General features: G+C 62.7%; 50 protein-coding genes and 1 tRNA gene (1 of these 51 cut by a window edge). 24 read left to right on the forward strand and 27 right to left on the reverse strand.

Annotation, left to right across the window (positions count from 1 at the left end; genetic code table 11):
• On the forward strand, window positions 1-966 hold the 3' portion of the coding sequence (locus NKH05_RS12565) for an outer membrane beta-barrel protein (RefSeq protein ID WP_353025478.1). 786 nt of this gene lie to the left of the window's left edge; the window shows 966 of its 1,752 coding nt (coding positions 787-1,752); its start codon lies off the left edge, out of view; it ends in the stop codon at window positions 964-966.
• Between the two features lie 129 nt (window positions 967-1,095).
• Here the strand turns inward: NKH05_RS12565 and galU are convergent, their stop codons facing one another.
• Complete coding sequence (galU, locus tag NKH05_RS12570) at window positions 1,096-2,001, reverse strand: UTP--glucose-1-phosphate uridylyltransferase GalU (RefSeq protein ID WP_023719094.1); 906 nt, start codon at window positions 1,999-2,001, stop codon at window positions 1,096-1,098.
• 207 nt (window positions 2,002-2,208) lie between these two features.
• Between galU and NKH05_RS12575 the strand changes: the two genes are divergently transcribed.
• Together NKH05_RS12575 and NKH05_RS12580 are read left to right on the forward strand one after the other, a co-directional pair.
• Window positions 2,209-3,435, forward strand: coding sequence for a lytic murein transglycosylase (locus NKH05_RS12575; RefSeq protein ID WP_353025479.1), 1,227 nt, complete (start codon window positions 2,209-2,211; stop codon window positions 3,433-3,435).
• Between the two features lie 26 nt (window positions 3,436-3,461).
• A complete protein-coding gene (locus NKH05_RS12580) occupies window positions 3,462-4,712 on the forward strand; it encodes an SGNH/GDSL hydrolase family protein (protein ID WP_353025480.1) in 1,251 nt (416 codons plus the stop codon).
• A gap of 36 nt (window positions 4,713-4,748) precedes the next feature.
• Here the strand turns inward: NKH05_RS12580 and NKH05_RS12585 are convergent, their stop codons facing one another.
• The gene (locus NKH05_RS12585; protein WP_023719091.1) at window positions 4,749-6,203 is read right to left on the reverse strand and encodes a glutamate synthase subunit beta; all 1,455 of its coding nucleotides are present in this window, start codon (window positions 6,201-6,203) and stop codon (window positions 4,749-4,751) included.
• A gap of 143 nt (window positions 6,204-6,346) precedes the next feature.
• The gene (gene gltB / locus NKH05_RS12590; RefSeq protein ID WP_023719090.1) at window positions 6,347-11,077 is read right to left on the reverse strand and encodes a glutamate synthase large subunit; all 4,731 of its coding nucleotides are present in this window, start codon (window positions 11,075-11,077) and stop codon (window positions 6,347-6,349) included.
• 475 nt (window positions 11,078-11,552) lie between these two features.
• Here gltB and NKH05_RS12595 point away from each other — a divergent pair, with 475 nt between their 5' ends.
• Window positions 11,553-12,605, forward strand: a complete 1,053-nt coding sequence (locus NKH05_RS12595) for a threonine aldolase family protein (protein WP_352590566.1) — start codon at window positions 11,553-11,555, stop codon at window positions 12,603-12,605.
• 93 nt (window positions 12,606-12,698) lie between these two features.
• Here the strand turns inward: NKH05_RS12595 and NKH05_RS12600 are convergent, their stop codons facing one another.
• Window positions 12,699-13,163, reverse strand: coding sequence for an Hsp20 family protein (locus NKH05_RS12600; protein WP_023675381.1), 465 nt, complete (start codon window positions 13,161-13,163; stop codon window positions 12,699-12,701).
• 476 nt (window positions 13,164-13,639) lie between these two features.
• Here NKH05_RS12600 and NKH05_RS12605 point away from each other — a divergent pair, with 476 nt between their 5' ends.
• On the forward strand, window positions 13,640-14,614 hold the full coding sequence (locus NKH05_RS12605; RefSeq protein ID WP_023719088.1) for an alpha/beta fold hydrolase: 975 nt from the start codon (window positions 13,640-13,642) through the stop codon (window positions 14,612-14,614).
• A 144-nt stretch (window positions 14,615-14,758) separates the two neighbouring features.
• On the forward strand, window positions 14,759-15,217 hold the full coding sequence (locus NKH05_RS12610; RefSeq protein WP_023719087.1) for a styrene oxide isomerase: 459 nt from the start codon (window positions 14,759-14,761) through the stop codon (window positions 15,215-15,217).
• A 150-nt stretch (window positions 15,218-15,367) separates the two neighbouring features.
• Here NKH05_RS12610 and hisN read toward each other — a convergent pair whose 3' ends face one another.
• Together hisN and NKH05_RS12620 are read right to left on the reverse strand one after the other, a co-directional pair.
• Entirely contained in the window at window positions 15,368-16,141 is a 774-nt protein-coding gene (hisN, locus tag NKH05_RS12615; RefSeq protein WP_023719086.1) for a histidinol-phosphatase, read from the reverse strand.
• Window positions 16,142-16,499: 358 nt separating this feature from the next.
• Window positions 16,500-17,441, reverse strand: coding sequence for an N-formylglutamate amidohydrolase (locus NKH05_RS12620; RefSeq protein WP_352481931.1), 942 nt, complete (start codon window positions 17,439-17,441; stop codon window positions 16,500-16,502).
• A gap of 153 nt (window positions 17,442-17,594) precedes the next feature.
• On the opposite strand from NKH05_RS12620, the gene cpdR reads away from it, so the two are divergent.
• Together cpdR and NKH05_RS12630 are read left to right on the forward strand one after the other, a co-directional pair.
• The gene (gene cpdR / locus NKH05_RS12625; protein ID WP_006199474.1) at window positions 17,595-17,957 is read left to right on the forward strand and encodes a cell cycle two-component system response regulator CpdR; all 363 of its coding nucleotides are present in this window, start codon (window positions 17,595-17,597) and stop codon (window positions 17,955-17,957) included.
• Between the two features lie 104 nt (window positions 17,958-18,061).
• Window positions 18,062-18,136 (forward strand) — tRNA-Val (locus NKH05_RS12630).
• A 92-nt stretch (window positions 18,137-18,228) separates the two neighbouring features.
• Here the strand turns inward: NKH05_RS12630 and fcl are convergent.
• Both fcl and NKH05_RS12640 read right to left on the reverse strand, forming a co-directional pair.
• Complete coding sequence (fcl, locus tag NKH05_RS12635; protein ID WP_352481930.1) at window positions 18,229-19,191, reverse strand: GDP-L-fucose synthase; 963 nt, start codon at window positions 19,189-19,191, stop codon at window positions 18,229-18,231.
• Between the two features lie 163 nt (window positions 19,192-19,354).
• Entirely contained in the window at window positions 19,355-20,509 is a 1,155-nt protein-coding gene (locus NKH05_RS12640) for a dihydrodipicolinate synthase family protein (RefSeq protein WP_023719064.1), read from the reverse strand.
• Window positions 20,510-20,752: 243 nt separating this feature from the next.
• Here NKH05_RS12640 and NKH05_RS12645 point away from each other — a divergent pair, with 243 nt between their 5' ends.
• The 13 genes from NKH05_RS12645 to NKH05_RS12705 all read left to right on the forward strand — a co-directional run bounded on the left by NKH05_RS12645 (window position 20,753) and on the right by NKH05_RS12705 (window position 35,452).
• Window positions 20,753-21,808 carry a LacI family DNA-binding transcriptional regulator gene (locus NKH05_RS12645; RefSeq protein WP_352481928.1) on the forward strand — a complete coding sequence of 352 codons (1,056 nt, stop codon included), beginning with the start codon at window positions 20,753-20,755 and terminating at the stop codon, window positions 21,806-21,808.
• The gene (locus NKH05_RS12650) at window positions 21,805-22,821 is read left to right on the forward strand and encodes a Gfo/Idh/MocA family protein (protein ID WP_353025482.1); all 1,017 of its coding nucleotides are present in this window, start codon (window positions 21,805-21,807) and stop codon (window positions 22,819-22,821) included. Before NKH05_RS12645 ends, NKH05_RS12650 begins: the two co-directional genes overlap by 4 nt.
• Window positions 22,818-24,419: an acyl CoA:acetate/3-ketoacid CoA transferase gene (locus NKH05_RS12655; protein WP_353025483.1), complete on the forward strand. Its 1,602-nt coding sequence runs from the start codon at window positions 22,818-22,820 to the stop codon at window positions 24,417-24,419. Before NKH05_RS12650 ends, NKH05_RS12655 begins: the two co-directional genes overlap by 4 nt.
• Entirely contained in the window at window positions 24,412-25,188 is a 777-nt protein-coding gene (locus NKH05_RS12660; RefSeq protein WP_352494698.1) for an enoyl-CoA hydratase/isomerase family protein, read from the forward strand. The genes NKH05_RS12655 and NKH05_RS12660 overlap by 8 nt, the downstream gene beginning before the upstream one ends.
• A gap of 15 nt (window positions 25,189-25,203) precedes the next feature.
• A complete protein-coding gene (locus NKH05_RS12665; RefSeq protein WP_023719059.1) occupies window positions 25,204-26,715 on the forward strand; it encodes an aldehyde dehydrogenase family protein in 1,512 nt (503 codons plus the stop codon).
• A gap of 60 nt (window positions 26,716-26,775) precedes the next feature.
• A complete protein-coding gene (locus NKH05_RS12670; RefSeq protein ID WP_031194023.1) occupies window positions 26,776-28,029 on the forward strand; it encodes an ABC transporter substrate-binding protein in 1,254 nt (417 codons plus the stop codon).
• A gap of 144 nt (window positions 28,030-28,173) precedes the next feature.
• Window positions 28,174-29,133 carry a carbohydrate ABC transporter permease gene (locus tag NKH05_RS12675; RefSeq protein ID WP_023719058.1) on the forward strand — a complete coding sequence of 320 codons (960 nt, stop codon included), beginning with the start codon at window positions 28,174-28,176 and terminating at the stop codon, window positions 29,131-29,133.
• Window positions 29,130-30,074 (forward strand): carbohydrate ABC transporter permease, encoded by a 945-nt coding sequence (locus NKH05_RS12680; protein ID WP_023719057.1) that lies wholly within the window; start codon window positions 29,130-29,132, stop codon window positions 30,072-30,074. The genes NKH05_RS12675 and NKH05_RS12680 overlap by 4 nt, the downstream gene beginning before the upstream one ends.
• Before the next feature lie 4 nt (window positions 30,075-30,078).
• Entirely contained in the window at window positions 30,079-31,194 is a 1,116-nt protein-coding gene (locus tag NKH05_RS12685) for an ABC transporter ATP-binding protein (protein WP_023719056.1), read from the forward strand.
• Between the two features lie 5 nt (window positions 31,195-31,199).
• Entirely contained in the window at window positions 31,200-32,714 is a 1,515-nt protein-coding gene (locus NKH05_RS12690; RefSeq protein WP_023719055.1) for a GMC oxidoreductase, read from the forward strand.
• Window positions 32,711-33,472: a 3-ketoacyl-ACP reductase gene (locus NKH05_RS12695; protein ID WP_023719054.1), complete on the forward strand. Its 762-nt coding sequence runs from the start codon at window positions 32,711-32,713 to the stop codon at window positions 33,470-33,472. The genes NKH05_RS12690 and NKH05_RS12695 overlap by 4 nt, the downstream gene beginning before the upstream one ends.
• A 29-nt stretch (window positions 33,473-33,501) precedes the next feature.
• Window positions 33,502-35,130, forward strand: coding sequence for a GMC family oxidoreductase (locus tag NKH05_RS12700; RefSeq protein ID WP_023719053.1), 1,629 nt, complete (start codon window positions 33,502-33,504; stop codon window positions 35,128-35,130).
• Window positions 35,131-35,140: 10 nt separating this feature from the next.
• Entirely contained in the window at window positions 35,141-35,452 is a 312-nt protein-coding gene (locus NKH05_RS12705) for a Dabb family protein (protein WP_023719052.1), read from the forward strand.
• Here the strand turns inward: NKH05_RS12705 and NKH05_RS12710 are convergent, their stop codons facing one another.
• From NKH05_RS12710 to NKH05_RS12790, 17 genes are all read right to left on the reverse strand, one after another.
• Window positions 35,453-36,298, reverse strand: coding sequence for an EamA family transporter (locus NKH05_RS12710; RefSeq protein WP_023719051.1), 846 nt, complete (start codon window positions 36,296-36,298; stop codon window positions 35,453-35,455).
• Between the two features lie 7 nt (window positions 36,299-36,305).
• Entirely contained in the window at window positions 36,306-37,220 is a 915-nt protein-coding gene (locus tag NKH05_RS12715) for an endonuclease/exonuclease/phosphatase family protein (RefSeq protein ID WP_352494695.1), read from the reverse strand.
• Between the two features lie 193 nt (window positions 37,221-37,413).
• Window positions 37,414-38,964: a cation:proton antiporter gene (locus NKH05_RS12720; protein ID WP_352494694.1), complete on the reverse strand. Its 1,551-nt coding sequence runs from the start codon at window positions 38,962-38,964 to the stop codon at window positions 37,414-37,416.
• Between the two features lie 68 nt (window positions 38,965-39,032).
• A complete protein-coding gene (locus tag NKH05_RS12725; protein WP_023719048.1) occupies window positions 39,033-40,205 on the reverse strand; it encodes a glycosyltransferase family 4 protein in 1,173 nt (390 codons plus the stop codon).
• Between the two features lie 17 nt (window positions 40,206-40,222).
• Window positions 40,223-41,173: an NAD-dependent epimerase/dehydratase family protein gene (locus NKH05_RS12730; protein ID WP_352494692.1), complete on the reverse strand. Its 951-nt coding sequence runs from the start codon at window positions 41,171-41,173 to the stop codon at window positions 40,223-40,225.
• 27 nt (window positions 41,174-41,200) lie between these two features.
• Window positions 41,201-42,037, reverse strand: a complete 837-nt coding sequence (locus NKH05_RS12735) for a class I SAM-dependent methyltransferase (RefSeq protein WP_198030481.1) — start codon at window positions 42,035-42,037, stop codon at window positions 41,201-41,203.
• Window positions 41,973-42,359: a class I SAM-dependent methyltransferase gene (locus tag NKH05_RS12740; RefSeq protein WP_023719046.1), complete on the reverse strand. Its 387-nt coding sequence runs from the start codon at window positions 42,357-42,359 to the stop codon at window positions 41,973-41,975. The genes NKH05_RS12735 and NKH05_RS12740 overlap by 65 nt, the downstream gene beginning before the upstream one ends.
• Before the next feature lie 342 nt (window positions 42,360-42,701).
• On the reverse strand, window positions 42,702-43,766 hold the full coding sequence (locus NKH05_RS12745; RefSeq protein WP_353025484.1) for an ABC transporter ATP-binding protein: 1,065 nt from the start codon (window positions 43,764-43,766) through the stop codon (window positions 42,702-42,704).
• A 15-nt stretch (window positions 43,767-43,781) separates the two neighbouring features.
• Window positions 43,782-44,576, reverse strand: a complete 795-nt coding sequence (locus NKH05_RS12750; protein WP_352484656.1) for an ABC transporter permease — start codon at window positions 44,574-44,576, stop codon at window positions 43,782-43,784.
• A complete protein-coding gene (locus NKH05_RS12755; protein WP_031194018.1) occupies window positions 44,573-45,466 on the reverse strand; it encodes an ABC transporter permease in 894 nt (297 codons plus the stop codon). The genes NKH05_RS12750 and NKH05_RS12755 overlap by 4 nt, the downstream gene beginning before the upstream one ends.
• Window positions 45,467-45,538: 72 nt before the next feature.
• On the reverse strand, window positions 45,539-46,645 hold the full coding sequence (locus tag NKH05_RS12760) for an ABC transporter substrate-binding protein (protein ID WP_023719042.1): 1,107 nt from the start codon (window positions 46,643-46,645) through the stop codon (window positions 45,539-45,541).
• A 244-nt stretch (window positions 46,646-46,889) separates the two neighbouring features.
• A complete protein-coding gene (locus tag NKH05_RS12765; RefSeq protein ID WP_353025485.1) occupies window positions 46,890-48,062 on the reverse strand; it encodes an iron-containing alcohol dehydrogenase in 1,173 nt (390 codons plus the stop codon).
• A 38-nt stretch (window positions 48,063-48,100) separates the two neighbouring features.
• The gene (locus NKH05_RS12770) at window positions 48,101-48,592 is read right to left on the reverse strand and encodes a DUF2569 domain-containing protein (protein WP_023719040.1); all 492 of its coding nucleotides are present in this window, start codon (window positions 48,590-48,592) and stop codon (window positions 48,101-48,103) included.
• 42 nt (window positions 48,593-48,634) lie between these two features.
• Entirely contained in the window at window positions 48,635-50,023 is a 1,389-nt protein-coding gene (locus tag NKH05_RS12775) for an aldehyde dehydrogenase family protein (RefSeq protein WP_353025486.1), read from the reverse strand.
• A gap of 137 nt (window positions 50,024-50,160) precedes the next feature.
• Entirely contained in the window at window positions 50,161-51,531 is a 1,371-nt protein-coding gene (locus NKH05_RS12780) for a glutamine synthetase family protein (protein ID WP_352815552.1), read from the reverse strand.
• Window positions 51,532-51,615: 84 nt separating this feature from the next.
• Entirely contained in the window at window positions 51,616-53,184 is a 1,569-nt protein-coding gene (locus tag NKH05_RS12785; RefSeq protein WP_352484627.1) for an amino acid permease, read from the reverse strand.
• A gap of 22 nt (window positions 53,185-53,206) precedes the next feature.
• Window positions 53,207-54,031, reverse strand: a complete 825-nt coding sequence (locus NKH05_RS12790) for an N-formylglutamate amidohydrolase (protein WP_352484629.1) — start codon at window positions 54,029-54,031, stop codon at window positions 53,207-53,209.
• Window positions 54,032-54,176: 145 nt separating this feature from the next.
• On the opposite strand from NKH05_RS12790, the gene NKH05_RS12795 reads away from it, so the two are divergent.
• On the forward strand, window positions 54,177-55,004 hold the full coding sequence (locus NKH05_RS12795) for a MurR/RpiR family transcriptional regulator (protein WP_023719035.1): 828 nt from the start codon (window positions 54,177-54,179) through the stop codon (window positions 55,002-55,004).
• A 34-nt stretch (window positions 55,005-55,038) separates the two neighbouring features.
• On the opposite strand, the gene NKH05_RS12800 is transcribed toward NKH05_RS12795, so the two are convergent.
• Window positions 55,039-55,182, reverse strand: a complete 144-nt coding sequence (locus tag NKH05_RS12800) for a hypothetical protein (protein ID WP_352484631.1) — start codon at window positions 55,180-55,182, stop codon at window positions 55,039-55,041.
• Between the two features lie 338 nt (window positions 55,183-55,520).
• Between NKH05_RS12800 and NKH05_RS12805 the strand changes: the two genes are divergently transcribed.
• The gene (locus NKH05_RS12805) at window positions 55,521-56,336 is read left to right on the forward strand and encodes an SDR family oxidoreductase (protein ID WP_353025487.1); all 816 of its coding nucleotides are present in this window, start codon (window positions 55,521-55,523) and stop codon (window positions 56,334-56,336) included.
• A gap of 38 nt (window positions 56,337-56,374) precedes the next feature.
• Window positions 56,375-56,869 (forward strand): MaoC family dehydratase, encoded by a 495-nt coding sequence (locus tag NKH05_RS12810; RefSeq protein ID WP_031194015.1) that lies wholly within the window; start codon window positions 56,375-56,377, stop codon window positions 56,867-56,869.
• Between the two features lie 27 nt (window positions 56,870-56,896).
• On the opposite strand, the gene NKH05_RS12815 is transcribed toward NKH05_RS12810, so the two are convergent.
• On the reverse strand, window positions 56,897-57,598 hold the full coding sequence (locus tag NKH05_RS12815) for a hypothetical protein (protein ID WP_352791359.1): 702 nt from the start codon (window positions 57,596-57,598) through the stop codon (window positions 56,897-56,899).
• Window positions 57,599-57,671: the final 73 nt, after the last annotated feature.

The raw sequence follows: 57,671 nt of genomic DNA on the forward strand, positions 1-57,671 counted from the left end.
TCGGCGACGATTGAGGGCTATGGCATCTTCCGCGAGACGTTGTCCGGCTATGACGTTCACGAGGCGCAAGGCCGCGTCGACGGCACGCTCAACATCGATCTCGACAATGATCTGCGCGCCATCGCCAAACTTGGCTACGAGGCCGTGCCCGAATCGGCCTCGGCGCCGGACGCCATCGTCGGCGCCGTTGGGCAGCCGGTGCGCCAGACCGTGAGCGGCAGCCTCGCCGTCGAGAAGGATGCGGGAAAGATGCGCTTCGCGCTGACCGGCGCGGTCGAGCACGACATCTTTGGTGACGCCAAGCTTTCGTCGGGGGGATCGCTGTCGCAGAAGGGCCGCGACTCGACGCTCTATACGGCCATTTTGCGCACCGGCTACGAGATCTCGCCTGCCATCACTCCGTTCACCGAAATCGAGGTCGGCCGGCGCGCTTATGATTTGCGCGTCGATCCAAACGGCTTCCAGCGCTCCTCGACGCGGCTTGGCGCACGGGCCGGCGTCGAGCTCGATCTCCGCGAGAAGCTTACCGGCGAGTTCTCGGTCGGCTGGCTGCGCGAAGCTATCGACGACAACGCCCTGCCGGCGATTTCGGGCGCGACGGTTAATGCCGATCTCAAATGGTCGCCGGAACGCGGCACCACGATCGGCCTCACCGCACAGACGACCGCCGAGAACACGACGAACGCGGGCGAAAGCGGCGACATGCTCTATTCCAGCAGCCTCACCGGCGAGCGGCAAATCCGCGCCAACCTGACCGGAAATGCCGCTCTCGGCGTTGAATGGCGCGACTATACCGGCTCCGACGATCATGATTTGACGCTGAGCGCCGAGGCTGGGCTGACATGGTGGCTGAACCGCTATGCCGGGCTCACCACCCGCGTCAGGACTGAAAAACTGACCAGCAACCTGGTTGGACGCGACTACACGGCCAACAGTATCTTCGTCGGCTTGAAGTTGCAGCGCTAATGCATGTCGCGCAAAAGTGTGCAGCGGTTTTGCGATAACGACATGCATAAAACAAGAACCTAAAGCGCATCGCATAAGGCTGGTCGAATGCGGCGCACTTTAGCCAGTCAGCGCGAACCGGTGTTGAAGCTAGAAGGCTACGCCGCGGCGTTCTGACGGCGCGAGTTCGTCGAGAAGCGTGCGAATGACACCGGCCATGCTTGCATTCATGTCGCTGCGCCACAGTGCGAAGGCAACGTTGGCCTCGACGAAGCCTTCGGGCGAGCCGCAGTCGAACGTCCGCCCGCGGTAGTGGTAGCCGTAGAAGGGCTGTTGCTTCTGCAGCTTCAGCATTGCATCGGTGAGCTGGATCTCGTTGCCGGCGCCTTTTTCCTGGCCTTCGAGTATCTTGAATATCTCCGGCTGCAGGATATAGCGCCCGTTGATGAAGAGGTTCGACGGCGCGGTGCCGGTCTTCGGCTTTTCCACCATGCCGGTGATGCTGAAACCGTGATGGGCGTCCTCGCCGCGGCCGACAATGCCGTATTTGTGCGCCTCGGCGGGATCGCATTCCTGCACGGCGACGATGTTGTTGCCGGTCTCGGCGTAAAGCTCGACCATATCCTTCATGCAGCTTTTTTCCGACTGCATGATCATGTCGGGCAACAGCAGCGCAAAGGGCTCGTCGCCGACAAGCTCGCGCGCGCACCAGACGGCGTGGCCAAGGCCGAGCGGCACCTGCTGGCGGGTGAAGCTGGTCTGCCCCGGCGCCGGCTGCAGCCGCTGCAGGCGGGCGAGCTGATCATCCTTGCCACGCTGCGCAAGCGTGTCGTAGAGCTCGAACTGGACATCGAAGTGATCCTCGATGACCGCCTTGTTGCGGCCGGTCACGAAGATGAAATGCTCGATCCCGGCTTCGCGCGCCTCATCGACCACATACTGGATGACCGGCCTGTCGACGACCGTCAGCATTTCCTTGGGAATGGCCTTGGTGGCGGGGAGAAAGCGCGTGCCGAGACCGGCAACCGGGAATACTGCCTTGCGAACTCTCTTCATGTGCCAATTATCCATTTGCATGCCGGTTCGGCAATCCCGATTCGAGACATTTTCATGCCGAAATCGAGCATTACTGAACGACGGGACAGAAATCTCAGCTGGTAAAGCGTCGACGCATCTTTTCATCCCGGACGGCACCTATGGTAAACCAAATGCTAACCGGGTTCGGCGATGAATAGTCTTCCTGAGATACAGAAGGAGGAAAAGATGTCCGTTCGCAACGTCGCAAGGCGCTTCACCAGCGTCCTGACGGCCGCCAGCCTCTCGCTTGCCTTGCTCATGCCCAGCGGGCCGGCTTTTGCCGATGCCGGCTTCCGCCAATGGGTCGCCAGCTTCCGTGCTACCGCCGTGGCGAGCGGCGTTTCCGGCTCCGTCTACGACCAGGCATTCAAGGGCATCAGCGATGCTGATCCGATGGTGCTGGAAAAGGCCCGTACTCAACCCGAATTCACCGCACCCGCCTGGGATTATTTCGACAACCGCGTCCATGACCAGTCGGTCGCCGTCGGCCAGCAGATGGCAAGGAAATGGAAGCCGTGGCTGGACAGGATCGAGGCAAGATACGGCGTCGACCGCTACATCCTGCTGGCCATCTGGTCGATGGAGTCGAACTACGGCGAAACCCTCAAGCGCGATGACATCATGCGCAATGTCGTGCGCTCGCTGGCGACGCTTGGTTATGCCGACCCGAAGCGCGCGAAATTTGCCCGCACCCAGCTGATCGCGGCGCTGAAGATCCTGCAGACCGGCGACATCGACGAAAGCCATCTCAGCGGCTCTTGGGCCGGCGCGATGGGTCATACCCAGTTCATCCCCACCAGCTACCTGTCCTATGCGGTCGATATGGACGGCAACGGCAAGCGCGACATCTGGAATTCGATTCCCGACGCACTGGCGACAGCCGCCAATTTGCTGAGGAAGAACGGCTGGCAGGCAGGCAAGACCTGGGGTTATGAGGTCAGCCTTCCGGACGGCAAGAAGCTGCCCGGGGGCTCGAAGTCGCTGTCGCAATGGCAGGCGCTTGGCGTCACCCGTGCCAACGGCAAGCCGTTCAAGAACGGTGGGGACAAGGCGACGTTGAAGCTGCCCGGTGGCCGGGGCGGGCCGGCTTTCCTGATGATCAAGAATTTCTCGGTCATCAAGCGCTACAACAATGCCGACAAATATGCGCTCGCCGTGGGCCTTCTTGCCGACGAAATCGCCGGCTATGGCGGGCTTGTGCAGGACTGGAAGCGACCGTTTACCAAGCTCTCCTTCGAGGAAAGGCAGGAGCTTCAGAAGCGACTTTCCGAGCACGGCTATTACGACGGCAAGTTCGATGGCAAGATCGGTGACGGATCGAAAACCGCCATCATGGCCTTCCAGGCAAAGGCCGGCTTGACCCAGGACGGGTATCCGAGCAAGGAAGTGCTCAGATGGCTCAGGCAAAACTAGAGCCGGTTACGGGATGGAGAGGGTGATTGGTTTCGGCTGCGCGCATCCGGTTGATCGTTCGTCGCGTGCCGATCCTCGTTCTGGCGATCGTCGTTCTGGCAGTCGGCGCGGCCAGCGCCTTTCATACCTCGGCCATGGCGCAGGAGCCGGAAAGTCGTGGCTGGTCGCTGCGCGACCTGTTGTTTCCGCGCAAAAGCGAGCGGTTTGAGCAGCCGCCGCCCGAATTCCCGAGAGAATTCCAGAGAACAAAGCCCAGACCCAAGCTGAGGAAGCCCCGGTCCGTTCGCCGGCCGGCGCCGGCCGAGCCGACAACCCCGGTGGCCGAGAAGGCGCCCGATGCGCGCGTCGTTCTGGTGGTCGGCGATTTCATGGCGTCTGGACTGGCTGAGGGGCTCGACGCCGCCTTTGCCGAAAACACCGGCGTCAGGATTGTCGTCCGCGCCAACGGCTCGTCCGGCTTCGTGCGCGACGATGTCTACAACTGGCCCGAACAGGTCAAGTCGCTGATCGCTGCCGAAAAACCGGCAGCCGTCGTCGTCATGCTCGGATCGAACGACCGTCAGCAGATGCGCGTCGGCGATGTGCGTGAGCAGCCGCGATCCGAAAACTGGACCAAGGAGTACGAGCGCCGGACCGAAGCGCTCGGCAAAGCCATCGCTTCAGCCAAGGTGCCGTATCTGTGGGTTGGCATGCCGGCCTTCCGGGTCTCGAAAATGACCTCCGACATGCTGGCCTTCAACGACATCTACCGCTCGTCCGCCGAAAGCCACGGCGGCGAATTCGTCGATGTCTGGGACGGGTTCGTCGACGAGAACGGCGCCTTTATCACCAGCGGACCGGACATAAACGGCCAATCGGTGCGCCTGCGCTCCGACGACGGCATCAACATGTCGAAGGCCGGCAAGCGCAAGCTCGCCTTCTACACCGAAAAGCCGCTGATGAAGATCCTTGGGCTGGCCGCTCCGGGAAGCGTGGTCACAGCTTCTGCCCCGGCCGGCGCTCCCGTCGAGGCGCCGGCACCTGCTGCCGCACCGATAGCCGCCGATCGCACTGTGCCGATGCTGCTCAGCGATCCGGCGCTGGACGGCGGCTCGGAACTTCTCGGCGCCGCCCCGCCGGCAAAGGCGGACAAGAATTTGCCCGGCGAAAAGCTGATCGTCGAGGGCAAGGCGACCGACGCCTCGCCCGGCCGCGCCGACGATTTCTCGTGGCCGCCCAAGATACAACCTGCGACTGCGGCTGCTGCATCCGACACGACGACGGCGATCCGGCAGTAAAACTGGCGACTCTTTCTGTAGAGTTTCGGAACGGACTCAGCGCGGCAGCACGCTCGATCCCATCAGAGACTCATCGATGGCGCGCGCCGCCTGGCGGCCCTCGCGGATTGCCCAGACGACCAGCGACTGGCCGCGCCGCACGTCGCCAGCCGCATAGAGCCTTTCGACGCTGGTTCTGTAATCGCGGTCATTGGCCTCGACGTTCTTCGAACGGCGGCTGTCGGTGACGATCGTCATCTGCCCGTCGAGTTCCGACACCGGCCCTCGAGCGGCTGGCCCGGCAAAGCCGATGGCGATGAACGCGAGATCGGCGCGGATGACGAATTCGGTGCCGGCGATCGGCTTGCGCTTTTCGTCGACCTCGCAGCATTTGACCCCGGTCAGCTGGCCGTCTTCGCCGATGAATTCAAGCGTCGCCACCTGGAATTCGCGCTCGGCGCCTTCGGCCTGCGAGGACGAGGTGCGCATCTTGGTCGCCCAGTAGGGCCAGACCGATAGCTTGTCTTCCTTTTCCGGCGGCTGCGGCCGGATGTCGAGCTGGGTGACGCGCACCGCGCCCTGGCGGAAGGCGGTACCGACGCAGTCGGAGGCAGTGTCGCCGCCGCCGACGACGACGACATGCTGGCCGCCGGCGACGATCGGGCGCGACGGCCATGCCACCGACTGGATCGGCTCGCCGCCGATGCGCTTGTTCTGCTGCACCAGATACGGCATCGCGTCGTGCACGCCGTCGAGATCGTCGCCCGGGATGTTGGCCGGGCGCGGCGTTTCGGAACCGCCGCAATAGAGCACCGCGTCGTATTCGGCGAGCAGTTCGGCGACCGGCTTGTCGACGCCGACATTGACGCCACAATGGAAGCTGACGCCCTCGCCCTGCATCTGCTCGATGCGCCGGTCGATATAATGCTTCTCGATCTTGAAATCGGGGATGCCGTAACGCATCAGCCCGCCCGGCCGGCTCTCGCGCTCATAGACGTGAACGTCATGGCCGGCGCGGCCAAGTTGCTGGGCGGCCGCCATGCCGGCCGGCCCCGAGCCGATGATCGCGACGCGCTTGCCGGTCTTCCGTTCCGGCGGATAGGGCCGGATATGGCCGGTTTCGTAGGCTTTGTCGGCAATCGCCTGCTCGATCGTCTTGATGGCGACCGGAATGTCCTCGAGGTTCAGCGTGCAGGCTTCCTCGCAAGGTGCCGGACAGATGCGGCCGGTGAATTCCGGAAAATTGTTGGTCGAATGCAGGTTGCGGATCGCGTTGTCCCAGTCGCCATTGTAGACGAGGTCGTTCCAGTCCGGGATCTGGTTGTGGATCGGGCAGCCGGTCGGTCCATGGCAATACGGAATGCCGCAATCCATGCAGCGCGCCGCCTGTTTCTCGACCTCCTTATCCGACATCGGCAGCGTGAACTCGCGGAAATGCCGGATGCGGTCGGAAGCCGGCTGGTACTTGTGCACCTGCCGATCGATCTCGAGAAACCCTGTTACCTTGCCCATAGTCCAGTCCCTGCTGTCCGGAAGGCACGCCTGGCGACGCACCCGTTAACCTCATAAGGCAGCCGTGGCAACCTTCAGTCCGAGGTCAGGATTGTTGATGAAGATGGTTGCCGGGACGCATGGCTTCCCGGCAATTTCCAAATCTATTCCGCCGCCACGTTCATGCGCATACGTTCCATCTCGATCAGCGCGCGGCGGTATTCGACCGGCATGATCTTCCGGAATTTCGGCCGGAAAATCGCCCAATCGTCGAGGATTTCGCGACCTCGTACCGAGCCCGTGTAGTGGACGTGGTTGGAGATCAACTGGTAGAGCCGCTCCTCGTCATGGCTGGTCATATCGCCGGATACGTCGACACGGCCCTTGTGGTCGAGATCGCCGCCATGGTGGAGCAGCTTTTCCATCAGGTCGTCCTCTTCCGGAACCGGCTCCAGCTCGACCATCGCCATGTTGCAGCGTTCGGCGAAATCGCCCGCCTCGTCGAGCACATAGGCGACGCCGCCCGACATGCCGGCGGCGAAGTTGCGACCGGTCTGGCCGATGACGACGACGATACCGCCGGTCATGTATTCGCAGCCATGGTCGCCGACGCCTTCGACGACGGCGGCGACGCCCGAATTGCGCACGGCAAAACGCTCGCCGGCGACGCCGCAGAAATAGGCCTCGCCCTCGGTCGCGCCGTAGAGCACGGTATTGCCGACAATAATGGACTCGGCAGCAACGATTTTCGTGTTCTCCGGCGGACGGATGACGATGCGGCCGCCCGACAGGCCCTTGCCGACATAGTCGTTGGCCGCGCCTACCAGTTCGAACGAGACGCCGCGCGCCAGGAAGGCGGCGAAGGACTGGCCGGCCGTGCCGGTGAGCTTGACCGAGATCGTGTCCTCGCGCAGGCCCTTGTGCTTGAAGCGCTTTGCCACTTCACCCGACAGCATGGCGCCGGTCGAACGGTCGACGTTGCGGATCGGCAGTTCGATGCTGACTGGCTGCCTGGCTTCGAGCGCCGGCTTTGCCAGTTCGATCAGCTTGCGGTCGAGCACGTCGTCGATCGGATGCTTCTGCCGCTCGGTCCAGTGCACCGCCTCGTGCGGCGCATCCGGCTTGTAGAACATCTTGCTGAAGTCGAGCCCGCGCGCCTTCCAGTGCTGGATCAGCTCGCGCTTTTCCAGAAGGTCGGTGTCGCCGATGATCTGGTCGAGATGGGTGTAGCCCATCTCGGCGAGCAGCGCCCGGACCTCTTCCGCCACATAGAAGAAGAAGTTGATGACGTGCTCGGGCGTGCCCTTGAAGCGCTTGCGCAGTACCGGGTCCTGCGTCGCGACGCCGACCGGGCAGGTGTTGAGATGGCACTTGCGCATCATGATGCAGCCGGCCGCGATCAACGGCGCGGTCGAGAAACCGAACTCGTCGGCGCCGAGCAGCGCGCCGATGACAACGTCCCGCCCGGTGCGCAGGCCGCCATCGACCTGCAGCGCGACGCGCGACCTGAGGCCGTTGAGCACCAGCGTCTGGTGCGTCTCGGCAAGGCCCATTTCCCACGGACTGCCGGCATGCTTGAGCGAGGTCAGCGGTGAAGCGCCAGTGCCGCCGTCATAGCCTGATATGGTGATGTGATCGGCACGCGCCTTGGCGACGCCGGCCGCAACCGTGCCGACACCGACTTCCGAGACCAGCTTGACCGATACGTCCGCCGCCGGATTGACGTTCTTTAGGTCGTAGATGAGCTGCGCCAGATCCTCGATCGAATAGATATCGTGATGCGGCGGCGGCGAGATCAGGCCGACGCCCGGCGTCGAATGCCTGACTTTGGCGATGGTCGCGTCGACCTTGTGGCCCGGCAACTGGCCGCCCTCGCCGGGCTTTGCCCCTTGCGCGACCTTGATCTGCATCATGTCGGAATTGACAAGATACTCCGCCGTGACGCCAAAGCGTCCCGAGGCGACCTGCTTGATCGCCGAGCGTTCGGGGTTCTTGCCGCCGCCCGGCAGTGGCAGATAGCGGTCGGCCTCTTCGCCGCCCTCGCCGGTGTTCGACTTGCCGCCGATGGCGTTCATGGCGCGCGCCAGCGTCGTGTGCGCTTCCCTGGAGATCGAGCCGAAGGACATCGCCCCGGTCGAGAACCGCTTGACGATGTCGGCCGCCGGCATGACCTCGTCGAGCGAAACCTTCTTGCGCCCAGTTTCTTCCGCGAGCCTGATCTTGAACAGGCCGCGAATGGTCTGGGCACGGGCCGTCTCGCTGTCGATCTGGGCGGAATAGTCCTTGAACGTTTCCCACGAGCCCTGGCGCACGGCGTGCTGCAAGGTGGCCACCGCATCCGGCGACCAGATGTGTGCTTCACCGCGCATGCGGAACACGTATTCGCCGCCCACCTCGAGGCTGTTGCGCAGCACCGGGTCGTTGCCGAAACCATCGGTATGGCGGCTGAGCGTCTCGGCCGCGATCTCGTCCAGTCCGACGCCCTCGATCAGTGTCGCGGTGCCGGTGAAGTATTGCTGCACGAAATCGGTCTTCAGCCCGATGGCGTCGAAGATCTGCGCGCCGCAATAGGACTGGTAGGTCGAGATGCCCATCTTGGACATCACCTTGAGGATGCCCTTGCCGATCGACTTGATGTAGCGGGAGACCACTTCGTAGGCGTCCACCTCTTTCGGCAGTTCGCCACGCTTGTGCATATCGAGCAGCGTGTCGAAGGCAAGATAAGGGTTGATCGCCTCGGCGCCATAGCCGGCAAGGCAGCAGAAATGATGCACTTCGCGCGGCTCGCCGGATTCCACGACCAGCCCGACCGAAGTGCGCAATCCCTTGCGGATCAGGTGGTGGTGCACCGCGGCTGTCGCCAGAAGCGCCGGGATGGCGATCCGGTCCGGCCCGACCTGGCGGTCGGACAGGATGATGATGTTGTAGCCGCCGGCGACCGCCGCCTCCGCCCGCTCACACAAGCGGTCGATGGCACCCTGCATGCCCGCTGCGCCCTCGTTCGAGCCATAGGTAATGTCGATCGTCTTGGTGTCGAACCGGTCCTCGGTGTGGCCGATGGAGCGGATCTTTTCGAGATCGCCATTGGTCAGGATCGGCTGGCGCACCTCGAGCCGCTTGCGGCGCGAATTGCCAACCAGGTCGAAGATGTTGGGCCGCGGCCCGATGAAGGACACCAGGCTCATCACCAACTCCTCGCGGATTGGGTCGATCGGCGGGTTAGTGACCTGAGCAAAGTTCTGCTTGAAATAGGTGTAGAGCAGCTTCGACTTGTCCGACATCGCCGAGATCGGCGTGTCGGTGCCCATCGATCCCACGGCTTCCTGGCCGGTGGTCGCCATCGGCGACATCAACAGCTTGGTGTCTTCCTGGCTGTAGCCGAACGCCTGCTGGCGATCGAGCAGGCTGACATCCCTGCGCAATTCGCGCGGCTCGACCGGCTTCAGGTCTTCGAGGATGAGCTGCGTGTTGGCGAGCCAGCTCTTGTACGGATGCCTGGTCGCAATCTCCGACTTGAGCTCCTCGTCAGAGACGATGCGGCCCTTCTCGAGGTCGATCAGAAGCATACGGCCGGGCTGCAGCCGCCACTTCTTGACAATCCTCTCCTCCGGCACCGGCAGCACGCCGGCTTCCGAGGCCATGATGACGCGGTCATCGTCGGTGACGATGTAGCGTGCCGGGCGCAGACCGTTGCGGTCGAGCGTGGCGCCGATCTGGCGGCCATCGGTAAAGACCACCGCCGCCGGTCCGTCCCACGGCTCCATCAGCGCGGCATGGTATTCATAGAAAGCCTTGCGGTCGGCATCCATGAGCTTGTTGCCGGCCCAGGCTTCCGGGATCAGCATCATCATGGCGTGGCTGAGGCTGTACCCGCCCTGGAACAGGAACTCGAGCGCATTGTCGAAGCAGGCGGTGTCTGACTGGCCGTCGTAGGAGATTGGCCAAAGCTTCGAGATGTTGTTGCCGAACAGTTCGGAATCGACGGACGCCTGTCGCGCCGCCATCCAGTTGTTGTTGCCGCGCACGGTGTTGATCTCGCCATTGTGTGCGACCATGCGGTAGGGATGCGCCAGCTTCCACGACGGGAACGTGTTGGTCGAGAAGCGCTGGTGGACCAGGATCAGCGCGGTTTCGAAGCGCGGATCGGTGAGGTCCTTGTAATAGGCGCCGACCTGGTAGGCCAGGAACATGCCCTTGTAGACGATGGTGCGCGCCGACAGCGACACGCAGTAGGAACCGATGTCCTTGTTGTCGTTCTCGGCGTAGATGCGGCCCGATATCACCTTGCGCAACAGATAGAGCCTGGCCTCGTACTCCTCGTCGTCAAGAATGTCGGCTGTACGGCCGATGAATATCTGACGATGGAACGGCTCGGACGCCACGATATCAGGCGCCGTCGACAAGGACGAATTGTCGACGGGCACATCACGGAAACCGATGAGCGGAAGCCCCTCGGACTGCGCCGATTCGGCAATGATGTCCTCGATGTGAGCACGAAGTGCTGCATCCTGCGGCATGAACCAGTGTCCGACACCGTACTGACCGGCCGGCGGCAGTTCGATGCCCTGGGCTGCCATCTCTTCGCGGAAGAAACGGTCTGGAAGCTGCACCAGCACGCCGGCGCCATCGCCGGCCAGCGGATCGGCGCCGACGGCCCCGCGATGCGTCAGGTTTTCGAGCACGGCAAGGCCGTCCTCGACGATCTGATGCGACTTCACGCCCTTCATGTTGACGATGAAGCCGACGCCGCAGGCATCATGCTCGTTGCGCGGATCGTAGAGGCCGTGCGCGGCATAGCCGGTGCTGGTTCGCCCAATATTGGTCAGGGACGGATTTTTGACGGCTGCCGCTTTCGTCTGCGCGGCCTTCGTCGCAGATGGCGTCATGTCCGTCATCGTCCTGTCCTCCGTTCCGTCCCCTTCGGGCGCTGGTTTCCGTCGGGAAGCGCGTGGCTCCCCTTTCAATCTTGCGGCACGTCTGGCGAAATTCTTGCCGACCGTGCGGCTTTCCGCATGGCTCGCATATGGTATTCGTACAGGCCAGAGCCAGGCTGTCTAGCTGTCGCTCGCGGCAATGGCCGTAGAGGCGCAATCATATGCCAATGCGGCCAGTTTTGTGCGACAAAATAAGACAGCACTACTGTCCTAAATTTTTATGACAGAAATCTTGAGCGCATACAAGACCGATTCACAAAATTATTGGAGCGTTGGCGACAGAAAATTGCGCGGAACGCGGCGACAGCGTAACCTTCAGTCGCTGCATTTACGGTCCGGCTTTCACTGGCTTTAGCGGATTTTCGGCATCTGCCACTTGCGGCCGGCATGCGAAAGCGGCCAAGCTCGCACCAATTTCCCCAGCATAGGCAGACGCATGATTTTCGCTTCCGACAATTGGGCAGGCGCCCATCCCCGTATCGCTGCCGGCCTGTCGGCCCATACCGACGGCTTCTCCACCGCCTATGGCGACGGTATACTCGATAAGGCCGTTTACCAGCGCTTCAATGAAATCTTCGAATGCGAGGTCGCGGTGTTTTTCGTGGCCACCGGCACCGCAGCCAATTCGCTGTCGCTGACTACCTACAACAAGCCAGGCGGCATTTCCTTCTGCCATCGCGAATCGCATGTCATCGAGGACGAATGCGGTGCACCGGAATATTTCACCGGCGGTTCGCGGCTTTATACAATCGACGGCGCACTCGGCAAGATCGATGCCGGCGATCTGGAACGGGCAGTGGACCGTTTCGCACCCGAAAACGTCCATTCCGGGCGGCCGATGGCGGTTTCGATCACCCAATCGACCGAGGTCGGCACCGTGTACACGCTGAACGAAATCGCCAGGATTTCGGCGATTGCAAAGCAGCACGGATTGCCGCTGCACATGGACGGGGCCCGCTTTGCCAATGCGCTCGTCGCGCTGGGAACGACGCCGGCGGAAATGACCTGGAAGCACGGCGTCGACATCCTTTCCTTCGGCGGCACCAAGAATGGCTGCTGGTGCGCCGAGGCGATCGTGCTGTTCGACCTCGAGCGAGCCAAGGAATTGGCGTTTTTGCGCAAGCGCGCCGCCCAACTGTTCTCGAAATCGCGCTTCATCGCCGCGCAATTCGATGCTTATTTCAGGGGTGGGCTATGGCTCGACACGGCACGGCACGCCAATGCGATGGCGGCACGCCTAGCCGCGGCGATCGAAGATTCCCCTTCAGCCCGGCTGGCCTGGCTACCGCAGGCGAACGAGGTCTTCGCGGTCATGAAAAAGGCCGAGGCCGAAAGAGTGCAAGCAGCAGGCGCCGTGTTCCACGACTGGCATAGGCCGCTCGGCTACGACAACCATGTCGGCGAGGACGAAGCTCTCTATCGCTTCGTCACCAGCTTCGCGACCACGGCCGACGAGGTCGACCGTTTCGGCTACCTGCTCGCCGGATAGCAAGTCTTACCACCAGCAAAAAGGGGCGGCGCATTTGCTGCACCGCCCCTTTTTCCCGGGGAGTTGGCGTCCCGGGGAGTTTAGCTGCCCGATTTAGGCGGCGGTCTTGGCCTCGATCTGCTTGGCCTTGGCCGGAGCCGAGGTGATCGCGATCTTGCGCGGCTTCAGCTCTTCGGGGATGTTGCGCTTGAGGTCGACAAAAAGCAGGCCGTTCTTCAGCGCGGCGCCGACAACCTCGACGTGATCGGCAAGCTGGAAGCGGCGCTCGAAGGCTCGGCTGGCGATACCGCGATAGAGCAGTTCGGAGCCTTCGCCATTGCCTTCCTCCTTGCGCTCACCCTTGACGGTCAGCACATTGCGGTGAGCTTCGATCGAAATCTCATCTTCCGAGAAGCCGGCCACAGCCATCGAGATGCGATAGGCGTCCTCGCCGGTGCGCTCGATGTTGTAAGGCGGATAGGTCTGGCCTTCCGGCTGCGCAAGCGAATCGAGCATGGTGAACAGCCGGTCAAAACCGACGGTCGAACGGTAGAGCGGGGAAAAATCAACGTGACGCATGGTGTGTTCTCCTGTTGAGCAACAAGGTTTGCGTATGGCCGGTGCGAAACCCGTGACGGCGTTCCGGATGGGCCAGCGGCCCCGACATTGGCGGCCGCATAACAAATTTGGGAAGCGGGCGACGGCATTTCAAGATTTGCCCGCGTCCGAACCGCATCGGCCCCTGATCACGTCCCGATGCCGATGAACGGCAGATGAACCGTGGCTTCGGCGAGCGTTCAGCCAGACGGCATTAAAACTGTTCTCGAGATCAGAAACAGGTCGCCTGAGAAGGCGACACGACGAGGCCGAACCGGGTGTAACGTCCCTTCCTCCCGGGTCGACAGAGGCCGGAAGCACGCCCTAGGCTGCTTCCGGCCTTACTTGTTCGCTGCCTGGGTCGACGTCCCCGGCGTCCCGAATTCCTTTGCTTTTGGCGCATGGGCGTTTATGCCTGACTTGCGCCCACGCCGTCACCGACGCCAAGCAAACACCGTATGACCGATCTGTTCCCCCAGCCCTCCCTGTTCTACGAAACTCCAGGCAATCCGCTGCCGGAAAACGCGGCCGGCGGCTTCTTCACCACGCGCGACGGCAAGAAGATCCGCTATGGGCTGTTTGCCGCGGTTGCCCGCCCGATGAAGGGCACCGTCGTCGTCCTGACCGGCCGCAACGAGTGCATCGAGAAGTATTTCGAGACCATTCGCAACCTTGCCGACCGGGGTTTTGGCGTGGCGACCCTCGACTGGCGCGGCCAAGGCGCTTCCGACCGGATGATCGGCGATCGCCAGCGCGGCTACGTCCGAAGCTTTTTCGACTATACCGGCGATCTCGAGCAGTTCTTCGAAGAGATCGTGCTGCCCGATTGCCGGGGACCCTACTACATACTGGCCCATTCGGCCGGGGCGGTAATTGCGCTGCTCGCCGCACCCTCAATGGCGAACCGCGTACGTCGCATGGTGCTGATCGCACCGTTCTTCACCGTGCCTGACCTCCCGGTTTCGGTAAAAACCGTTCGCCGCATCTGTTCGCTGTTCTGCCTTCTCGGCCTTGGCCGGCTCTATGCCGCATGGGGGCCGCGGCCGAAGGAATCGGTGCCCTTCGCCATAAACAAGCTGACCAGCGACCCGGAACGCTATCGACGCAACACGCTGATCTACGAAACCTATCCGCAGCTGGCGCTCGGCGGACCGACGATCTGCTGGCTGAAGGCGGCCACGGAGGCGTCCTTGATCGTCAGCGACCGGGATTTCATGGCCAAGGTCCAGGTGCCATTGCTGATGATCGCCGCCGGCGCCGACCAGGTCGTCTCGACCAGGGCAGTCGAAGCCTATGCAAGACGTCTGCGCGTCGGCTCGCTAGTGATGATCGACGGCGCTCGCCACGAGATCCTGCAGGAAGCCGACCTCTATCGCGAGCAACTGCTTGCGGCATTCGATGCTTTCATCCCAGGAACCGGCGACGCTGTTTGACCGCTTCGCCCGCGCCCGGCAACAAAGCCTGCGCGGGTTGCTTGCCCGGCGCAGCTTGCCCCTTATTCCCGTTCAGGCATCGAGCGCTAGGTAGCGGCCAAAGAGATTGGCGGCAATTCGGCAGAGACCGGGAGAAAAACGACCATGAACGCATCGAACACGCTGTCACGTCAGGGGCATCGGCTACTGCAGATTGGCGTCGCGCTGCTGCTGTTTTCGTCATTCGAAGGGTTTGCAATACCCTACCTCGCCGCACCGCGGCTCGGACTGTCCGCGCACACGCTCAGCGCCCTGGAGGGCGTTCTTTTGCTGGCGCTAGGCCTCACATGGTCTAGGCTCAATCTCGGCGCGGCGATGTCGCGGATTGCGTTCTGGCTGCTGATCTATTCGGCTTTGGCGATCCTGGCCGCCTACGTGATCGCCAGCGCCTGGGGGGCCGGCAACGAGACAATGCCGTTGGCGGCCGGAGCCTTCCACGGAAGTGCCTTTCAGGAAACCGTCATCAAAGGCGTGGCGTATTCGTCTGCGCCGACCGGCCTCATCTCTTTCGTGCTCATTTTGTGGGGCCTGCGTCTCTCGGACGCTTGGCCTGCCGATAGCTAATGCATGCCCCGCAAAAGTGCGCAGCGGTTTTGCGATACGACATCCAAACGAGCGCGTCTCCCATGAGTCGATTCAAACCCGACGCGCTTTAGAACCGTACCACGGTTTCCGTCGGATTTGCGCAAAACAGACGCTTGGGTATACGGATCCTCAGCCGCGCAGCGCCGCCATCGCTGCTGCGTGCAGCTCCGGCGTCGCCGCCGCCAGGATGTCGCCGCCCTTTTCCGCCGGTCCGCCCTCGAAAGTGGTGACGACGCCGCCTGCCTTCTCGATGATCGGGATAAGCGCAACGATGTCGTAGGGCTTCAATCCCGGATCGGCAACGATATCGACGCTGCCTGCCGCCACCATGGCGAAGGCATAGCAGTCGGTGCCGTAGCGGGCGAGCTGGACCTGTTGCTCGAACAAGTCGTAGCGCAGGCGCGCGTCTCCCTTGAACAGCGCCGGCGTGGTGGTGAACAGCGTCGCGTCGGCGAGATTTGTGGTCTTGCGCGTCGTGAGTTTTCGCGGGCCACCAGGACCTTCATAATGCGAGCCGGAAGCGTTGGCGTAGAACAGCTCGCCGGTGAAGGGCTGCGACATCATGCCGGCGACGGCATCGCCGTCGACCGTCAGCCCGACCAGCGTGCCCCATACCGGCAGGCCGGAAATAAAGGCGCGTGTGCCATCGATCGGATCGATCACCCAGACATGCCGGCTGGAGATGTTTTCGCTGCCATGTTCCTCGCCGAGAATTCCGTGATCGGGGTACTGCTCGCTGATCAGCACCCGGATGGCGCGCTCGGCCTCGCGGTCGGCCTCGGTGACCGGGTCGAAGCTGCCGCGCTCCTTGTTGGTGACCGCGCCCTGATTGCGGAAGCGCGGCAAGGTCTCGGCTGCGGCGGCACGCGCAATGCGCCGCATGAACTCGATGCTGATGTCCAACTGATTCTCCCGCTCCAGCATGTTTGAGATGCCGGTTTGCCTACGGATTTGTGCCGAAACAAGGGCGTTTTGTACCGAAACAAGGGCATTCGGAGCCTTTCGCACGACGCCAACTGTTGCTCGAATGCAACGCAGTCATCATGGAAATGCAATTTCCACTTCACAGTGAATTAAAAAAGCCGGAACGTGCCTTGACATTTGTGCAGCGCACAATACGTTTGTTCTCGGACAGGGGTTCCTGTCCATGCCCTCCTTGGGCGTTTCCTCCCTAGACTTCGACCGTGTCGTGCAAACGATGCGGTCTTTTTTTACGCTTTTTACGCTGCCACATGAGCGGCGAATGCCGCGATTCCGGCCGCTATTCGGCGGCCAGCGGCAGATCGACGAAATGATGATCCGGCATTGCCATCAACTCGGCCGAAAACCGCGCCAGGTCGTCGGCCAACGCGTCGAAACCAGCTGATCTCTGGAACGTCCGCTCATTCATGTAGAGCCCGCGATTGACCTCGATCTGCAGAGCATGCAGATGGCGCACGGGCCGGCCATAGTGCTCGGTAATGAAGCCTCCGGCATAGGGCTTGTTGTGGGCAACGCTGTAGCCCATGCCGGTGAGCAGGCCGATCGCCGTCTCGGTCAACGCCGCCGCGGCCGAGATGCCGAAACGGTCGCCGACGATGAAATCCGGCCGCAATCCGCTGTCGCCAACTCTTATGCTTGCCGGCATCGAGTGGCAGTCTATCAGCACGGCGTAGCCGAAGCGCGCATGCGTTCTGGTCAAGAGCCGCTTCAGCGTCTCGTGATAGGGCTTGTAGACCGCTTCGATGCGCGCGACGGCTTCTGCCAGCGGCAAGCGGCCGGAATAGATGTCGAGCCCCTCGCCGACCAGCTTGGGCACGGTGCCGAGCCCGCCGGCCACCCGCGCCGAGCGGATGTTGCAGAAGGACGGCACCGGTTCGGCGAACATGCGCGGGTCGAGTTCCCACGGCTCCCGGTTGACGTCGAGATAGGCGCGCGGGAAGTTTGCCGCCAGCATCGGCGCCCCGAGCGCGACGGCACCGCCGAACAATTCCTCGACATAGCAGTCCTCGGAGCGGCGGATGGCGTTGCGGTCCAGCTTGGCCATCGCCATGAACCGGTCCGGATAGTAGCGGCCGCTATGCGGCGAGTTGAAGAGGAAGGGAACGCGCTGTTCGGCGCCCGATCGGATTTCGAAGGGTGGAACGACCGAAAAATCCTCGGCTGCCGTTTTCAATTTGAACGAACCCGGAAATACCAATGCATCATGATAGGAAAGTGCCACCTCGCCGCCCGCATGTCCAGCCGCCGAAGCGCTAGCCAAATCAGGATTGTGCGCCCAACGTTCACTTGATGTTTACCGTCACCTCCTCATATACAGCATGGTTAACGGGCTTGCCGCACGGCATTGTCGGTTGGGTGATTCGGACGGGACAAGATGGCACGCATTCTGCTGGCGGAAGACGACGACGACATGCGCCGGTTCCTCGTCAAGGCGCTGGAGCGCGCCGGCTATCAGGTCAGCGATTTCGACAATGGTGCCAGCGCCTATGAGCGGTTGCGCGAGGAACCTTTTTCGCTGCTTTTGACCGACATAGTCATGCCGGAGATGGATGGCATCGAACTCGCCCGCCGCGCCACCGAGATCGACCCCGACCTCAAGGTGATGTTCATAACCGGCTTTGCCGCCGTCGCGCTGAACCCCGATTCGAAGGCGCCGAAAGACGCCAAGGTGCTGTCGAAGCCGTTCCACCTGCGCGACCTCGTCAACGAAGTCGAAAAGATGCTGCAGGCCGCCTGACGCGCTTTTTGTCCCGTCCTGACCGGCCCGGCAAGCCAGCCATTCTTTCCCTTTTCCCGCTATTGACGTGCAGAACCAAAAATGGTGTATGCGCGGCTTCGGATGGGCGTGTAGCTCAGCGGGAGAGCACTGCATTGACATTGCAGGGGTCACAGGTTCAATCCCTGTCACGCCCACCATCCAGACAATCCCTCAATCGGCCGTCGGTGTTTTCATCGGCTGACGTTCTCGGCCTGATCCGATCCTGACGCCGAGCTCGCCAATACCGACCTCAGGCCGCGCCGAGGCGAAGATCGCCAGTCTCGACGTGCTCCAGAAACCACGCATAGGTCTGTTCCAATCCGCTGCGCAGCGAGTAGCGCGGGCGCCAGCCGGTGGCGAACAGGCGCGATACGTCCATCAGCTTGCGCGGCGTGCCGTCCGGCTTTGTCGGATCGAATGTGATCGTGGCATCGGCGCCGGCGACCGACACGATGGTGCGGGCAAGGTCGGCAATGGTGATGTCTTCCCCAGAGCCGACATTGATGTGGCTGTCGCCGGCATAATTCTTCAACAGCCAGACCAGGGCGTCGGCGGCGTCGTCGACATGCAGGAATTCGCGCATCGGCGTGCCCGATCCCCACACCTCCAGGCTCTTGCGGCCGGCGCGCCTGGCCTCGTGCGCCTTGCGCATCAGAGCGGGCACGACATGGCTGGAATTGAGGTCGAAATTGTCGCCCGGGCCGTAGAGATTGGTCGGCATCGCCGAGATGTAGTCGACACCGTATTGGCGCCGGTAGGCCTGGCACAGTTTCAGTCCGGCGATCTTGGCGATCGCATACCATTCGTTGGTGGGTTCGAGCGGGCCGCTCAGCAAGGCGTCCTCGGAGATCGGCTGCGCCGCGAATTTGGGATAGATGCAGGATGAACCGAGAAACAGCAGCTTCTGCACCTCGTTACGGAAGGCGCTGTCGATGACATTGTTCTGCATGACGAGGTTGTCCTGCAGAAAATCGACCGGAAGCCTGTCGTTGGCCAGGATACCGCCGACCTTGGCCGCTGCCATCACCACTGCATCCGGCTTGCGGTCGGCCATCCAGCGCCGCACCCCGGCCTGGTCGAGAAGATCGAGCTCGGCGCGCGAGGCGGTCAGGACCTCGCAATCCTCGTCGGCCAATCTGCGCAGGATGGCCGAGCCGACCATGCCGCGATGCCCGGCGACAAAAACGCGCTTGCCCTGAAGGTCGAAGGTCATCAACTCACCCCAATGCAGAACGGCAGCTTTGCCAGTGGCCGGCGGAGCGCCGGATCGGCTTCTCTGTTGCCGGACGCATACCGCATACAGATTTATCCAGACAAGCCAAATCGCAAAACCGCCCAAACCAGGCGTTTGGATCAGACGCTGTAACGTCTAGCGATCAGACACCCGCTACTGCGCAGAGGCTTGTCATTCTGGCGATGGCGAGTTCCGGCTCGGCCAGCAACCCCGCCTGATCGGCAAGGCGAAAGACATCGGCATAGTGACGGATGCCGCGCGCCGATTGCATGCCGCCGATCATCGAAAAGTGCTCCTGATGGCCGTTAAGCCATGCCATGAAAACGATGCCGGCCTTGTAATATTCGGTCGGCGCCTCGAAGATCTTGCGCGACAGCGGCACTGTCGGGACCATCAGCGCGTCATAGCCGGCGCGGTCGCCGTCGGCCAGCTTTGCCAGCGCCGCATTGGCGACGGGCGCGATGGCATCGAAAATGCCGAGCAGCGCGTGCGAATGCCTGTCGCCGTCGCCGGCGATCAGCTCGGGGTAGTTGAAGTCGTCGCCAGTGAACATCACCACGCCCTCGGGCAGCCGGTCCCTGAGCGCGATCTCCTTGCCGGCATCGAGCAGCGATATCTTTATGCCTTCGACCTTGCCGGCATGGCGTTCGATGATCGCGATCACCGTCTCGAGCGCAGTTTCGAAATCGCTGCTGCCCCAGTAGCCTTTCAGCGCCGGGTCGAACATATCGCCCAGCCAGTGCAGGATGACCTTGCCGGAGGACTGGGACAGGATGCGGTCGTAGACACTGACATAATCGTCGGGCCCTTTGGCGACCGCCGCCAGTGCACGGCTGGCCATCATGATCGCCTTGCCGCCAAGTCCTTCGATGAAGCCGAGCTGCTCTTCATAGGCCGCGATGACATCGGCGAGCGTGCTCGCGGCGCCCGGCGCCAGATGGTCGGTGCCGGCGCCCGACGCGAGATCGGCGCCGTCGACGCTGCGCGCCTCGGCGATCGAGCGGCGGATTAATTCCCTGGCATTTGCCCAGTCGAAACCCATGCCGCGCTGCGAGGTGTCCATCGCTTCGGCGACGCGGAAGCCGAGCCGCCAAAGGTGACGGCGAAACGCCATCGTCTTGTCCCAGTCGACTGCCGGCCGGGACCACGGATCGGTCATCGCCACAGGATCGGCGACCACATGGGCGGCGGCATAGGCGATGCGCGAGAACCGCGCGCCGGCCGCAGGCTGCACCGGCTGGCCGACAAGCCGGTAGCGGATGCGGCCGCCGCCTTCCCCTGGCAAGGTGATGTCCATGGCTCTCTCCCTTCCCAGCGCCTATTAAATGGAACGTTCCAGTAAATCAAGATGCTTTGCCGCTCCGCCGTGCGCCGGTCGAATTGCGGCAGCGCAACAGCAGAAAGCCATACACTCCTTCGCAATTGGGCGCCATGAGCCGCATTTTCACGGATTCGCAAAAACGCGATTGACTCAAATCCATAGGAGGGATTAGATCGTTCCAATAAATCGCATAAGAAACCATCGGGAGGATAGATCTGGATGGCCAGCCGGGCCAAGGCAACGATACTCGACATAGCCCGTGAGGCGGGCGTGTCCAAATCGACGGTTTCGCTGGTGCTGCAAGGCAGCGGGCTGATCCGGCCTGAAACTGCGCTCAAGGTGCGCAAGGCGATCGAGGATGTCGGCTATGTCTACAACCGCGGCGCCGCCAATCTGCGCAAGGCCCATTCCAACGTCATCGGCATGGTCATCAACGATCTTACCAATCCGTTTTTCGCCGAGATGGCGGTCGGCATGGAGCGCGTCTTCCAGTCGGCTGGCATCGTGCCTTTCATCGCCAACACGGCGGAGAGCCCGGTGCGCCAGGAAGAGGTGCTGAAATCGCTGATGGAGCAAGGGGTCGCCGGGCTCGTCGTGTCGCCGGCGCGCGGCACCGCGCCTGGCGCCTTCCGCCGGCTTGAGACCGCGGGCGTTCCGGTCGTCTTCGTCATGCGCCGGCTTCCTGAAAGCCGCATTCCGGTGATCGCGCCCGACAACCATCGCGGCGCCTATCTTGCCACCGCCCATCTGATCGGCAAGGGGCATCGCCGGCTGGCCTTCTTCGGCGGCTCGCCCGATCTTGTCGTCTATCACGAGCGGCTGGGCGGCTTTCGCGAGGCCTGTGAAGCGCTCGGCATCGCACCGGCCGACAGGCTGGTCTTCGAGGGCGAAACCAGCCGCAAGGGCGGCATTGCCTGCCTGGAAACCGCGCTCGCCATGGCCGCGCCGCCGACCGCGGCGCTTTGCTTCAACGATGCGGTCGCCTTCGGCGTCTTGCTGGCCCTGCGCAAGCGCGGCCTGGAACCCGGCGCGGATTTTGCCGTCGTCGGTTTCGACGACGTGGCCGAGGCCGAACACTACATGCCGGCGCTGACCAGCGTCGCGGTGAACACCGCCGGTCTCGGCGAGCGCGCCGCCCATGTCGTGCTGAAGATGATCCAATCGCGCACCACGCGCGCCGAGGATCATATCGGCGCCGTCAACCTCGTGGTCAGGGAAAGCTGCGGCCCCGATCGCAAGGGACATAGCTGCGCAGGAATGGGAGACGCGGCATGACCGTCAGTTGGGGGCTGATCGGCGCCAGCACGATCGCAAGACAGTTCATGATCGGCGCCATCCGCGCGCAGCCGGACGGCGAGATCGCCGCAGTGATGAGCTCCAGCCCGGGGCGCGCCGCCACCTATGCCAGCGAAAACCGCATTCCGGCGGCGGTCTCGGCGCTTGATGAATTGCTCAGCTCCGACATCGACGCCGTTTACATCTCGACCACCAACGAATTGCATCTCGAACAGGCACTCGCCGCTATCGAGGCGGGAAAGCATGTGCTTTGCGAAAAACCACTGGCGCTGACCAGCGCCGACGCCCGCAAGATGGTCGCCGCCGCCAGGGCTGCCGGCGTCGTGCTCGGCACCAATCACCATTTGCGCAATGCCGGCTCGCATCGGGCGATGCGCGCAGCGATCGCTGCCGGCCGCATCGGCAGGCCGATCGCCGCGCGCGTCTTCCACTCTGTCTATCTGCCGGAAAACCTGCAGGGCTGGCGCATCACCAGGCCGGACGCCGGCGGCGGCGTGGTGCTCGACATCACCGTCCATGATGCCGACACGCTGCGCTTCGTGCTCGGCGACGATCCAGTCGGGATCTCGGCCTTCACACAATCGGCCGGCATGGCCGCCGGCGGGCTGGAAGACGGCGCCATGTGCATCTGGCGCTTCGCATCGGGCGTCATCGCCCAGTCGCATGAGGGCTTCACCACCAAGTTCGCCGGGACCGGCTTCGAGGTGCATGGCACCGAAGGCTCGCTGATCGGCAGGGACGTGATGACGCAGAAGCCAGTCGGCTCTGTGTTGCTGCGAACGGCACAGGGCGAGGAGGAATTGAGCTTCGATCGCGAAGACCTCTATGCCCGTTCGCTGCGCCAATTCCACGCGGCGATCCGCGGCGAGGGCCAGCCTTCCGCCACCGGCGAGGACGGCGTCTGGTCGCTGACCGCGGCCGAAGCGGCATTGCAGTCGGCCAGGTCCGGCAAGGCCGTTGCCATCGACCCGAAGCTCGGGAGTGCTGGGTGAGCAAGCTCGTCTCCGCGACTGAGGCTGCCGGCCTGATCAAGGATGGTATGGTCGTTTCCGTGTCATCGTCGAGCGGCCTCGGCTGTCCGGACGCGGTGCTGGCCGCCATCGGCGAGCGCTTCGACGCGGATGGGCATCCCAAGGATATCACGACGCTGCACCCGATCGCCGCCGGCGACATGTACGGCATCAAGGGCATTGATCATCTCGCCAAGCCCGGCTTGTTGAAGCGCACTTTGTGCGGCTCCTATCCATCCGGGCCGTCCTCGTCCGAACCGCCGCAGATCTGGAAGATGATCGGCGACAATTCGGTCGCCGCCTATAACGTGCCGTCCGGCATCCTGTTCGACATGCATCGCGAGGCCGCCGCCAAGCGCCCCGGGGTGCTGACCAAGGTCGGGCTCGACACCTTCGCCGACCCGCGCCACCAAGGCTGCGCCATGAATGCCGCCGCCAGCGAGCCGATCGTTTTCGTGCAGCAGTTCGATGGCGAGGAGTGGCTCTATTTCCGCTCGATCGTGCCGCAGGTCGCGATCATCCGCGCCACCACCGCCGACGAGCGCGGCAACCTCACCTATGAGCATGAAGGCGCCTATCTCGGCGGCCTCGAACAGGCGCTGGCCGCTCGCAACAATGGCGGCATCGTCATCGCGCAGGTCAAGCGCGTCGTCGAGAACGGCACGCTGAAGCCGCACGATGTGCGTGTGCCCGGCGTGCTGGTCGATCATATCGTGGTGGCGCCCGACCAGTTGCAGACGACGCTGACGCCCTACGATCCGGCCATCTCCGGCGAGATCTTCCGGCCACTGTCGAGCTTTCGCAACGCTGAAATGAACGTCCAGAAGGTCATTGCCCGCCGCGTCGCCATGGAGCTTGCCGACGGCATGGTCGTCAATATCGGCTTCGGCATCTCGGCCAATGTGCCGCGCATCCTGCTCGAGGAAGGCCAGCACGGCAAGGTCACCTGGGTCATCGAACAGGGCGCGGTTGGCGGCGTGCCGCTGCTCGACTTCAAGTTCGGCTGCTCGTCGAACGCCGACGCTTTCATGCCCTCGCCGCACCAGTTCATCTATTTTCAGGCTGGCGGCTTCGACGCCTCGCTGCTGTCCTTCCTGCAGATCGACCGCCACGGCTCTGTCAATGTCTCGAAGCTTTCGGCGCGGCCGCATGTCACCGCCGGCGCCGGCGGCTTCGTCGACATCACCGCGCGGGCGAAGAAGATCGTCTTTTCCGGTTTCTTCAATGCCGGTGCCAAACTCTCATTGGCCGATGGCGGCATCCGCATCGACCAGGAGGGCAAGGTCAAGAAAGTCGTCGGCGAGGTCGAGCACATCTCCTTCTCGGGCAAGCGTGCCGTCGCCCAAGGGCAGGACATCACCTACATCACCGAGCGCTGCGTGATGAAGCTGACGCCGGCAGGGCTGATGGTCACCGAGCTGGCGCCGGGCATCGACCTTGAACGCGATGTGCTGGCGCAGGCCGAGATCCCGCTTGCTGTCGCCAACGACCTCAAAGTGACGCCGGACGCGCTCTACCACGACCGACCGATCGGCCTGTTGCTTAATAGCGGCGCCTCGCTTGGGGGCGCACATGGCTGAGCGTCTAGTAACCTTTGAAACTGACGGCGCCATCGGCATTGTCACGCTGCGCCGGCCGGAGAAATTCAACGCGCTCGACATTCCGATGCTGCGGGCGCTGGAAGCAGCACTCGACGAGGCCGAGGCGGCGGATGGCGTCCGCGTCGTGCTGGTCTGCGGCGAAGGCAAGGGCTTTTGCGCCGGCGGCGATGTCGAAGCATGGGCAGAAATGAGCGCTGTCGACTTCCAGGTGCAATGGGTGCGCCACGGCCACCGCGTCTTCGACCGGCTGGCGCGGCTGCGGCAGCCGACGATCGCCGTGCTTGCCGGCCATGCGCTGGGCGGTGGGCTGGAACTGGCAGCTGCATGCGACTTTCGCGTGGCAGAAACACAGGTGAAGCTGGGCTTCCCCGAGACCTCGATCGGCGTCGTTCCCGGCTGGTCCGGCACACAGCGCGCCGTGCGCCGGTTCGGTGCACAGGCGGTGCGGCGGATGGCGCTTGGCGGCGAGGTGTTTCTGGCAACCGATGCGATGGCGTTGGGGATTGTCGACCGGGCGGTCGAGACCGGCAAGGCGTTCGCGGACGCCAAGGCCTGGGCCGGCAAGATCGCCGAGCGCGGGCCGCTGGCAACCGAAGCCGCCAAGCTGATGATTGCCATCGCCGAAGGCGAAGAGAGTGCCGCCGCGACCGAAGCGCTGGCCAGCGGCTTCATTGCGCTGACAAGCGATCTCAGGGCCGGCGTCGAGGCTTTCAAAGCCAAGCAGAAGCCGGCGTTCTCAAGATCTTAGGAACCTGAAACTCACATGAACGCGCCTCTTAACATCACTATGCCCGCCGAGGCAGCCGCAGCGCCGAAAAGCTACCGGCTGCTGATCGACGGCAAGTTCGTCGATGCCCAGGACGGCCGCACGCTGGAGCGCAGCAGCCCCGGCCACGGCTTCACCGTTTCGCGCTATGCGCAAGCCGGCGCGGCGGACGTCGAGGCGGCGGTACAGGCCGCGCACAAGGCCTTCGAGACCGGCCCGTGGCCGCGCATGAAAGCCGCCGAGCGCGCCGCGATCCTGCTCAAGACGGCTGGCCTGATCGAGGCGCGACTGGACGAGATTGCCCGGCTCGACGCGCTGGAATCCGGCAAGCCGATTGCCCAGGCGCGCGGCGAGATCGGCGGCGCCATCGACATCTGGCGCTATGCTGCGGCACTCGCCCGCACGCTTCACGGCGAAAGCTACGCCAATCTCGGCGATGCCATGCTCGGTGTCGTGCTGCGCGAACCGATCGGCGTCGTCTCGATCATCACGCCGTGGAATTTCCCGTTCCTTATCGTCAGCCAGAAACTGCCCTTCGCGCTCGCCGCCGGCTGCACGGCGGTGGTCAAGCCGAGCGAGATGACCTCGGCCTCGACCTTCGTGCTCGGCGAGATCCTGATGCAGGCCGGCTTGCCCGATGGCGTCGTCAACATCCTTGCCGGGCTGGGCGCCGATGTCGGCGCACCGATGGTCAGCCATCCGCTGGTCGAAATGGTGTCGTTCACCGGCTCCACCCGCGTCGGCAAGATGACCATGGCGTCTGCCGCCAACTCGCTGAAGAAAGTCTCGATGGAGCTCGGCGGCAAGAACGGCCAGATCGTCTTTCCCGACGCCGACCTCGAGGCCGCCGCCGACGCGGCGGTATTCGGCGGCTTCTTCAATGCCGGCGAATGTTGCAATGCCGGCAGCCGGCTGATCGTCCATGAGGCGATCGCCGACGAGTTCCTCGGCGCCGTCAAAGCCCTCACCGCCAAGGTGGTTGTCGGCGACCCGCTCGACGACCGCACCAAGGTTGGCGCGATGATCTCCGCCGACCATGTGGCCAAGGTCACCGGCTACGTGACGGCAGCGGAAAACGACGGCAGCCGGATTTATACTGGCGGCAAGCAACTTGCTTCCAGCGCCGGCCAGTATCTCGACCCGACCATCATTCGCGACGTCACCGAAGACATGGCCATTGCGCGCGAGGAAGTGTTCGGTCCGGTGCTCTCGGTGCTGACTTTTGAATCGATTGAAAGGGCGTTGCACATCGCCAACAACACGCCCTATGGTCTGTCGGCGGGCGTGTGGAGCGCCAGCATCGATACGTGCATGTCGGTGGCGCGGAATGTGCGTTCGGGAACCGTTTGGATGAACACGTTCATGGAGGGTTACCCCGAACTGCCTTTCGGCGGCTACAAGCAGTCCGGTTTGGGACGCGAACTCGGCAAGCGCGCCGTCGAGGATTATACCGAGGAAAAGACAATCCAGTTTCATCGCGGCCAGCGCACCGGATGGTGGGTCGGCTGAGTTGGGAAGAACCCGGTGGCCATCCGCCGGTCGTTGTAAGTTCAACAAGGGAGGAAGTACATGTTGCGCAAACTGCTTATCGGGACGGCACTCGCGTCGGGCGTTGCGTTCGCGGCCCATGCCGAGGACGTCAAGGAAGTCCAGATGCTGCATTGGTGGACGTCGGGCGGCGAAGCTGCCGCTCTGAACGTGCTCAAGCAGGATCTGGCCAAGGAAGGCTTTGCCTGGAAGGACGTGCCGGTGGCCGGCGGCGGCGGCGACGCCGCCATGACCGCGCTGAAGGCGATGGTGGCGGCCGGCAACTACCCGACCGCCTCGCAGATGCTTGGCTATACCGTGCTCGACTACGCCGCAGCCGGCGTCATGGGCGACCTGACCGAGACGGCGATAAAGGAAGGCTGGGACAAGTCCGTTCCCGCGGCCCTGCAGAAATTCTCGGTCTATGACGGCAAGTGGGTCGCGGCCCCGGTCAACGTCCACTCGGTCAACTGGCTGTGGATCAACAAGGCGGTGATGGACAAGATCGGCGGCACCGAGCCCAAGACCTTCGACGACTTCATCGCGCTGCTCGACAAAGCCAAGGCGGCGGGCGTCATCCCGCTCGCGCTGGGCGGCCAGAATTGGCAGGAAGCCACCATGTTCGACTCGGTCGTGCTGTCGACCGGCGGGCCCGAGTTCTACAAGAAGGCCTTCAACGACCTCGACGAGGAGTCGCTGAAGTCCGACACGATGAAGAAGTCGTTCGACAATCTCGCCAAGCTCGTCACCTATGTCGACCCGAACTTCTCGGGCCGGGACTGGAACCTCGCCACCGCCATGGTCATCAAGGGCGATGCGTTGGTGCAGGTGATGGGTGACTGGGCCAAGGGCGAATTCAACGCCGCCAAGAAGGTCCCCGGCACCGACTTCCTGTGCTACCGCTTCCCCGGCACCGATGGCAGCGTCGTCTACAACTCCGACATGTTCGGCATGTTCAACGTTCCGGAGGACCGCAAGGCCGCCCAGATCGCCTTGGCCACCGCCACTCTGTCGAAGAGCTTCCAGTCGGCCTTCAACGTCGTCAAGGGCTCTGTTCCGGCCCGCACCGACGTGCCGGACACCGATTTCGACGCTTGCGGCAAGAAGGGCATGGCCGATTTGAAGGCCGCCAATGAAGGCGGCACGCTGTTCGGTTCGCTGGCGCAAGGCTATGGCGCGCCTCCGGCGGTTGCCAACGCCTACAAGGATGTCGTCTCGAAGTTCGTGCACGGCCAGATCAAGACCTCGGACGAGGCCGTGACCCAACTGGTCAGCGCGATCGAAGACGCCAAGTAAGGCACCGCCGATGTGAATGATCTCCCCGGCGCAAGCCGGGGAGATTTCCCTGCGGCGAGGTTTTGCGGTTGCGCCGACCGGCACGCTTTCGTGCCGCAGAGCCCGCGACAGCCGAATTCCGGACCCGCCATACGGAATGGACAGATGAGTACAGTTGCTGAAACCAGTATCACGCTGACGCCGGAGCACGATGCCCGTCCGGGCGCCTCTGTGCGCTCGCGCCTTCAGGACGCGCTGCCGAAGCTCGTGCTAGCGCCAAGCTTTGCCGCCTCCGTCGTCTTCGTCTACGGCTTCATCCTGTGGACGATCTATCTGTCCTTCACCAACTCCAAGACCTTTCCCTCCTACGCCATCACCGGGCCACGCGCCTATCAGCGGCTATGGCGCTGGACCTTCGAAAGCGATCCGCCGTCCAGCTGGTACACGTCGATCACCAATATGGGGATTTTCGGCTTCCTCTATATTTCCATCTGCTTGGCACTCGGCCTGTTCCTGGCGATCCTGCTTGATCAGAAGATCCGCGGCGAAGGCATGTTGCGGCCGATCTATCTCTACCCCATGGCACTGTCCTTCATCGTCACCGGCGTTGCCTGGAAATGGTTTCTCGACCCCGGCCTCGGCCTCGAGCAGACGTTGCACCAGTGGGGCTGGACGAGCTTCCATTTCGACTGGATCAAGAACAAGGATTTCGTCATCTACACGGTGGTCATCGCCGGCGTCTGGCAGGCTTCGGGCTTTATCATGGCGATGTTCCTGGCCGGCCTGCGCGGGATCGACGGCGAGATCATGAAGGCGGCGCAGATCGACGGCGCCACCACCTTCCAGCTCTACCGCCGCATCGTCATTCCGCTGCTGCGGCCGATCTTCCTTTCGGCGTTGATCGTGCTCGCGCATCTCGCCATCAAGTCCTACGATCTGGTCGTCGCGCTGACCAGCGGCGGGCCGGGCGGCTCGGCTTGGCTGCCGTCGAACTTCATGTATGAGTACACCTTCAAGCGCAACGAAATGGCCGTCGGCTCGGCCAGCGCCGTGATCATGCTGATGACCATCACCGCGATCATCGTTCCCTATCTCTATTCCGAGCTCCGGGAGAAGCCGCGATGAGCGCCGTGGCCACTCCTGCTCGCCAGAACACTGGCGGTATCCGCGCCAGGACGGTCAACCGCATCGTCATATACGGGCTGCTGGCGCTGTTCGCGCTGTTCTACCTGATGCCGCTATTCGTCATGCTGGTGACCTCGTTCAAGACCATGGACGAAATCCAGAACGGCAACATGCTGGCGCTGCCGCAAGCGCCGACTTTCGCACCCTGGATAAGGGCGTGGAGCGAGGTCTGCTCGGGTCTCACCTGCGTCGGCATGAAGGGTTATTTCTGGAACTCGATCAAGATGGTGGTTCCAGCGGTCGTCATCTCGACCCTGCTCGGCGCGCTCAACGGCTATGTGCTGACGAAGTGGCGCTTTCGCGGGGCGACGCTGGTGTTCGGGCTGATGCTGTTTGCCTGCTTCATCCCGTTCCAATCGGTTCTCTTGCCGATGGCAACGATCCTCGGCAGCTTCGGCCGGTTCGGCGTCAAACTGCAGAACGCGACCGGCCTCACCTTCGGCTTCGGCAATCCGACGGTGAACCTGGTGTTCGTCCACGTCGTCTACGGCATCGGCTTCACCACCCTGTTCTTCCGCAATTACTACGAAGCGTTTCCGAATGAATTGGTGAAGGCGGCGCAGATCGACGGCGCCAGCTTCTTCCAGATCTTCCGGCGCATCATGCTGCCCAACTCGCTGCCGATCATCGTGGTGACGGTGATCTACCAGTTCACCAATATCTGGAACGACTTCCTCTTTGCCTCCGCCTATGCCGGCTCCGGCGACGTGATGCCGATGACCGTGGCGCTGAACAACGTCGTCAACACCTCGACCGGCGTCGTCGAATACAACGTCAACATGGCGGCGGCGATGATCGCCGCGCTGCCGACGCTCCTCGTCTATGTGCTCGCCGGCCGCTATTTCGTGCGCGGCCTGATGGCCGGCGCCGTCAAAGGATAATCGCATGGCTTTTCTGGAAATTGACGGGTTGAAGAAGCGTTTCGGAGCGGTCGAGATCCTGAAAGGCATCGATCTCGACCTCGAAAAGGGCGGCTTTCTCGTGCTGGTCGGGCCCTCCGGTTGCGGCAAGTCCACGCTGCTCAACACCATTGCCGGCCTGGAGACCATCACCGAAGGCGAAATCCGCGTCGACGGACGCACGATCAACGATCTCCACCCCTCCAAGCGCGACATCGCGATGGTCTTCCAGAGCTACGCGCTCTATCCGAACATGACGGTCGCCGGCAATATCGCCTTCGGCATGGAGATGCGCGGCGTGCCGGCCGACGAGCGCCAGAAGGCCATCGACAAGGTGGCGAAGGTCCTGCAGATCGGCCATTTGCTGAAGCGCAAGCCAAGCCAGCTTTCCGGCGGCCAGCGCCAGCGCGTCGCCATGGGCCGGGCACTGGTGCGCGATCCAAAGCTGTTCCTGTTCGACGAGCCTTTGTCCAACCTCGACGCCAAGCTGCGCGTCGACATGCGCATCGAGATCAAGCGCCTGCACGCCACCACCGGCACCACCATCGTCTACGTCACGCACGACCAGATCGAGGCGATGACGCTGGCCACCAAGATCGCGGTGATGCGCGACGGCGAGGTGCAGCAGTTCGGTACGCCGGCCGAAATCTATAACAATCCGGTCAACCTGTTTGTTGCTGACTTCATGGGCTCGCCGGCGATGAACCTGATCCCGGCGACGATCGGCAGCAACGGCAGCGGCTTCTCCGTCGTCATGGAGCGCGAGGCGCGCCAGCCGATCTCGCTGCCGCTGGCCAATGCGCCGGCCGGCCTGTCGGCGTTCCAGGGAAAACCGATCATCTTCGGCGTCCGCCCGGAAGCACTGACCGATCCCGAAGGGGCCGAACGCAACGCCTCGAACATCGCCCGCGCCGACTGTCACATCGAGGTCATCGAGCCGGCCGGCTCGGATACGTTCGCGGTCACCAATCTCGGCGGCAAGGCGGTGGTGGCGCGGCTGCGCGCCGACGCCAACATCCAGCCCGGCACGGTCACGCCGCTCGCCTTCAACCTGACCAAGGCGGTGTTCTTCGATCCGGCGACCGAGAGACGCATCGTCTGACGGCCATGACAAATCCAGATATCGTCATCATCGGCTCCGGCATAGGCGGCGCCACGATCGCTTCCGGCCTTGCCGGCGGTGGCGCCTCGATCCTGATGCTGGAGCGCGGCGAACCGCTGCCGGCGACGCCGCATACACGCGACACCCGCGCCATCTTCGTCGATGGCCACTACCGGCCGAAGGAGATGTGGCTCGAGGCCGGGGGTGCCGCGTTCAACCCTGGCAATTACTACTATGTCGGCGGCAATTCGAAATTCTACGGCGCGGTGCTGATCCGCTACCGCAGGCAAGACTTTTCGGAGATGGAGCACTATGGCGGCATCTCGCCGGCCTGGCCGTTTTCCTATGAGGAATTCGAACCCTGGTATTCCAGGGCCGAGCAGCTTTTTCGCGTGCGTGGTGCGCTCGGCGAAGACCCGACCGAGCCGTTCCACTCGACGCCCTACCCTTTCGGCCCGGTACCCGACGAGCCGCCTATCGCGCGTGCGCGCGCCGAGTTGAAGAGCCTGGGCCTGCATCCGGCATCGCTGCCGCTCGGCGTCGACATCGAAGCCTGGCTGAAAGACGGCAGCACGCCGTGGGATGCGTTTCCCAACACCGGCGCCGGCAAGGTCGACGCGCAAACGGGGCCGCTGGCGTCGGCCCTTGCCGACCAGAACATCAAGCTCGAGACCGGCGCGCATGTCGAACATCTCGAAGCATCGCCGGACGCCAGGACGATCGCCGCCGTCCATTATCGACAGAACGGTACGCTGAAGAGCGTCGCGCCGAAGCTGGTCATCCTGTCGGCCGGCGCGGTCAATTCCGCCGCCATCCTGCTGCGTTCGCCTTCCCCCAACGGCAAAGGCGGCGGCAAAGGCCTGGCCAACCGCTCCGACCAGGTCGGCCGCAACTTCATGAACCACAATTCGAGCGCCATGCTGGCGATCGATCCGCGCCGCCGGAACAAATCCGTCTACCAGAAGACGCTGATGCTGAACGACTATTATCTGTCCGACGGCAAGGGCGGCAAGCCGCTCGGCAATGTCCAACTCCTCGGCAAGATCGACGGCAACATCCTCAAGGCCAATGTCAGGCGCGCGCCCAAATTCGCGCTCGATTTCATGGCCGGCCGCGCCGTCGACTGGTATCTGATGTGCGAGGACCTGCCCGATCCCGAGAGCCGCATCATGGTCGACGGCAAGGACATCGTCATGCAGTGGCGGCGCTCCAACATGGAGTCGCTCGACGGGCTGACCAAGGTGATGCGCGAGAATTTCCGCGCCTGCGGCTATCCGATCGTCCTGTCGCGGCCGTTCGACAAGCGCACGCCCTCGCACCAGTGCGGCACGGTGAAGATGGGCAATGACCCGGCGACCTCGCCGCTCGACCCATTCTGCCGCTCCTTCGACCACAGCAATTTGTTCGTCGTCGATGCCGGCTTCCTGCCGAATTCGGCCGCCGTCAATCCGGCGCTGTCGATCGCCGCACAGGCGCTGCGCGTCGCCGACCACATCCGCAAGACGGAGCTCGCAACATGAGCCGCCCGGCAGCGATCGTCACCGGCGGCGCGCGCGGCATCGGCCTTGCCTGCGCCGAGGCGCTGGCCAGCGCCGGCTTCGACATCCTCGTCGCCGACCTTGCCAACGAAGCCGCCGACGGGCTCGCCGCCGACATCACCGGGCGCGGCGCGAAGTTCGCCTATGTCAGCGGCGACATCGCCGACCTCGACGACCATGCAGCGCTGATCGATGCCGCGACAAGCGCCTTCGGCCGCATCGACTGCCTGGTCAACAATGCTGGCATCGGAACCGTCCTGCGCGGCGACTTGCTTGAACTCAAGCCGGAAAATTTCGACCGGGTGCTCAGCATCAATCTGCGCGGCACCGTATTCCTCAGCCAGGCCGTTGCCAAAGCGATGCTCGACCTGCCGAGCGATGGTGCGAGGTCGATCATCACCATCACTTCGGTCAGTGCCGCCATGGCCTCGCCGGAACGCTCCGATTACTGCATTTCCAAGGCCGGGCTTTCGATGTGGGTGAAGAACCTGGCGCTGCGGCTTGCCGCCGAAAACATCGCCGTGTTCGAAGTGCGGCCGGGCATCATCCGCACCGACATGACCGCGGGTGTCACCGCCAAATATGACGGATTGATCGACGGCGGCCTGGTGCCGGCAATGCGCTGGGGCGAGAGCAAGGATATCGGTGCCGCCGTGGCGGCGCTCGCCGGGGGCAAGCTCGGCTTTTCGACCGGCTCGGTCATCAATGTCGACGGCGCGCTGTCCGTGCCGAGGCTATGAACAGGTGACGCCATGATCGACTACATCCCATGACTGACTACATAATTGTCGGCGCCGGCCCGGCCGGCTGCGTACTCGCCAATCGGCTGAGCGAAGATCCGTCGCATCAGGTGCTGCTGCTCGAAGCCGGCGGCAAGGACTGGCATCCCTTGATCCACATGCCGGCCGGTTTTGCCAAGATGACCAAGGGCATCGCCGCCTGGGGCTGGTCGACGGTGCCGCAAAAGTACATGAACGATCGCGTCTTCCGGTACACGCAGGCCAAGGTGATCGGCGGCGGCTCTTCGATCAACGCCCAGATCTACACGCGCGGCAACGCACGCGACTACGATGCCTGGGAGAAGGAAGAAGGCCTTGCCGGTTGGGGCTATCGCGACGTGCTGCCCTATTTCAAGCGCGCCGAGAACAACCAGCGCTATGCCAACGATTTTCACGGCGACCAGGGCCCGCTCGGCGTATCGAACCCGATCGCGCCGCTGCCGATCTGCGAGGCCTATTTCCGTGCCGGACAAGAGATGGGCATTCCCTTTAATCCCGACTTCAACGGCGCCAGCCAGGAGGGCGTCGGCTACTACCAATTGACGCAGAAGGACGCAAAACGCTCCTCCGCCTCGGTCGCCTATCTCAGGCCGATCCGCGAGCGCAAGAATCTCACCATCAGGACCGGCGTTCTGGTGACACGCATCGTCGTCGACAAAGGCCGCGCTGTCGGCGTCGAGATCGTCGACAAGCCGGGCGGCCAGCCAACGATCCTGCACGCCGAACGCGAGGTGATCGTCTCGTCCGGCGCCATCGGCTCGCCGAAGCTTCTGATGCAGTCGGGCATCGGCCCGGCCGACCATCTGAAGGCGGTCGGCGTGACGCCGGTGCACGATTTGCCCGGCGTCGGCTCCAATCTGCAGGATCATCTCGACCTGTTCGTCATCGCCGAATGCACCGGCAACCACACCTATGACAACTACGCCAAGCTGCACTGGACGGCGTGGGCCGGCCTGCAGTATCTTCTCCTGAAGAAGGGCCCCGTGGCCTCCAGCCTGTTCGAGACCGGCGGCTTCTGGTACGCCGATCCGACCGCCGCCTCTCCCGATATCCAGCTGCATCTCGGCCTCGGCTCCGGCATCGAGGCCGGCGTCGAGAAGCTGAACAATCCGGGCGTGACACTGAACTCGGCCTTCCTGCCACCGCGCTCGCGCGGCACGGTGCGGCTGAACAGTGCCGACCCGGCCGACCGCCCGCTGATCGATCCGAACTATTGGTCCGATCCCTATGACCGCGACATGTCGATCAAGGGGCTGAGGCTGGCGCGCGAGATCATGCGGCAGAAGGCGCTGCAGCCCTACGTGCTGCGCGAGGTACTACCGGGACCCGACCTGCAGACCGGCGACGAACTGTTCGACTACGCCTGCCGCAGTTCCAAGACCGACCACCACCCGGTCGGCACCTGCCGCATGGGCCACGATGCGATGAGCGTGGTAACGCCCGATCTCAAGCTGCGCGGCATCGAGGGCCTGCGCGTCTGCGACGCCTCGGTGATGCCGCGCATCCCCTCCTCCAACACCAACGCGCCGACGATCATGGTAGGCGAAAAGGGCGCCGATCTGATCCTTGGCCGGGAGCCGCTGCCGCCGGCGGTGTTTTCCACCAACCGAGCGGCATGAGGGACAAAGAATGATCAGGCACTGTGTTTTCGTCAGATTCCGCAACGATGTCGCCATCGCCGAGCGCGCGGCAATCCATGGCGATCTCGAAGCGTTGCGGCCGGTGATCGACGGCATGGGCAAGGTCGAGTTCAGCGCCAACACCAGCCCAGAACCCTTCGCCCGCGGCTTCACGCACGGCTTCACCATCGACTTTCGCGATGCCGCGGCGCGCGATGCCTATCTGGAGCATGAAGCGCACCAGCGAGCCGGCGCGAGACTGGTCGCGGCGCTCGAAGGTGGCACGGACGGGCTGATAGTGTGCGACCTGGAGATCGCGTGACTATCCCAGTCTCAGCGCAACGACGCCGGCGACGATGCTAAGCACCGCAGCACCTCGCCATGCCGTCATCTTCTCGCCGAGCGCGAACACCGAGATCATCATGGCGAACAGGATCGATGTTTCGCGCAGCGACGCCACCGAGGCGATCGGAGCCTTGGTCATCGCCCACATCACGATCCAGTAGGCGCCGCCGCTGAGCACGCCGGTATAGATTCCCGCCTTCCAGTCGCGCGCCAGCACCGGCAGCGCCCGTGGGCCGCGAAAGACGACGCACAGCACCAGCGCCCACAGCGCGTCGCAGACGAACAGCCAGGCCGCATAACTCGACGCGGTGGCGGCGAGCCGCGCGCCGCTGCCGTCCGACAGCGTATAGCTGGCGATGAAGATCGATGTGCCCAGCGCGAAGCCGACGGCGCGCAGGTTCAACTTCTCCAGATGCGCGCCGCCGCGAAACGACAGCACCAGCGTGCCCGCCGACAACAAGACGATGCCGACGATAGCGAGCGGCGCCGGCATCTCGGCCACAACCACAATGCCCCCCAAAGCAGCCAATAGCGGCGCGGTGCCGCGCGCCAGCGGATAGGTCTGGGCGAAATCGCCGGCCTTGTAGGCACCGATCAGGAACGTCCTGTAGCCCATGTGGAAGACAACCGAGGCGAGGATGTATGGCCACACTTCCGGCTTCGGCACCTCGACGAAAGGCAACGTCACCAGCGCGGCGGCACCCATGCCGGCCGTCATCAGCGTAATCGACAGGAAACGGTCGAGATGGACCTTGACCAGCGCGTTCCAGATCGCATGCATGGCCGCAGCGGCAAGCACCGCGAAAAAGACAAACAGGCTCATCGGCGGCTCATCCGCCGCCGATCCCGGTGGCTACCGGCGCTTCCATGTCGATATCGACCCAGAGCGGAAAATGATCGGAGGCGATTTGGCCGACATCGGCACTGACCGAACGCACGCGCCCGGCAAACATGCCGCCGACGAAGCAATGGTCGAGCCGGCGCTTTGCTACTCTGCCGTCGATGGTCTTCACATGGGTATGGAAATCCGTTGTCGGTTCCATGGCGACGGCGGCGGCATCGACAAAACCGTCGAGATAGGCGGCACCGCGATGATAGGGCGCGCTGCCGGCGATGCGGCGGTACTCGGCGCTGCCCGGCTCCATGTTGAAGTCGCCCATCCAGATCGCCGCCAGCGGGCTTTCCGGCTCCTGTTCGCCATTGCTCCAGTTGCGCGCCGGCTCATCGTCGGCACCGCTCCATGGCCCGCCCTCGGACGGCGCCCGGTGATGCTCGGCGAGCAGGTATTCGATCTGCTCCAGCCGCTCCTCGGCGGCAATATGTGCCAGATGCAGCGACAGCACCCGCACCGGGCCGGCAGGGGTGCGGATCATGCACTCGAGTGCGGCATTGCGGGTGTTGAGCGGCCGCAGCGTGCGCCTGAGCGGCAGCGTGTGCAGCCGCGACCAGGCGATCGGCAGCTTCGACAGAAGCATGGTGCCGAATTGCCGCCGCCGGTTGACGATGCGGCCTTCACGCCGTCGGCTGGCATCCATGTCGAAGGCCGGGCCATAGACCCAATGGTAGTCGGGCAGCAATTGCGAAAGAAGTTCCGGCTGGTCGTCCTCGTTGCTGCGCAACCAGTGCCGCTCCACTTCCTGTAAGGCGATGATGTCGGCGCCGGCAACGACCTTGGCGCAGCGCGCCAGATCGTAGCGGCCATCGCTGCCGAAGCCGTACTGGATGTTGTAGCTGACCAGCTTCATTGCTTATCCGGCTCAGTTTCCTGCTGGCAGTAGCCGTTCGCTGACAGCCTTGCAATGTGCAGCCGGGCGGAGGGAGCTTGGGCCAGATGCTAATGCTTGTCGCCCAAAAGTGCGCAGCGGTTTTGGGATAACGACATGCATAGAGACAAAAACTTAAAGCGCGTCGCAAGAGGCTGTCCAAACGCGACGCGCTTTAAGTGGTCAGCGGCTGGAACCGACCGGGCGGGGATGCTGCCAGTTCCGACCAGTCGATTTCTTCCTCAAGGCGGTGGTAGGCTTCGTCGCCGATCGTTCCGTCGATGCGCAAACGCTCCAGCGCATCGCGCTGGCTCTTGATGGCATAAAGACGCAATCTGTCATACTCGGTCGCGGCCTGGGCATCCTCCGGGTTTTCGGCGATGGCGCGCTGCGCCGCATATTGCTCTCGCACCGCCCCTGCCGCACTCGATGTCTTGCCGCTCAGCACGTCCAGCGCCGCCTGCATGATGGCGACGCGCGCCTGCGCGACCTCCCGGTCGACGGTCTGGTCGGGGTCGAAATTGAGCAGAAGCAGCAACGGCTTCAGGCTGACGCCTTGCAGCACCAGCGTGCCGAGCACGACAGTGAAAGCGGCGAGCACGATCGGGTCGCGGCCGGGAAAATCGGCCGGCAAGGCGAAGGCTGCCGCAAGCGTCACCAGGCCGCGCATGCCGCACCAGCCGATGAGCACGCCGCCGCGAAATGTCGGAGCGTCTCTCCGCCTGTCCTCATCGCCCAGACGTGCCAGCCTTCTGAGAATCGCGCCACAGCCCAGCACCCAGACCAGCCGCGAGACGATGACGACAGCCAGCACGGCTGCGGCGAAGATGAATGCTTCGACCTGCCCCTGCTCAGCAAGGCGGCCGACGATCAACCGTGCCTGAAGTCCCATCAGAACGAAGGCCAAGACATTGAGCACGAACACCGCCGTCTCCCAGACCGAGTAGGAACTGACACGATTCCTTGCCGGCATGCGGCGCGGCGACGTACGTGCGATCGTCATGGCATAGACGACGATCGTGATGATGGCGGAAAGCCCTATCCTGTCGGCCAGGATCCAGACGCCGAACGTTGAGGCGAATTGCACCACGGTGCCGCTCGCCGGGTCGTCGATGCGGCCGAGTATCGCGAGAGACAACCGGCCGAGCACATAGCCTGCGGCAAGGCTGCCAACCGTCGACAGCAGGATCATTGGTACGGCACTGCTGAACAGGATGGAGCCGGCGGCTGCGGAAACCGACATCCTGTAGATCAACAGCGCCGTGGCGTCGTTGAGCAGGCTCTCGCCTTCCAGGATGGCGGTGATGCGGTGCGGCACCTTGAACTGTCCGAGCACGGCCGCGGCTGCGACGGCATCGGGCGGCGCCACGATCGCCCCAAGTGCTATGGCCGCGGCAATGGGCAGGCCTGCCATCGTCCAACCGACAAATGCCACGGTCACGGTGGTAAAGATGACGGCGCCGAGCGCCAGCAGGATGAGCGAAACCTTGTAGCGGTTGAGATCGCGCAGCGACGTGTCATAGGCCGCGTCGAGCAGCACCGGCGCGATGAACAGAGCGAGCGCCAGCTCCGGGTCGATCTCGATGGTCGGTGCAAACGGCAGGAAGGCTATGCCGGCGCCGGCCAGCGCCAGCAACGAAGGATAGGGAATCTGCAGACGCCGTGACAACGCCGTCAGGGCGACCGCGGCCAGGAGAAGAACAAGGGTCAGTTCAAAAAGCGCCATGCCCAGTTATAACCGTGAAAAGCGACCGACGGCAGGGGCCTGGACGGTTCGATCATGACTGAGGGCGGTCAGCGAACTGCGGCGGCGCGCTGGAATGCTCCAAGAAGCGCGTCCGCATACATCTGGCGACGCGCCGCATGATCGGCACGCAGCTTTTCGGCCTTTTCATGCGTTCGCGCCGGTCCCTGAGACATGGTGACCATGGCGGACGCTAACGCCACGGCATCGTCGACCGGAAAGAACGTCGCGTTTGGCGCCTGCTCCCGATGAAGGCTGATATCCGAGAGGAGCATCCGTGTGCCGAGCGCCTTGGCTTCCTCGACCGTGGTTGACCAGCCCTCGAACAGCGAAGGATTGATGAGAGCATCGGAAGCAGCGTTGAGGCCGAACACATCCTCGTAAGGCACAAGGCCCAGATGACGGAAATGACCCGACACGCCGGCCTCCCTGGCGCTAGCCAGCAACTGGTCGAAATGTCGGGGATTGCGCGGGTCTTCGGTTCGCCCGGTCAAGATCACGGGGGCAACCTTATCAAGCCCGCCATTTGCCGATATGTGCGCCAATGCTTTGATCACAAGCCCATGGTTCTTGTGCGACCAGAACTGGTTCGGTAGGTAGAAATAACGCTGCGGCAGTTCATACCGTGCGATCACCTCCGCCTGCCTTGCTATATGCGGGGCCGGATCAAGATCGATTGCAAACCGAACGACCGCCGTCTTGCCGCGTGCTGCGGGATAATACGTCTCGCAGTCCCGCCTGGCGTCATCGCTCGACAACAGGATGATGCGTTTGCCGGACGTCTGCAGACGGTATCCCAAATCGCGACGCCACCACATGGAGCGCGAGAACAGGTGTGGCAAGTGTCGGTGCTGGAAGTCAGGAATCCACGATACGACAGAAATCGGAAAACGGTTGCCGTAGAACTGCGCCGGCTCGAACACCACGTCGACGCCTTCGTGGCTTAGTATCCGTGCCGCATCGGCGTCGCTGCCGCTGGCCAGCGCCCGGATGGCGTTGCGACCGCGGCCAAAATCAGCAACCTTCGCATCGACGATCGGCGGCGCGGCCAGGAAAGCATCCATCGATGTGCCGATCTTTTCTGCCTGCGCCGGAGTTAAGAACAGCTTGGCCTGCAACTTCCCGGCCAATTCGCTGGAAATAACGCCGAGCATGTTGCGCAGGTAGGTCTCCCCACCTGACCAGTTGCCTCGGCCGATGAGCGTGAAGCCCGCGGTAATCATCTTCGCCCCTCGATGCCTCAGCCTGCCTTTTTGAAAGGAAACCCGCGCACGATATCGGCCACGGCGGCTGGAAGTTCGATCTTGGCGGACCAGCCAACTCGATTTCCGATCTTGTCCACCTTGGCCAGTTGCGTTGCGCGGTCGACCCTGCGTAAGCGCGCCTTGTCCTCGACGATCTCGATATCGACCTTCATCGCCGCTCCGATCAGGCGAACAAGCTCCTCCACCGATGCGTCCCTGCCGGAACCGATATTCATGACATCGAAACTCGCCTCACCAGTGTCGCCGGCCAAAGCCGCCACCCCGGCAGCGGTATCCTCCGCATGGATGTAGTCGCGCCGCGGTTTCAGATTGCCCAATGCGATCCTGGCCTGGCCCTTGGCATTGTAGAGCTGGTTGAGAATATCGGGAATGAGATGCGCATTGGGGTCGTCATGGCCGATAGTGTTGAAGATGCGCGCCACACGCCCCCTCCCGCCGGTCCTGTCGGCCCAGAAACGAAGCTGGCTTTCATTGGTCAGCTTGGACAGAGCATAGTTGTCGCAAGGCCAGGTCCTGGTCGCATCCTCGTCGAGCGGGGCATCGACCCAGTCGTACACCGCGCCGCTGGACGCCAGCACGACCGTTCCGACACCAGCCTTTTCAGCAGCATCGAGGACGATTTCGGTGCCGACCACGTTCACGTCCAACGCATAGGCGCGCTGTCGCTCGCATGTCGGAATGTGGTGAATAGCCGCCAGGTGGATAATGGTGTCGGGCTTGAAACCCTCAGCCAACTCTACCATCCCACTCTTGTCGCGGATGTCGATCTCCCGCGTCTCGCATCCGTCCATGTCAGGCATCGGCATGCCGACCGAAAGATTATCGGCGATCAACACCCGAGCGCCGTCCTTGGCGAGATTTCGCGCGCACCGCCAGCCTATGAAACCAGCTCCGCCCGTAACGAGGACGCGTTGGGGATTCGTCATCAGGATTTCTCTCCGGCTATCTGAAGTTCACAAGGGCATGGCAGCCGGGGCGGACGGATCATCGCGCGGCCGGCAGAGCACCATGAGGGAAAAGCCGCCCAGCAGCAGCGCGCTGGTAGCGGGGGCAACGCTGCCTATCAGTTTGCGCACTGGATTGAGCAATTTGGTGCGCAGAGGCCTCGTGGAAACGTTGGCTTCGCCCGCCACGTCGGTAAAGTGCCAATCGACCACCGTGTAACCCGTGTCCTCAAGCGTCGCAAGCGCGGTCTCGCGCGTGAAATAATGGAGATGCCCCACCTTCTGACGTGCGTGCATGTAAGCTCGCCGAACCAGTCCCTGGACGTGAAGGTCCAAAGGAATATGAAAAACGTGATAGCGGCCGTGCGGGCGCAGTGCCCGCAAAAAGCCCATATAGTCTTCGACATGTTCGAAGACGTCGATCAGCATGACAAGGTCATGCACTGACTTGGTCGCCAGAAAATCCTCGTGGTGGAAGATCGCGCCAGACGCCTTTTGCAGCGGCCAGAGTTTTGCTGCGTCTTCGGAAATATCGTATCCATGAATAGGTCTGCCCGGATATTGCGCGGCCAATTTGCCGACGATGCCGCCGCTGCCGCAGCCGACCTCGACGGCGTCGCGCCAGACAACATTGTTGCGCTCCAGGATGTTTGCGATCTCGCGCGCCTTCCAGGCTGTATCGGCCAGATGCCAGTCAGGATTGTTGGCAAGGTACTGACTGTCCGAGTAGATGTCAGCCGCGGTATCAGTGACTGTTATCGGCCGCGCTTCTTCGACCCCTTTAGCCGACATCACGATCTTCCTTTTCACAAATGAACGATACCAGGTGACCGGCTTCGACGACATCAATGCGCGTACCGGTGTTTCTGGCGGGCGCCCGAATCGCATCAGTTCCGGTCAACGCGCTAGGGTCCGGCTCAACCGCCGTGACCTGCCATCCATCGGCCGCCGACGCAAGAGACAGGGTTCCATTGCCCACCCCGAGATCAAAGGCTCGCCCAAGCTGCTTCGGCAAATTGCGGCGCAACTCGGCACTTCCATGATAGCGGCGCGCCGGCATCGATTTCAGTTGATGGAAATACGCTGCGCGCGCCAAGTCGGCCTGTTCCGGATGACCAGGCAACCTGCGCACAGCGTCTTCAGAGTCCAGGAAATTGCTGGAGCCCATCAGCCAAAATGTCCCAAACTGCAGGTCACAAAACCGGCTGCAGACAATTCCAATTCAAGGATCAATCTTCACTCCCCAGCGGGTTTCCCTTGGCGGTCTGCTTGTCTCTTTTGACGCATGAGATTGACCGCGATTGCAACATTCCCTGACTAAATGTGGAGCACAGGAAATCACACCGTCGCGACCTCCGTATATTCGTCCGATCGACAATTGTCACGCTACCAAGCTTGGGTCTGAGCAGATCCGGTTCTTTTGCTCGCGCCGAGGCAAATCCGCCTGTCTATTGGCGGATCGCCTGAAGGCGATCCCAGGAAAATGTGGAACAGTTTTTCCAGAACTGCCTCAATGCAGCACAAGCATGTCGCCGGACGAGAACGAAATCTCGGCCTTTTCGCCGACGGCAGGCGGCGGCGTTGCCGGGCTGTTGAATGTGTCTAGCGAGACCGTGCTGCCGCCGATGCCGACGCGCACCCGGATCACCGAACCGAGGAAATGCACCTCGGCGATTTCGCCCGAAAGGCTGGAGTCGCGGCCGGGGTGGCGGCCGAGCGAGATCGCCTCGGGCCGCAACGCCAGCGACAGCGTGTCCCCGGACTTCGAGCCGTTGAGCTTGCCCTTGAGCGAGACCTCTTGCGAGTTGACGCGCACCTTGCCCGAAGCCGCGTCGGTGACCGTGCCTTCCAGCACGTTCAGCGTGCCGACGAAATTGGCGACGAATTTGGTTGCCGGCCGGTTGTAGATCTCGAACGGCGTGCCGACTTGCTCGGCCTTGCCGCCATACATCACAGCGATGCGGTCGGAAATCGACAGCGCCTCTTCCTGATCGTGGGTGACGAAGATGGTGGTGATGCCGAGCTTCTTCTGGATCGAGCGGATTTCCTCGCGCAGCGATACGCGCACCTTGGCATCGAGCGCCGACAACGGCTCGTCGAGCAGCAGGAGCTTCGGCTTCGGCGCGATGGCCCGCGCCAGCGCGATACGCTGCTGCTGGCCACCGGAGAGCTGATAGGGATAGCGATCGCCCATCTGCGGCAGCTTGATGAGGTCGAGCATCTCGGCAACGCGCCTGTCGGCATCGGGCTTGGGCATGCCCGCGACCTTCAGCCCGAAGCCGATGTTCTGCGCCACGGTCAGATTCGGAAACAGCGCGTAAGCCTGGAACACCATGCCGACATTGCGCTGGTTGGGCTTGAGCCGGGTGATGTCCTTGCCGGCCACCACGATCTTGCCGGCGCTCGGCTCCTCGAAGCCGGCGACCATGCGCAGCACCGTCGTCTTGCCGCAGCCCGATGGCCCGAGGAAGGAGACGAATTCGCCCGGCTCGACGTCGAGGTTGAAATCCTGCACCACGGGGGTGGCGCCGAAGGATTTTTGCACCTGCTGTATTGAGAGGAATGGCTCGGCCATGACTTTTTCTTTCGATCAGTTCGGGCGGTTTGCCGATTTCGGCGCGAAGCGCGACAGGATCTGGATCAGCGACATGCAGCCCCAGGTGATGGCGAACGAAATGATCGCCAGTGCCGACGGCTCATAGGCACTGTTGGCGCCGATGTTCTGCAGATAGGGGCCGAAGGCTGGGCGATTCAACAGCGAGGCCATGGTGAACTCGCCGATGACGATGGCAAAACTCAGGAACGCGCCGGATAAGACGGCGATCAGTACGTTCGGCAGGATGATGCGGGCGATGATGGTGGTCCAGCCGGCGCCGAGGATTTGTGCGGCTTCGGTGAGCGTTCTGACGTCGATGGTCCTGAGACCGGTATCGACCGCCCGGTACATATAAGGCAGCGCCAGCACTGCATAGCCGATGACCAGCAGAACATCGGTGCCGCGCGCTGTCGCCAGGAAAGGCAGCGTTGAATTCGAACCGAACATTCTGATGTAGCCGAAGACGATGACGATAGCGGGAATAACCAGCGGCAGCAGAGTGATGAACTCTACGAGCGGCCGCAGATTCGGTAGCCGCAGCCGAATCCAGTAGGCCGTCGGGACAACGAGGAGCACGCCCAAAAGAATGGTGAAAACCGCCACAACGACGGAGTAGGTAAATGTCGTCTGGAAATTCGGATCTTCGAAGACTGAGCGGTAGGCGTCAAAGGAGTATTCCCCGCGCCGCTTACGCAAGGAGAATTCAAAGGTCGCCAAAAGCGGCAGGACAAAATAGGCGGTTCCCACGCCAAAAACGAGCCAAGCCCAAAAGCGGCTGCCTTGCTTCATTTCAGCCACCGCTCGGCTCGCCGTTGGAACAAGATATAGAAGAGGTTGGCCAAGCCGGTGATGACTATCATGCCGAATGCAAGCGCGTAGCCTAGATTCGGATTGTAAAGCACGTCGCCGCGAATCTGCGCGAACAGCTGGATGGGCACGATGTTGAGTGACGGCCCCGTCAGTGCATAGGCTGTTGCGACCGCCCCGAACGCGTTGGCAAAGAGGAGGACCGTCGTACCGAGAAAACTCGGCCATAAGACCGGGATGACCACCATGCGCCAATATTGCCAATTGCTTGCGCCGAGCGTGGCGGCAGCTTCACCCCATTCCTTCTTCAGCCCATCGACCGCCGGCGTGATGATGACAATCATCAATGGAATCTGGAAATAAAGGTAGGTGAGGATTAGGCCCCAAAACGAAAAGATACTGAAGCCGAGCGAATAGATGTTGATGCCGAAAATGTCTCGCAACAGGATTGTCGCCACTCCGAGCCGACCTAGCGTCGCGATGAACGAGAATGCCAGCGGCACGCCGGCGAAATTCGAGGCGACGCCCGAGAAGGTCAAGGTCGCCGAGCGTAACCACGACGGCAAACCTCCGCGAACGACTGCCACGGCCATTGCCAGGCCGATCAAGGCGCCAAGGATCGCAGAAACAAAGCTGATCTGAATGGATACCCAATAGGCCGCCGCGAGCTTGGGTTGCGACAACGCTATGATGTTATCGAGCGTATAGTCGCCAGCTGCATTTTTGAACGCGCCCGCGATCAGCCCTACCGTGGGCAAGATCAGAAAGAGCAGCGCGAAAATGAAGAACGGAGTTACGCCTAACCAATGCAGTGGCAGCCGAAGGCGGCTGATCTCCGGCGCGCCAGGACTGACGCTGGCTGTCTGGGACATTGTGGAATCTGCCATGGAGTTCCCGAAGTTGGCATAGGGCGCCGGGCGGCGAACCGCCCAGCGCCCTATGAATTACTTCACGACGGCGCCAACGATGGCATCCCAGTTCGTGCTGATTTCCTTCTTGGCAGCGTTCTGTTCCTCCAAAGTAGGGAAGACCGCTTTTTCATAGTTCTCGGCGGCCGGCAGCTTGTCCAGCATCTCCTTCGGGATCACGCCCTTCTTGGCGAGATCGTTGAAGCGGATCGGGTGGCAGTAGCCCTTCAGCCAACCGAGCTGGCCTTCGTCCGAATAGAGATACTCCATCCACAACTTGGCGGCATTCGGGTGCGGCGCATAGGCACTGATCGCCTGAACGTAGACGCCTGCGACCACCGCTCCCTTTGGCACGACGATTTCGATTTCCGGATTGCCGGCCATCTTGTCGCGCATGGCAAGCAGGTTGTAGTCCCAGTTCATCACGATCGGCGTCGTGCCCTGGGCGACAGCTGCCGCTTCAGCGTCGACCGGCACGAAGTTGCCGGCATCGTTGAGCTGCTTGAAGAATTGCAGACCCTTGGCGGCGGCGTCCTGGCCGCCGGTACCGCCAGCCGCGAGGCCCGAAGCGTAGACCGACATGACGGCGTTGTTCGACGTGCGCGGGTCACCGGCGAGCGCCACCGAGTTGGCATATTCCGGCTTCTGCAGGTCAGCCCAGTCCTGTGGCGCGTTCTGCACGACGGCTTTGTTCACGCCGAAGGCGAGCACGCCGTAGTAGTCGCCGGTCCAGAAGCCATCGGCATCCTTGGCGCTGTCAGGGATCGTATCCCAGGTCGACACCTTGTAGGGTTGGATCAGGTTATCTGCCTTGGCGGACGGGCCGAAAGACAGGCCGACGTCGATGACATCAGGCGCCTGCGGGCCTTTATTGTCCTTGTTGGCCTTGATCGCCTCGATCTCGTCGCCGGAGCCGGCATCGGGATTGAGTTCGTTGACGGTGATCCCCGGATATTTTGCCTTGAAGCCGGCGATGACGTCGCCATAGCCGCACCAGCTGTGCGGCAGCGCGATCGTGGTGAGCTGGCCTTCCGCCTTGGCTGCGGCGACCAGTTCATCCATGGACTGGGCCGACGAGATGGCAGAGGTCGCCATCAGGGCGACGGCCGAAAGGGAAAGCAGTTTTCCCGTGAATTTGAACATGTGTTCTCTCCGTTGAACTGACGCCGTTGGACGCCTGCGATGCGGTATCGTTTTCGTGTGACAGCCAGATGAAAGCTTTGTGAAAGCGATGCCCTGCAGTACGAAAAAGTAAACTCTTTTTAACCGGCTGTAGCAATCGCTACGCCGTTATTTTTCCGGCTAACTAGTTTCGGCCTTGCCTTTCATCCTTTCCCCCTTTCTTCGCCTCTTTTTTCCCAAATGGATTTGCAATGCTGAAGTTGCCTCAGACGGCGCCGGCGATGGCGTTTTCCAGCAGCGTCAGCGCCGCCTTCTTGGTCAGCTTGACCGGGTTGCCGCCGGCGGTCGGATCGACCACCGCCATGTCGGCGATCAGGCCCTTGCGCTTCTTGTCCATGTCGAGCCCCTTGATCAGGCCGGGCAGCGCGTGCGGCACCTTGAGCTCCTTGCGCAGCTTGACGATCCCCTTGGCAAAGCCGTCGAAACCGCCCTTGATGCCGCAATAGGCGGCGAGCCGGGCGATGCGCGGCTCGATCGCCTCGCGATTGAAGGCCAGCACATAGGGCATGAACACTGCGTTGGTCATGCCGTGGTGGGTGTCGTAGAGCGCGCCGATCGGATGCGACAGCGAATGAATGGCGCCAAGGCCCTTTTGGAAGGCGGCCGCGCCCATCGCAGCGGCGCTCATCATATTGGCGCGGGCGACCAGATCCTTGCCGTTGGCATAGGCTTTCGGCAGGTTTTCGAAGACCAGCCTGATGCCTTCCACGGCGATGCCGTCGGCCATCGGGTGATAGCCCGGCGCGCAATAGGCTTCGAGGCAGTGGGCGAGCGCATCCATACCGGTGCCGGCGGTGATGAAACCGGGCATGCCGACCGACAGTTCCGGATCGGCAATGACGATCGCAGGCAAAAGTTTCGGATGGAAGATGACCTTCTTTGTGTGGGTCGCTTCATTGGTGATGACGCCGGCGCGGCCGACCTCCGAGCCGGTGCCGGCCGTGGTCGGCACCGCGATGATCGGCGCGATCGCATCGGCATCGGCGCGCGTCCACCAGTCGCCGACATCCTCGAAATCCCAGACCGGCCGCGTCTGCCCGGCCTGGAAGGCGATCAGCTTGCCGAGGTCGAGTGCCGAGCCGCCGCCAAAGGCGATGACGCCGTCATGCTTGCCCTTCTTGAACACGGCGATGCCGGCGGTCAGGTTGGAATCGACCGGGTTCGGCTTGACCTCGGAAAACACGCCATACGGCACCTTGGCGTCGTCGAGGATCTTCAGCGTCGAGGCCACCACCGGCAGCTTGGCCAGTCCCGGGTCGGTGACGAACAGCGGCCGCTTGATGCCGGTCGCCGCCAGCACCTCCGGCAGTTCCTTGATGCGTCCGGCGCCGAAGCGGACGGTCGTCGGGTAATTCCATTTGGAAACGAGTTTTGTCATTTCGACCTTCTTGACTGCTTTCATGCTCTCGGCTGTTGTTAATTCACAAAGGTATTGGCCACACGGTCTGACCGCATCATGTACGGAATCCAGATGGCTGCGGCCCAGACCGAACGGTAAATGTCGCGCATCGTTTCTTTATCGAACGCATCGTCCAGCGATGGAAAGCTGTCGGGAAAAGCCAGATACCCGGCCCATGAATCGACAACGGAATATATCGGCATCGCGAATGCCCAAATCATGTACCAGCCGGGGAATATCTGCCAGCGCTTGAACATGAAGAACAATAATAGGGCCGGGGCCGTAAGGTTTAGTATGCCGGATATCACCAATTCGGCAACAATCAGCACACCTTGGGACAAACTGAAGGCCTGCCAGTTCTGTAACATGCCGAGATAGTCGGTATTGTGCAATTGTACCAACCCTAGTATCGGGGTGAGCATCAACCCGAGCATCGGCAGGACAAGCCAACCGCCGATACCCTCGGGACCTTCACGATCCGGCAGCGCCGATTGTTGCGTATCCGCCATTACTCCCTCTCAACAGCGATCGTTGGCTTGCCGATCGCCACCTTAGATCACCTCGCGCAGATGGTATGATTTCGGCCTGGTCAGATTGTCGTAGCCGATGGCCGACAGTGCCGCGCCCTTGCCGGTGTCCTTGACGCCGGTCCAGACCAGCGCCGGATCGAGATAGTCGCAGCGGTTCATGAACACGGTGCCGGTCTCGACGCGGTCGCCGATCGCCGCCGCATGGTCCGTGTCGCGCGTCCAGATCGAGGCCGTCAGCCCATAGGGGCTGTCGTTCATCAGCGCGATCGCCTCCTCATCGTTGCGCACCTTCATGATACCGACGATCGGGCCAAAGCTTTCCTCGCGCATCACGCTCATCTGGTGGTCGACCTGGGTAAGCACTTCCGGCGCCAGATAGGGCGAGCCTTGCCTGTCGTTAGCCACCTTCGTGTCGATGTGCGCCTTGGCGCCCTTGCGTAGCGCCTCCGCCTTTTGCTCGCGGATCAGGTCGGCGAAGCGCGCCTGCGCCATCGGCCCCATGGTGGTCGCCTGGTCGAGTGGATTGCCGACGACGTAGTTCCTGGTCTCGGCGATGAAGCCTTCGACGAATTCGTCGTAGACCTTCTCGTGGACATAGACGCGCTCGATGCCGCAGCAGCACTGGCCGGAATTGAAGAAGGCGCCGTCGACCAGATTGGCAACGGCATGGTCCATCTTGGCGTCCGGCAGCACATAGGCCGGATCCTTGCCGCCAAGCTCGAGGCCGAGCGTCATGAAGGTGCCCGCCGCCGCCTTTTCGATGGCGCGGCCGCCGGCGACCGAGCCGGTAAAGTTGACATGGTCGATCTTGCCGGAGCCGAGCAGCCTTTCGGTCTGCGCATGGTTCAGAACGAGGTTCTGGAACAGGCCCTTGGGCAGGCCGGCTCTGTCGAACGCCTGCTGAAACCGTTCGCCGACCAACAATGTCTGTGCCGCGTGCTTGAGGATGACGGCGCTGCCCGCCATCAGCGCCGGCACGATCGTGTTGACGGCAGTGAGATAGGGATAGTTCCACGGCGCGATCACCATGACCACGCCGAGCGGCACCTTCTTCACATAGCGGCGAAAGCCGTCCTTCGGGTTGGAGGCCATGACCGGCTTCAGTGCCGCCTCGGCGATCTCGACCATGTAGCTGACGCGTTCCCTGACGCCGCCGAACTCACCGCCATAGCGCACCGGCCGGCCCATCTGCCAGGCGATCTCCGGCACGATCTCGTCGCTCATGGCGACCAGCGCTTCCAGCATGGCAAGCATGTACTTGCCGCGCTCGACGACCGGCGTCTGCGCCCACTTCTCCTGCGCCGCCTTGGCGCGCTCGACCGCGGCACCGATCGCCTGGTCCGTGGCCAGAGGCCGTTCGGCATAGATCGAACCGTCGATGGGGGATCTTATCTTGACCGTTTCGGTCATGCCTTGGGTCCTCGCATTCTACAATAATTCTCGTTGGTCACGCCGCTCTGGAAGGGACGAAACACCGGCGTTGGCCCCGTTCTTCACAGCGAGCGGGTAAAGGTGAGGGACGGGCGGCGCCGACATTGCCAGGTCATTTAATACCGCTCGAACCCCCTGTGCAGTTCCCAGTCCGTAATCCGGCGGTCGTATTCGAACTGTTCCCAGTGTGCCGTGTGGACGTAGTGTTCCAGCACATCGTCGCCGAGTGCCTGCCTCAGCATCTTCGATTCCACCAGCGTCGCGGTAGCGTCGCGCAATGTCTTTGGAATTTCAGGCAACTGCGAGGCCTGGTAGGCGTCGCCGACGAAGGGCTTCTGCAGTTCAAGCTTTTCATCGATGCCGGCAAGCCCGGCCGCGATCAGCGCGGCGAAAGCCAGATAGGGGTTCAAATCGGCACCGCCGATGCGGCATTCCATGCGGATGCCCTTGGTGCCCTCGCCGCAAAGACGGAAACCGGCGGTGCGGTTGTCCTCGCTCCACATGATCTTGGTCGGCGCAAAGGTGCCGGCCTGGAAGCGCTTGTAGGAGTTGATGTAGGGCGCCAGGAACCAGGTGAATTCCTTGGCATATTTGAGCTGGCCGGCTGCCCATTGCTGGCCGAGCGTCGACAGCGTCCACTCGGCATTTTTGTCGTAGAACAACGGCGTCTTGCCGTCGGCGCTCCACAGCGAATTGTGGATGTGGCTGGAATTGCCGGCGAGCCCGTAATTGTACTTGGCCATGAACGAGATCGCCTTGCCTTCGGACTCGGCGATTTCCTTGGCGCCGTTCTTCAGGATGACGTGGCGGTCGGCCATGTCGAGCGCTTCAGCATAGCGGACATTGATCTCTTCCTGGCCGGGACCCCACTCGCCCTTCGAATTCTCGATCGGAATGCCGGCCGCCTCCATTTCGTTGCGCAGCCGGCGCATGACGCCTTCTTCCTTGGTGGTGATGCCGATCTGGTAGTCGCCGATATAGGGCGATGCCGTCTCGAGGCCCTGCCAGTGCTTCCTGCGGGCGGAATCGTAGGTCTCGCTGAACAGGTAGAATTCGAGCTCGGACGCGAAATAGCCGATATAGCCGCGCTCCTGCAGCCGCTTGACCTGCTTCTTCAGCATGGCGCGCGGCGAATGCGCCAGGTCGTCATGGGTGTGGTGGTCGAGCACGTCGCAGATCACCAGCGCCGTCTTCTCCAGCCACGGAATGCGCCGCAGCGTCGCAAGGTCCGGCTTCATGACGAAATCGCCATAACCCTTCGACCAGCTCGCCGCCTTGTAGCCGGGCACCGGTTCCATATCGATATCGGCGGCCAGCAGGTAGTTGCAACCATGCGTCTCGTCATGCGCGGAATCGACGAAGTACCGGGCCAGGAACCGCTTTCCCACAAGCCGCCCCTGCATGTCGACGATGCAGGCCAGCACGGTGTCGACCTCACCGCTGGAAACCGCTTGCTTCAACTGATCGAACGAGAAATTTCCGGCCATTCTTACGGCACTCCAGCGCTTGTCGTTTTGAAAAGGGAATGAAACCATGGCCGGCGCGATGCCGGCCATGGTCATGAGAGAGCGTCAGGCGCCGGCTTCGCCGACAGCTATCTCGGCTGCCTTGATCGCCGCCTGGCGCTTCGCGATCTGGTCGCCGATGGGCGGACCCTGGAAGCGGCGGTTCTCGAAACCGAACCAAAGCACCGCAGTCAGTACAATGAAGCCCAGGGTGATATAGAGCACTTTGTCGTTCGGCGGCTGGATGGCGATGTAGAAGATGATCGCCATGCCGATGACCGACAGGATGCAAAACAGCTTGAACAGGCCGGCACCGAGATTCCATGGGCCGGGATTCGGCCATTTCGCCGTTCCGAAAGCCATCATGCCGAGCGCGATCGGAATGGTGAAGGACAGGAACAGGAACACCAGCGTCGAATTGACGACGATGGTGTAGATGTTGGTGCCGCCGATCGAAATGAACTGGGCAAGAAAGACATAGATGATCTCGAGGATCGCAGCTGTCCAGATGGCATTGACCGGCGTGCGCCAGGTTGGGCTGACTTTGGCGAGCCCGGCCGAACCGACCGGCATGCCGCCGTCGCGAGAGAAGGCAAACAGCATGCGCGAGGCCGAGGTCACCGTAGCGAGGCCGCAGAGGAACTGCGAGATCAGGATGGCCAGATAGAGCAGTGTCTTTAACCATCCTGGCAAGATCGCGTTCATGGTTTCGAAGAACACGGCCCACCCTTGCTTGGCGCCTGCCGCCATATCCGGAATTGCCAGCACGATCGCGCACAGCATCACCCAGCCGATCAGCGACGACCAGAGCACGGATGAAACGATTGCCCGCGGAACCGAGTGCGCCGCCCTCAACGTTTCTTCCGAGGTATGCGCCGACGCATCATAGCCAGTAATGGTGTAAACCGGCAGCAGCAGGCAGAGCAGGAAGAGATACGTCATGGAATCGGACTGCGGGAAAACACCGCCGCCCGCATCGCCCGAATAGTTCGTGAACGTCCACAACCGGGTGATGTCGATCGCTGGAGCAAACACCAGGCAGGCGACGATCAGCACCGCCGTCGCTCCGAGAATCAGGAAGCCGGACGCATCCGTCAGCATGGCGGTCAGCTTGATGCCGAAATGGTTGAACAGCGCCTGAAGGACCGTGATAATGGCAACAAAACCAACGACTTGAGCCGGAGACGCAACACCGTCGGTGGTAAGTCCTGCGCCGAAGGTCCCGTAGAAAAACAAAGACGTTCCGATGTTGATCGCGCCGAGCACGGTGATCAGGCCGAGCAAATTGAGCCATGCGGTAAGCCAGCCAGTGAAACGGTTCCCCAGAATGGATGCCCAGTGATAGAGGCCGCCGGCGGTCGGAAATGCCGAGGCGATCTGGGCCATGGCGAGCGCGAAAAATCCCGAAACCATGCACCCGACGATCCAGCCGATACCAGCGCCGGCGCCACCGATGGACGATGTCGCCTGCGCGAAGGAATTGATGCCGCCTGAGAGGATGCAGATGATCGAGAACGAGATCGCGAAATTCGAGAAGCGGCTCATGCTTCGCGACAGTTCCTGAGCATAGCCCATTCCGTGGAGAACTTTCAGGTCCTCCTTCTTGTCACCTTCGCTGTAACCCGGTGCTACCATTTTGAAGTCCCCTTTTGGTTTCTTAGCTGGCCGATTGAACTGACTTTCCGACTGCGCTTGGTCTGGAGGCCTTGGCCGCTTCGGGCTCCAGATTGAGAAAAATACCCGTGAGCAGATCCGCCCATTTCCGCTGCCCGGCTGCGCCGGAGATCTCGTCGTTGCGGATTTCGATCATTGCGCAGGGCAGCCCGCGCGAGCGGGCATGGCGTTCCAGCGTGAAATAGACGCGGTCGGCCGGCGAATAGGGTTCGTTGACGCCGACGGTGACGCCGGCGACCCGCTGCAGCGCCGCGATCAGCGGCGCCGCCAGCCGGCGGTCCTCGTCGTGGATAACGCCGATATGCCAGGGCCGGCTGCTGCCCTTGTAGACCGGGGTGAAAGAATGGACCGAGACCAGCCGCGTCTCCCGTCCGGCCGCCAGGCGCTCGTCGATGATCGTCGCGATCCGGTCGTGGAACGGCCGCCAAGCGAGCGCGATGCGCGCCTCCCGCTGATCGGCCGAAAGCCCCTGATTGGCCGGGACCACGGTTTTTTCGCTGGCGCTGACCGTCACTATCAGGTCCGGTGCATCGAGCGGGCGGTTGCAGTCGATGACGAGCCGCGAAATGCAGGTCTCGACCAGCGTCGCATCGAGTGCCTCGGCCATGCGGCGCGCCACCGGCAAGGCGCCGGGATCCCAGGCGATGTGGCGGGAAAGCTCCTCGGCGGCAAGTCCGAGCGTTCCGAATTCCGGCGGCAGGAAATTGGAGGCGTGGTCGCAGGTTAGCACGAAAGGGCTCAATCCGCCGGGGTTCGTCACCCTTACGGTTTCAGGCGATGCAAGGCTGGCGGGCCGTGCTGTCTCCATTGTCTGCCGTCCCCGGGGAGCGCTGTACCGTATGTTACGTATTTTGCCTCATTGCGTCCCTACGGATGATTTCATACAGTTTGGCCGGCTTTGTCAAACGCGATTTCGATAATGCGGTAACGGCCCGGCCAGGGTGGGGAAAAACATGGTTTCCAGCATTGCCGAACTGATCTCCGACCGCATCGGCACCATGCCGGCCGGCGAGCGGCGCGCAGCGCAAACGCTGATCGCCAGCTATCCGCTGATCGGGCTGAAGACGGTCGCCGAATTCTCGGCTGCCGCCGGCGTATCGTCGCCGACGATCCTGCGTTTCGTCGCCCGGCTCGGCTTCCAGAACTATCCGGAATTCCAGTCGGCGCTGCAAGACGAACTGGCGGCGCAATTGCAGTCGCCGGCCTCGCGCACGCTCAATCCGCCATCGCCGGGCAGCAGCGCCGTGTCGCCGATGCTGGAAGCGACGCTCGACAATATGCGCGAGACCTTCCGGCACCTTTCGGATAAGCAGCTTGCCGACATCGTCGCCAAGCTGGCCGACCGGCGCGGCAAGACATTCCTGATCGGTGGCCGCTTCACCGACCCGCTGGCGCGCTACATGGCCGCCCACCTCGCCATCATCCAGCCCAACGTTTTTCACCTCGGCGGGCAGGAAAGCGTCTGGCGCGACCGGCTGATCGACATGGGTAAACGCGACGTGCTGGTGATCTTCGACATCAGGCGCTACCAGGACAGCCTTGTCCGCTTCGCCGAGACGGCCAACCAGCGTGGCGTGCAGATCGTGCTGTTTACCGACCAGTGGCTGTCGCCGATCGCCCGCTTCGCCCGCCACGTCATCGCCGGGCGCACCGCCGTGCCTTCGGCCTGGGACTCATCCGCCGCACTTTTCGTCGTCGTCGAAACGCTGATCGGCGCCGTCACAAGGCAGCTCGAGGCCGACGGCACCAAACGCATCCGCGAGTTGGAAAGCCTACGGTAGAGCGGCCCTTCGGGCGAACGGTCTTCGTTGGGGTCTAGTCAACCAAAAGGCTGACCATCTGCAGGATCAGGATCAGCAAAAAGACGCCAAAGACAGACGCAAAAACCGCTGCCAACAGGACGATGCGTTGTTTCTTACCCACAGCTCCCTCGGGAAGGCATAGCTCCCCCACGATCACGAACGTCAGTCCTGCCTATCGCTCGGCTACCGTCCCAAGTCCTCAAGATCTGCCTGCGGCTTGGGCGGAGGAGTAATGACGACTTGCTTCACGCGCGAAATGAACCGCTGGCCAAGGTGCTCGCTTAGGGGGACGGCTGCATCATTCATCCGACCCATGTCAGGGCCGAATGACTACCTTGCCGCTGGGGCTTAACCTTTTCAGCCGCAAGGCGTGCCCTCGCCCCGGTCTAGGTACTTTACCCGTGGCAAGGGTGATCGAAGTTCGGCTAGCCTTGGCGACGCGAAGCCGCTCATTGACCCACCATCAAACAGCGGTGAACTGCGCGGAGGAATTCGATGAGCTATCTGGACGAGCTGTTCTCAGTCGCCGGCAAGACGGCGCTGGTCACCGGCGCCGCCACCGGCATCGGCCGCATGGCGGCGACCGCTCTGGTCAGGGCCGGCGCCTCGGTGATGATTGCCTCGCGCAAGGGCGAGGATTGCGCCAAGGTAGCGGACGAGCTGAACGGGCTTGGGGCATCCGGCCGGGCCGAGGGTTTCGCCGGCGACGTCTCCAGCGAGGCCGGCATTGCAGCGCTTGTCGCCGAGGTCAGGGCGCGGACCGAACGGCTGCATATCCTGGTCAACAATGCCGGCATCTCCTGGGGCGCGCCGCTGGAAAGCTTTCCCTATCATGCCTGGGCCAAGGTGTTCGGCGTCAACGTCACTGCGGTCTTCTATATGACGCGCGAATTGCTGCCTCTGCTCGAGGCCGCTGCCAGCGAGGCCGACCCGGCCCGGGTAATCAATCTGGGATCGGTGATGGGCACGCAGCCGTTGGCCGAAGACGCTTACTCCTACTCGGCCTCGAAGGCTGCGGTTCACCACCTGACACGCATCCTGGCGATCGAGTTGGCCGCCCGTCGCATCACCGTCAACGCCTTTGCGCCCGGCCCTTTCCAGAGCCGGATGACGGCCTTCGCCACCGGCACCGAAGACCAGGCAAGACATGTCGGCAACCACGTTCCGATCGGCCGCATCGGCGCACCGGATGACATTGCCGGCGCAACGCTCTATTTGTGCAGCCGTGCCGGCAGCTATGTCACCGGCGCCATCCTGCCGATCGATGGCGGGCAGTCGGTGCAACACGGGCTGACATTGTTCAAGGAATGAGACGCACGCCATCCGGCGAGTGAAATGCCGGGGGTAAGATGGAGGACATCAGCGTGGAACCGATCAGTCTCGATGTGCTTCTGGCCAACGTCGGCAAGGAAGTCGGCGTGTCGCCATGGCGGGTGGTCACGCAGCGCATGATCGACCAGTTCGCCGATGCCACCGACGACCATCAGTTCATCCATTGCGATCCGGAGCGCGCCAGGCGCGAGACGCCGTTCGGCGGCACCATCGCGCACGGCTTCCTGTCGCTTTCGCTGTTGTCGGCAATGACCTTCGAAACCATGCCGCCGCTGGAAAACAGCAAGATGGGCGTCAATCACGGCTTCGATTCGCTGCGCTTCCTGGCGCCGGTGAAGACCGGCTCGCGCATCCGCACCCGCTTCGTGCTGGCCGACGTCAAGGTCAGGCCGTCGGGCTGGGTGCAGACTGCGCACGACGTGACGATCGAGATCGAGGGCTCGAAAAAGCCGGCGCTGACTGCGCGCTGGCTGACGCTGACGCTGATCGAACGCCAACCGGAGGCGGTCTGACTGGCATCCAAGCCTGGGAACCTAAATCTATTTGGCTTCGGCCGCGACGTACTTCATGTGGCGGCTGACCTGCAGCGCAATGTAGACGACCAGTGAGCAACCGATTGGGAACACGATCTCGTTGAGGCCGGTTGCGATAGCCTGTGGCAGTGCCAGAGCAGCGTCGTTCGCCGCGGCCGTCTCAATCGTCAGCACCGTGATGCCGCCACCGAATACCGCGCCTATCAGGGCGCCTGCCAGCGCGAAATGGAGCGGACGGGGTTCTTCCTTCGACGCCAGCGATGCCAGTATCCAGCCGAGCAGCCCGTATTCGATGGCGCGCAGGACACCCAGCGTCGTGAGCGAGAGAACGGCCGGCTTTGCCGCCGCGTCGAGCGCGCTGACCATGACCTTTTGCGTCCCCTTGGCGATGCCCATGGCCAGCGGTGCCGAGATCGCGCTGATTAAGCCGCCGAGCGAGGCTCGCACTTTAGCGAGCGCCGTGCCGAGGCTGACGCCGGCGCAGACGAAGAACGACCAGGTCACGCCTTGCGCCAGTTCGATCAGGATCAGCGTCGTCGCCGGGTAGGAACCTGCCGCAAATCTGACGGTCAGAATGAGAGCCTCCATGGCGAAGCCGAGCGCGATCGCCAGCCATGCGACCATGACGACGCGCCTGAGCGCCATCCTGGCGCGATGGGAAAGCGGGTTCACGTCCGGCACGCCGGACGAAAGCTCAGTCAGGGCCATGTTGGCCTCCCAGATCACAATTCTTGCAGAGCCGCGAATTAGCGTTTGTCTGTAACAGTCCGATGTTGCCGGC

The sequence above is a fragment of the Mesorhizobium sp. M1399 genome (assembly GCF_040317735.1).
Taxonomy (GTDB): Bacteria; Pseudomonadota; Alphaproteobacteria; order Rhizobiales; family Rhizobiaceae; genus Mesorhizobium.

Excerpts from the sequence above, each read along its gene's own strand:
- galU (WP_023719094.1), bottom strand. The coding sequence starts at position 2,001 with ATGAAGAGAGTTCGCAAGGCAGTATTCCCGGTTGCCGGTCTCGGCACG.
- NKH05_RS12575 (WP_353025479.1), top strand. The coding sequence starts at position 2,209 with ATGTCCGTTCGCAACGTCGCAAGGCGCTTCACCAGCGTCCTGACGGCC.
- NKH05_RS12585 (WP_023719091.1), bottom strand. The coding sequence starts at position 6,203 with ATGGGCAAGGTAACAGGGTTTCTCGAGATCGATCGGCAGGTGCACAAG.
- gltB (WP_023719090.1), bottom strand. The coding sequence starts at position 11,077 with ATGACGGACATGACGCCATCTGCGACGAAGGCCGCGCAGACGAAAGCG.
- NKH05_RS12595 (WP_352590566.1), top strand. The coding sequence starts at position 11,553 with ATGATTTTCGCTTCCGACAATTGGGCAGGCGCCCATCCCCGTATCGCT.
- NKH05_RS12600 (WP_023675381.1), bottom strand. The coding sequence starts at position 13,163 with ATGCGTCACGTTGATTTTTCCCCGCTCTACCGTTCGACCGTCGGTTTT.
- NKH05_RS12605 (WP_023719088.1), top strand. The coding sequence starts at position 13,640 with ATGACCGATCTGTTCCCCCAGCCCTCCCTGTTCTACGAAACTCCAGGC.
- NKH05_RS12610 (WP_023719087.1), top strand. The coding sequence starts at position 14,759 with ATGAACGCATCGAACACGCTGTCACGTCAGGGGCATCGGCTACTGCAG.
- cpdR (WP_006199474.1), top strand. The coding sequence starts at position 17,595 with ATGGCACGCATTCTGCTGGCGGAAGACGACGACGACATGCGCCGGTTC.
- fcl (WP_352481930.1), bottom strand. The coding sequence starts at position 19,191 with ATGACCTTCGACCTTCAGGGCAAGCGCGTTTTTGTCGCCGGGCATCGC.
- NKH05_RS12640 (WP_023719064.1), bottom strand. The coding sequence starts at position 20,509 with ATGGACATCACCTTGCCAGGGGAAGGCGGCGGCCGCATCCGCTACCGG.
- NKH05_RS12645 (WP_352481928.1), top strand. The coding sequence starts at position 20,753 with ATGGCCAGCCGGGCCAAGGCAACGATACTCGACATAGCCCGTGAGGCG.
- NKH05_RS12650 (WP_353025482.1), top strand. The coding sequence starts at position 21,805 with ATGACCGTCAGTTGGGGGCTGATCGGCGCCAGCACGATCGCAAGACAG.
- NKH05_RS12660 (WP_352494698.1), top strand. The coding sequence starts at position 24,412 with ATGGCTGAGCGTCTAGTAACCTTTGAAACTGACGGCGCCATCGGCATT.
- NKH05_RS12665 (WP_023719059.1), top strand. The coding sequence starts at position 25,204 with ATGAACGCGCCTCTTAACATCACTATGCCCGCCGAGGCAGCCGCAGCG.
- NKH05_RS12670 (WP_031194023.1), top strand. The coding sequence starts at position 26,776 with ATGTTGCGCAAACTGCTTATCGGGACGGCACTCGCGTCGGGCGTTGCG.
- NKH05_RS12675 (WP_023719058.1), top strand. The coding sequence starts at position 28,174 with ATGAGTACAGTTGCTGAAACCAGTATCACGCTGACGCCGGAGCACGAT.
- NKH05_RS12680 (WP_023719057.1), top strand. The coding sequence starts at position 29,130 with ATGAGCGCCGTGGCCACTCCTGCTCGCCAGAACACTGGCGGTATCCGC.
- NKH05_RS12685 (WP_023719056.1), top strand. The coding sequence starts at position 30,079 with ATGGCTTTTCTGGAAATTGACGGGTTGAAGAAGCGTTTCGGAGCGGTC.
- NKH05_RS12690 (WP_023719055.1), top strand. The coding sequence starts at position 31,200 with ATGACAAATCCAGATATCGTCATCATCGGCTCCGGCATAGGCGGCGCC.
- NKH05_RS12695 (WP_023719054.1), top strand. The coding sequence starts at position 32,711 with ATGAGCCGCCCGGCAGCGATCGTCACCGGCGGCGCGCGCGGCATCGGC.
- NKH05_RS12700 (WP_023719053.1), top strand. The coding sequence starts at position 33,502 with ATGACTGACTACATAATTGTCGGCGCCGGCCCGGCCGGCTGCGTACTC.
- NKH05_RS12705 (WP_023719052.1), top strand. The coding sequence starts at position 35,141 with ATGATCAGGCACTGTGTTTTCGTCAGATTCCGCAACGATGTCGCCATC.
- NKH05_RS12710 (WP_023719051.1), bottom strand. The coding sequence starts at position 36,298 with ATGAGCCTGTTTGTCTTTTTCGCGGTGCTTGCCGCTGCGGCCATGCAT.
- NKH05_RS12715 (WP_352494695.1), bottom strand. The coding sequence starts at position 37,220 with ATGAAGCTGGTCAGCTACAACATCCAGTACGGCTTCGGCAGCGATGGC.
- NKH05_RS12720 (WP_352494694.1), bottom strand. The coding sequence starts at position 38,964 with ATGGCGCTTTTTGAACTGACCCTTGTTCTTCTCCTGGCCGCGGTCGCC.
- NKH05_RS12725 (WP_023719048.1), bottom strand. The coding sequence starts at position 40,205 with ATGATTACCGCGGGCTTCACGCTCATCGGCCGAGGCAACTGGTCAGGT.
- NKH05_RS12730 (WP_352494692.1), bottom strand. The coding sequence starts at position 41,173 with ATGACGAATCCCCAACGCGTCCTCGTTACGGGCGGAGCTGGTTTCATA.
- NKH05_RS12735 (WP_198030481.1), bottom strand. The coding sequence starts at position 42,037 with ATGTCGTCGAAGCCGGTCACCTGGTATCGTTCATTTGTGAAAAGGAAG.
- NKH05_RS12740 (WP_023719046.1), bottom strand. The coding sequence starts at position 42,359 with ATGGGCTCCAGCAATTTCCTGGACTCTGAAGACGCTGTGCGCAGGTTG.
- NKH05_RS12745 (WP_353025484.1), bottom strand. The coding sequence starts at position 43,766 with ATGGCCGAGCCATTCCTCTCAATACAGCAGGTGCAAAAATCCTTCGGC.
- NKH05_RS12750 (WP_352484656.1), bottom strand. The coding sequence starts at position 44,576 with ATGAAGCAAGGCAGCCGCTTTTGGGCTTGGCTCGTTTTTGGCGTGGGA.
- NKH05_RS12755 (WP_031194018.1), bottom strand. The coding sequence starts at position 45,466 with ATGTCCCAGACAGCCAGCGTCAGTCCTGGCGCGCCGGAGATCAGCCGC.
- NKH05_RS12760 (WP_023719042.1), bottom strand. The coding sequence starts at position 46,645 with ATGTTCAAATTCACGGGAAAACTGCTTTCCCTTTCGGCCGTCGCCCTG.
- NKH05_RS12765 (WP_353025485.1), bottom strand. The coding sequence starts at position 48,062 with ATGACAAAACTCGTTTCCAAATGGAATTACCCGACGACCGTCCGCTTC.
- NKH05_RS12770 (WP_023719040.1), bottom strand. The coding sequence starts at position 48,592 with ATGGCGGATACGCAACAATCGGCGCTGCCGGATCGTGAAGGTCCCGAG.
- NKH05_RS12775 (WP_353025486.1), bottom strand. The coding sequence starts at position 50,023 with ATGACCGAAACGGTCAAGATAAGATCCCCCATCGACGGTTCGATCTAT.
- NKH05_RS12780 (WP_352815552.1), bottom strand. The coding sequence starts at position 51,531 with ATGGCCGGAAATTTCTCGTTCGATCAGTTGAAGCAAGCGGTTTCCAGC.
- NKH05_RS12785 (WP_352484627.1), bottom strand. The coding sequence starts at position 53,184 with ATGGTAGCACCGGGTTACAGCGAAGGTGACAAGAAGGAGGACCTGAAA.
- NKH05_RS12790 (WP_352484629.1), bottom strand. The coding sequence starts at position 54,031 with ATGGAGACAGCACGGCCCGCCAGCCTTGCATCGCCTGAAACCGTAAGG.
- NKH05_RS12795 (WP_023719035.1), top strand. The coding sequence starts at position 54,177 with ATGGTTTCCAGCATTGCCGAACTGATCTCCGACCGCATCGGCACCATG.
- NKH05_RS12805 (WP_353025487.1), top strand. The coding sequence starts at position 55,521 with ATGAGCTATCTGGACGAGCTGTTCTCAGTCGCCGGCAAGACGGCGCTG.
- NKH05_RS12810 (WP_031194015.1), top strand. The coding sequence starts at position 56,375 with ATGGAGGACATCAGCGTGGAACCGATCAGTCTCGATGTGCTTCTGGCC.
- NKH05_RS12815 (WP_352791359.1), bottom strand. The coding sequence starts at position 57,598 with ATGGCCCTGACTGAGCTTTCGTCCGGCGTGCCGGACGTGAACCCGCTT.